47 protein-coding genes (1 of these 47 cut by a window edge) are annotated in these 56,817 nt (G+C 73.0%); 30 read left to right on the forward strand and 17 right to left on the reverse strand.

Going from position 1 to position 56,817, the window contains the following annotated elements; genetic code table 11:
- Nucleotides 1-264 precede the first annotated feature (264 nt).
- From ACIGXO_RS23730 to ACIGXO_RS23765, 8 genes are all read left to right on the forward strand, one after another.
- The gene (locus tag ACIGXO_RS23730) at nucleotides 265-1,080 is read left to right on the forward strand and encodes a TIGR03084 family metal-binding protein (RefSeq protein ID WP_399790216.1); all 816 of its coding nucleotides are present in this window, start codon (nucleotides 265-267) and stop codon (nucleotides 1,078-1,080) included.
- On the forward strand, nucleotides 1,077-2,798 hold the full coding sequence (locus tag ACIGXO_RS23735) for an acyclic terpene utilization AtuA family protein (protein ID WP_399790218.1): 1,722 nt from the start codon (nucleotides 1,077-1,079) through the stop codon (nucleotides 2,796-2,798). The genes ACIGXO_RS23730 and ACIGXO_RS23735 overlap by 4 nt, the downstream gene beginning before the upstream one ends.
- Nucleotides 2,795-4,393, forward strand: coding sequence for an acyl-CoA carboxylase subunit beta (locus tag ACIGXO_RS23740; RefSeq protein ID WP_399790221.1), 1,599 nt, complete (start codon nucleotides 2,795-2,797; stop codon nucleotides 4,391-4,393). The genes ACIGXO_RS23735 and ACIGXO_RS23740 overlap by 4 nt, the downstream gene beginning before the upstream one ends.
- 8 nt (nucleotides 4,394-4,401) lie before the next feature.
- A complete protein-coding gene (locus ACIGXO_RS23745) occupies nucleotides 4,402-6,243 on the forward strand; it encodes a biotin carboxylase N-terminal domain-containing protein (protein WP_399790223.1) in 1,842 nt (613 codons plus the stop codon).
- Nucleotides 6,244-6,266: 23 nt separating this feature from the next.
- On the forward strand, nucleotides 6,267-7,433 hold the full coding sequence (locus ACIGXO_RS23750) for an acyl-CoA dehydrogenase family protein (RefSeq protein WP_399790227.1): 1,167 nt from the start codon (nucleotides 6,267-6,269) through the stop codon (nucleotides 7,431-7,433).
- 93 nt (nucleotides 7,434-7,526) lie between these two features.
- Complete coding sequence (locus ACIGXO_RS23755) at nucleotides 7,527-9,104, forward strand: 4-coumarate--CoA ligase family protein (RefSeq protein WP_399790229.1); 1,578 nt, start codon at nucleotides 7,527-7,529, stop codon at nucleotides 9,102-9,104.
- Entirely contained in the window at nucleotides 9,101-9,853 is a 753-nt protein-coding gene (locus tag ACIGXO_RS23760) for an enoyl-CoA hydratase family protein (protein WP_399790232.1), read from the forward strand. Before ACIGXO_RS23755 ends, ACIGXO_RS23760 begins: the two co-directional genes overlap by 4 nt.
- Nucleotides 9,841-10,446 carry a TetR/AcrR family transcriptional regulator gene (locus ACIGXO_RS23765; RefSeq protein WP_399790235.1) on the forward strand — a complete coding sequence of 202 codons (606 nt, stop codon included), beginning with the start codon at nucleotides 9,841-9,843 and terminating at the stop codon, nucleotides 10,444-10,446. The genes ACIGXO_RS23760 and ACIGXO_RS23765 overlap by 13 nt, the downstream gene beginning before the upstream one ends.
- Before the next feature lie 33 nt (nucleotides 10,447-10,479).
- Here the strand turns inward: ACIGXO_RS23765 and ACIGXO_RS23770 are convergent, their stop codons facing one another.
- Nucleotides 10,480-11,583 (reverse strand): citrate synthase 2, encoded by a 1,104-nt coding sequence (locus ACIGXO_RS23770; RefSeq protein WP_399790238.1) that lies wholly within the window; start codon nucleotides 11,581-11,583, stop codon nucleotides 10,480-10,482.
- A 396-nt stretch (nucleotides 11,584-11,979) separates the two neighbouring features.
- Here ACIGXO_RS23770 and pdxH point away from each other — a divergent pair, with 396 nt between their 5' ends.
- A complete protein-coding gene (gene pdxH / locus ACIGXO_RS23775) occupies nucleotides 11,980-12,660 on the forward strand; it encodes a pyridoxamine 5'-phosphate oxidase (RefSeq protein ID WP_399790241.1) in 681 nt (226 codons plus the stop codon).
- A 528-nt stretch (nucleotides 12,661-13,188) separates the two neighbouring features.
- Complete coding sequence (locus ACIGXO_RS23780) at nucleotides 13,189-14,544, forward strand: PAS domain-containing protein (RefSeq protein WP_399790634.1); 1,356 nt, start codon at nucleotides 13,189-13,191, stop codon at nucleotides 14,542-14,544.
- Nucleotides 14,545-14,617: 73 nt separating this feature from the next.
- Here the strand turns inward: ACIGXO_RS23780 and ACIGXO_RS23785 are convergent, their stop codons facing one another.
- The gene (locus ACIGXO_RS23785; RefSeq protein WP_399790243.1) at nucleotides 14,618-15,382 is read right to left on the reverse strand and encodes an SIS domain-containing protein; all 765 of its coding nucleotides are present in this window, start codon (nucleotides 15,380-15,382) and stop codon (nucleotides 14,618-14,620) included.
- A gap of 278 nt (nucleotides 15,383-15,660) precedes the next feature.
- Here ACIGXO_RS23785 and ACIGXO_RS23790 point away from each other — a divergent pair, with 278 nt between their 5' ends.
- On the forward strand, nucleotides 15,661-16,353 hold the full coding sequence (locus ACIGXO_RS23790; RefSeq protein ID WP_399790246.1) for a metal-dependent transcriptional regulator: 693 nt from the start codon (nucleotides 15,661-15,663) through the stop codon (nucleotides 16,351-16,353).
- A 773-nt stretch (nucleotides 16,354-17,126) separates the two neighbouring features.
- Complete coding sequence (locus tag ACIGXO_RS23795; protein ID WP_399790249.1) at nucleotides 17,127-18,008, forward strand: alpha/beta fold hydrolase; 882 nt, start codon at nucleotides 17,127-17,129, stop codon at nucleotides 18,006-18,008.
- Nucleotides 18,009-18,159: 151 nt separating this feature from the next.
- Here the strand turns inward: ACIGXO_RS23795 and ACIGXO_RS23800 are convergent, their stop codons facing one another.
- The 3 genes from ACIGXO_RS23800 to ACIGXO_RS23810 all read right to left on the reverse strand — a co-directional run bounded on the left by ACIGXO_RS23800 (nucleotide 18,160) and on the right by ACIGXO_RS23810 (nucleotide 21,518).
- Nucleotides 18,160-19,806: a transporter gene (locus tag ACIGXO_RS23800; RefSeq protein WP_399790251.1), complete on the reverse strand. Its 1,647-nt coding sequence runs from the start codon at nucleotides 19,804-19,806 to the stop codon at nucleotides 18,160-18,162.
- On the reverse strand, nucleotides 19,803-20,627 hold the full coding sequence (locus ACIGXO_RS23805; RefSeq protein WP_399790253.1) for an ABC transporter ATP-binding protein: 825 nt from the start codon (nucleotides 20,625-20,627) through the stop codon (nucleotides 19,803-19,805). The genes ACIGXO_RS23800 and ACIGXO_RS23805 overlap by 4 nt, the downstream gene beginning before the upstream one ends.
- A 216-nt stretch (nucleotides 20,628-20,843) precedes the next feature.
- Nucleotides 20,844-21,518, reverse strand: coding sequence for a bifunctional DNA primase/polymerase (locus ACIGXO_RS23810; RefSeq protein ID WP_399790256.1), 675 nt, complete (start codon nucleotides 21,516-21,518; stop codon nucleotides 20,844-20,846).
- 414 nt (nucleotides 21,519-21,932) lie between these two features.
- Here ACIGXO_RS23810 and ACIGXO_RS23815 point away from each other — a divergent pair, with 414 nt between their 5' ends.
- Both ACIGXO_RS23815 and ACIGXO_RS23820 read left to right on the forward strand, forming a co-directional pair.
- Nucleotides 21,933-23,321 (forward strand): transcriptional regulator, encoded by a 1,389-nt coding sequence (locus ACIGXO_RS23815; RefSeq protein ID WP_399790259.1) that lies wholly within the window; start codon nucleotides 21,933-21,935, stop codon nucleotides 23,319-23,321.
- Between the two features lie 260 nt (nucleotides 23,322-23,581).
- Nucleotides 23,582-25,546: a hypothetical protein gene (locus ACIGXO_RS23820; protein ID WP_399790262.1), complete on the forward strand. Its 1,965-nt coding sequence runs from the start codon at nucleotides 23,582-23,584 to the stop codon at nucleotides 25,544-25,546.
- A gap of 54 nt (nucleotides 25,547-25,600) precedes the next feature.
- Here ACIGXO_RS23820 and ACIGXO_RS23825 read toward each other — a convergent pair whose 3' ends face one another.
- The gene (locus tag ACIGXO_RS23825) at nucleotides 25,601-26,953 is read right to left on the reverse strand and encodes an ABC transporter substrate-binding protein (protein WP_399790265.1); all 1,353 of its coding nucleotides are present in this window, start codon (nucleotides 26,951-26,953) and stop codon (nucleotides 25,601-25,603) included.
- A 150-nt stretch (nucleotides 26,954-27,103) separates the two neighbouring features.
- Here ACIGXO_RS23825 and ACIGXO_RS23830 point away from each other — a divergent pair, with 150 nt between their 5' ends.
- The gene (locus tag ACIGXO_RS23830; RefSeq protein ID WP_399790267.1) at nucleotides 27,104-27,610 is read left to right on the forward strand and encodes a hypothetical protein; all 507 of its coding nucleotides are present in this window, start codon (nucleotides 27,104-27,106) and stop codon (nucleotides 27,608-27,610) included.
- Between the two features lie 85 nt (nucleotides 27,611-27,695).
- The gene (gene purU / locus ACIGXO_RS23835) at nucleotides 27,696-28,568 is read left to right on the forward strand and encodes a formyltetrahydrofolate deformylase (RefSeq protein ID WP_223731371.1); all 873 of its coding nucleotides are present in this window, start codon (nucleotides 27,696-27,698) and stop codon (nucleotides 28,566-28,568) included.
- A 66-nt stretch (nucleotides 28,569-28,634) separates the two neighbouring features.
- Here purU and ACIGXO_RS23840 read toward each other — a convergent pair whose 3' ends face one another.
- Both ACIGXO_RS23840 and ACIGXO_RS23845 read right to left on the reverse strand, forming a co-directional pair.
- Nucleotides 28,635-30,071: a zf-HC2 domain-containing protein gene (locus ACIGXO_RS23840; RefSeq protein ID WP_399790269.1), complete on the reverse strand. Its 1,437-nt coding sequence runs from the start codon at nucleotides 30,069-30,071 to the stop codon at nucleotides 28,635-28,637.
- On the reverse strand, nucleotides 30,068-30,685 hold the full coding sequence (locus tag ACIGXO_RS23845) for a sigma-70 family RNA polymerase sigma factor (protein ID WP_399790271.1): 618 nt from the start codon (nucleotides 30,683-30,685) through the stop codon (nucleotides 30,068-30,070). The genes ACIGXO_RS23840 and ACIGXO_RS23845 overlap by 4 nt, the downstream gene beginning before the upstream one ends.
- 431 nt (nucleotides 30,686-31,116) lie before the next feature.
- On the opposite strand from ACIGXO_RS23845, the gene ACIGXO_RS23850 reads away from it, so the two are divergent.
- Nucleotides 31,117-31,491 carry an STAS domain-containing protein gene (locus ACIGXO_RS23850; RefSeq protein WP_030254346.1) on the forward strand — a complete coding sequence of 125 codons (375 nt, stop codon included), beginning with the start codon at nucleotides 31,117-31,119 and terminating at the stop codon, nucleotides 31,489-31,491.
- 444 nt (nucleotides 31,492-31,935) lie between these two features.
- Here the strand turns inward: ACIGXO_RS23850 and ACIGXO_RS23855 are convergent, their stop codons facing one another.
- From ACIGXO_RS23855 to ACIGXO_RS23870, 4 genes are all read right to left on the reverse strand, one after another.
- Entirely contained in the window at nucleotides 31,936-33,204 is a 1,269-nt protein-coding gene (locus ACIGXO_RS23855) for a sensor histidine kinase (RefSeq protein WP_399790275.1), read from the reverse strand.
- Nucleotides 33,201-33,854, reverse strand: coding sequence for a response regulator transcription factor (locus ACIGXO_RS23860; RefSeq protein ID WP_031056627.1), 654 nt, complete (start codon nucleotides 33,852-33,854; stop codon nucleotides 33,201-33,203). Before ACIGXO_RS23860 ends, ACIGXO_RS23855 begins: the two co-directional genes overlap by 4 nt.
- 260 nt (nucleotides 33,855-34,114) lie before the next feature.
- Nucleotides 34,115-35,119: a hypothetical protein gene (locus ACIGXO_RS23865; protein WP_399790279.1), complete on the reverse strand. Its 1,005-nt coding sequence runs from the start codon at nucleotides 35,117-35,119 to the stop codon at nucleotides 34,115-34,117.
- Between the two features lie 119 nt (nucleotides 35,120-35,238).
- Entirely contained in the window at nucleotides 35,239-35,709 is a 471-nt protein-coding gene (locus ACIGXO_RS23870; RefSeq protein ID WP_399790282.1) for a hypothetical protein, read from the reverse strand.
- Nucleotides 35,710-35,827: 118 nt separating this feature from the next.
- On the opposite strand from ACIGXO_RS23870, the gene ACIGXO_RS23875 reads away from it, so the two are divergent.
- The 3 genes from ACIGXO_RS23875 to ACIGXO_RS23885 all read left to right on the forward strand — a co-directional run bounded on the left by ACIGXO_RS23875 (nucleotide 35,828) and on the right by ACIGXO_RS23885 (nucleotide 41,188).
- Nucleotides 35,828-37,468, forward strand: coding sequence for a protein kinase (locus ACIGXO_RS23875; RefSeq protein WP_399790285.1), 1,641 nt, complete (start codon nucleotides 35,828-35,830; stop codon nucleotides 37,466-37,468).
- Nucleotides 37,469-37,607: 139 nt separating this feature from the next.
- The gene (locus tag ACIGXO_RS23880) at nucleotides 37,608-39,230 is read left to right on the forward strand and encodes a succinic semialdehyde dehydrogenase (protein ID WP_399790288.1); all 1,623 of its coding nucleotides are present in this window, start codon (nucleotides 37,608-37,610) and stop codon (nucleotides 39,228-39,230) included.
- A gap of 134 nt (nucleotides 39,231-39,364) precedes the next feature.
- Nucleotides 39,365-41,188, forward strand: a complete 1,824-nt coding sequence (locus ACIGXO_RS23885; protein ID WP_399790291.1) for a GMC oxidoreductase — start codon at nucleotides 39,365-39,367, stop codon at nucleotides 41,186-41,188.
- Between the two features lie 82 nt (nucleotides 41,189-41,270).
- Here the strand turns inward: ACIGXO_RS23885 and ACIGXO_RS23890 are convergent, their stop codons facing one another.
- Both ACIGXO_RS23890 and ACIGXO_RS23895 read right to left on the reverse strand, forming a co-directional pair.
- Nucleotides 41,271-42,302 carry an LAETG motif-containing sortase-dependent surface protein gene (locus ACIGXO_RS23890; RefSeq protein ID WP_399790294.1) on the reverse strand — a complete coding sequence of 344 codons (1,032 nt, stop codon included), beginning with the start codon at nucleotides 42,300-42,302 and terminating at the stop codon, nucleotides 41,271-41,273.
- A 749-nt stretch (nucleotides 42,303-43,051) separates the two neighbouring features.
- On the reverse strand, nucleotides 43,052-43,381 hold the full coding sequence (locus ACIGXO_RS23895; protein ID WP_399790297.1) for a chorismate mutase: 330 nt from the start codon (nucleotides 43,379-43,381) through the stop codon (nucleotides 43,052-43,054).
- Between the two features lie 313 nt (nucleotides 43,382-43,694).
- Between ACIGXO_RS23895 and guaA the strand changes: the two genes are divergently transcribed.
- From guaA to ACIGXO_RS23925, 6 genes are all read left to right on the forward strand, one after another.
- A complete protein-coding gene (gene guaA / locus ACIGXO_RS23900; protein ID WP_399790300.1) occupies nucleotides 43,695-45,281 on the forward strand; it encodes a glutamine-hydrolyzing GMP synthase in 1,587 nt (528 codons plus the stop codon).
- A 109-nt stretch (nucleotides 45,282-45,390) separates the two neighbouring features.
- Nucleotides 45,391-45,975, forward strand: coding sequence for a Uma2 family endonuclease (locus ACIGXO_RS23905; protein ID WP_399790303.1), 585 nt, complete (start codon nucleotides 45,391-45,393; stop codon nucleotides 45,973-45,975).
- 89 nt (nucleotides 45,976-46,064) lie between these two features.
- Nucleotides 46,065-46,949 carry a 2-hydroxy-3-oxopropionate reductase gene (locus tag ACIGXO_RS23910; RefSeq protein WP_399790306.1) on the forward strand — a complete coding sequence of 295 codons (885 nt, stop codon included), beginning with the start codon at nucleotides 46,065-46,067 and terminating at the stop codon, nucleotides 46,947-46,949.
- Nucleotides 46,950-47,001: 52 nt separating this feature from the next.
- Nucleotides 47,002-47,820, forward strand: a complete 819-nt coding sequence (locus tag ACIGXO_RS23915) for a class II aldolase/adducin family protein (RefSeq protein WP_399790637.1) — start codon at nucleotides 47,002-47,004, stop codon at nucleotides 47,818-47,820.
- 220 nt (nucleotides 47,821-48,040) lie between these two features.
- Nucleotides 48,041-49,354: a hypothetical protein gene (locus ACIGXO_RS23920; protein WP_399790309.1), complete on the forward strand. Its 1,314-nt coding sequence runs from the start codon at nucleotides 48,041-48,043 to the stop codon at nucleotides 49,352-49,354.
- 172 nt (nucleotides 49,355-49,526) lie between these two features.
- Nucleotides 49,527-50,072, forward strand: a complete 546-nt coding sequence (locus ACIGXO_RS23925; protein ID WP_399790312.1) for a DoxX family protein — start codon at nucleotides 49,527-49,529, stop codon at nucleotides 50,070-50,072.
- A gap of 24 nt (nucleotides 50,073-50,096) precedes the next feature.
- On the opposite strand, the gene ACIGXO_RS23930 is transcribed toward ACIGXO_RS23925, so the two are convergent.
- Together ACIGXO_RS23930 and ACIGXO_RS23935 are read right to left on the reverse strand one after the other, a co-directional pair.
- On the reverse strand, nucleotides 50,097-50,330 hold the full coding sequence (locus ACIGXO_RS23930) for a hypothetical protein (RefSeq protein WP_399790314.1): 234 nt from the start codon (nucleotides 50,328-50,330) through the stop codon (nucleotides 50,097-50,099).
- Nucleotides 50,317-51,876 carry a PspC domain-containing protein gene (locus tag ACIGXO_RS23935; protein ID WP_399790317.1) on the reverse strand — a complete coding sequence of 520 codons (1,560 nt, stop codon included), beginning with the start codon at nucleotides 51,874-51,876 and terminating at the stop codon, nucleotides 50,317-50,319. The genes ACIGXO_RS23930 and ACIGXO_RS23935 overlap by 14 nt, the downstream gene beginning before the upstream one ends.
- Before the next feature lie 181 nt (nucleotides 51,877-52,057).
- Here ACIGXO_RS23935 and ACIGXO_RS23940 point away from each other — a divergent pair, with 181 nt between their 5' ends.
- The 3 genes from ACIGXO_RS23940 (at nucleotide 52,058) to ACIGXO_RS23950 (ending at nucleotide 55,813) form a co-directional block, all read left to right on the forward strand.
- Nucleotides 52,058-53,707 carry a serine/threonine-protein kinase gene (locus ACIGXO_RS23940; RefSeq protein ID WP_399790319.1) on the forward strand — a complete coding sequence of 550 codons (1,650 nt, stop codon included), beginning with the start codon at nucleotides 52,058-52,060 and terminating at the stop codon, nucleotides 53,705-53,707.
- 91 nt (nucleotides 53,708-53,798) lie between these two features.
- Entirely contained in the window at nucleotides 53,799-55,112 is a 1,314-nt protein-coding gene (locus ACIGXO_RS23945) for a PspC domain-containing protein (RefSeq protein ID WP_399790322.1), read from the forward strand.
- Entirely contained in the window at nucleotides 55,109-55,813 is a 705-nt protein-coding gene (locus ACIGXO_RS23950) for a LuxR C-terminal-related transcriptional regulator (protein ID WP_399790325.1), read from the forward strand. The genes ACIGXO_RS23945 and ACIGXO_RS23950 overlap by 4 nt, the downstream gene beginning before the upstream one ends.
- Here ACIGXO_RS23950 and ACIGXO_RS23955 read toward each other — a convergent pair.
- A complete protein-coding gene (locus ACIGXO_RS23955; RefSeq protein WP_399790328.1) occupies nucleotides 55,713-56,228 on the reverse strand; it encodes an ATP-binding protein in 516 nt (171 codons plus the stop codon). The genes ACIGXO_RS23950 and ACIGXO_RS23955 overlap by 101 nt on opposite strands.
- Nucleotides 56,229-56,319: 91 nt before the next feature.
- On the opposite strand from ACIGXO_RS23955, the gene ACIGXO_RS23960 reads away from it, so the two are divergent.
- A protein-coding gene (locus tag ACIGXO_RS23960) for a Scr1 family TA system antitoxin-like transcriptional regulator (RefSeq protein ID WP_399790330.1) crosses the window boundary here: on the forward strand, nucleotides 56,320-56,817 show its 5' portion. 297 nt of this gene lie beyond the right edge of the window; the window shows 498 of its 795 coding nt (coding positions 1-498); the start codon lies at nucleotides 56,320-56,322; its stop codon lies off the right edge, out of view.

A 56,817-nucleotide genomic window follows, 5' to 3' on the forward strand; every position in this document is an offset into this window, starting at 1 on the left:
ATCGATCGCCTTGACCTCAAGGGTCGTCTTCACTCCAAGCATGGGGGATCATCCCTTCGTTCAATAGGGCAAAGTCCCCCCTTTCTCCATGGTGCGCCCGCCCGCCGGGGCCCACCATCCGGGAGCGGCGGCCACTCACGCCGACAAAATCATGCAGGCATGCTTGATTGTTTCTGTGCCTGCTGCCACTCTCGTAGCCGCACCACCACACACGTCAACGCGGCCCGCCCGCCAGTGAGTCGGGCCCGATGAGGGGAGTGCAGCGTGTCCGACCCGAGCCCGGTGCTCGCCGATCTGCGCGCGGAGGGCCAGGCGCTGGACGCCCTCGTGGGGCCGCTCGCCGCGGGCCGCTGGGCGACGCCGACGCCCGCCGCGGGCTGGACGATCGCCCACCAGATCGCCCACCTCGCCTGGACCGACCAGCAGGCGCTGCTGGCGGCCACCGACCCGGACGGCTTCCGGCGCGCCGCCGAGGCGGCGCTCGCCTCCCCGGACACCTTCGTCGACGAAGGCGCCGAGGAAGGGGCCCGCCGGCCGCCCGCCGAACTGCTGGCCCACTGGCGCGGGGGCCGCGAGGCGCTGCACGACGCGCTCGCCGCGTACACCGGAGGCCGGCTGCCCTGGTTCGGCCCGCCCATGAGCATCACCTCGATGGCCACCGCCCGGCTGATGGAGACCTGGGCGCACGGCCAGGACGTCGCCGACGCGCTGGGCGTCGTACGGGAGCCGACCGCCCGGCTGCGGCACGTCGCCCACATCGGCGTACGGGCCCGGAACTTCGCCTACCTGGCGCACGGGCTCACGCCCCCGGAGGAGGAGTTCCGCGTCGAGCTGCGGGCACCGGGCCCGGACGGCGGGGTGTGGACGTACGGCCCCGAGGACGCGGCGCAGCGGGTGACCGGCGACGCGCTCGGCTTCTGCCTGCTGGTCACCCAGCGGGCGCACCGTGACGACGTGGACGTACGGGCCGAGGGCGCGGAGGCCGACCGGTGGCTGGGCATCGCCCAGGCGTTCGCCGGGCCGCCGGGCCCGGGCCGCGGCCCCCGCTCGGCCGCCGCCCCGAAGGAGCCCACCGCGTGACCCGCCCGGAACCGCAGCCACCCACCGCACCCCTGCGCGTAGGCAACGCCTCCGGCTTCTACGGCGACCGCTTCAGTGCGCTGGAGGAGATGCTCACCGGCGGCCCCCTCGACATCCTCACCGGCGACTACCTCGCCGAACTCACCATGCTCATCCTGGGCCGGGACCGCCTGAAGGACCCCGGCCGCGGCTACGCGAAGACCTTCCTGCGGCAGCTGGAGACCTGCCTCGGACTGGCCGCCGAGCGCGGCGTACGGATCGTCACCAATGCGGGCGGCCTCAACCCGGCCGGACTCGCCGACGCGGTAAGGGAGTTGGCGGACAAGGTCGGCGTACCGGTGCGCGTCGCGCACGTCGAGGGCGATGATCTGCTTGCCCGGCCCGGGTGGCCCGCGGGGACCCTGACCGCCAACGCCTACCTCGGCGGGGGCGGCATCGCGGAGTGCCTGCGGGCCGGCGCCGGGATCGTCGTCACCGGCCGCGTCACCGACGCCGCGCTGGTCAGCGGCGCGGCGGCCGCGCACTTCGGGTGGCGGCCCGACGAGTACGACCGGCTGGCGGGCGCGGTGCTCGCCGGGCACGTCCTGGAGTGCGGCACCCAGGCCACCGGCGGCAACTACTCCTTCTTCGGCGCCCTGGACGTGCACCGCCCCGGCTTCCCGCTCGCCGAGATCGCCGAGGACGGCTCGTCGGTGATCACCAAGCACCCGGGCACCGGCGGCGCCGTCACGGTCGGCACGGTCACCGCGCAGCTGCTGTACGAGACGACGGGCGCGCGGTACGCCGGGCCCGACGTGACCGCCCGGCTGGACTCCGTACGGCTGACCGAGGACGGCCCTGACCGGGTGCGCCTCGACGGCGTGCGCGGTGAGGCGCCGCCGCCCACGCTCAAGGCCGGGCTGACCCGGCTCGGCGGCTGGCGCAACGAGGTCACGTTCGTCCTCACCGGGCTGGACGTGGAGCTCAAGGCTCAGCTCGTGCGCGAGCAGATGGAGGCGGCCTTCGCGGCGGCCGGGCGGCGGCCCGCCGAGGTGGACTGGCACCTCGCCCGCACCGACCACCCGGACGCGGCGGCCGAGGAGGAGGCCAGCGCGCTGCTGCGGCTGGTGGTCCGGGACCCGGACCAGGACGCGGTCGGCCGGGTCATCAGCGGCGCGGCGGTCGAGCTGGCCCTCGGCAGCTACCCGGGCTTCCACGTCACGGCACCGCCCGGCAAGGGCGCCCCGTACGGCGTCTTCGAGGCGGCGTACGTACCGGCGGGGGAGGCCCCGCACGTCGCCGTACTGCCGGACGGCCGTCGCGTGAACGTCGAACCACCAAGCGCAACAAGGGAGTTGGCGCGCGAGCCCGACCCTCCGCTGCCCGAGCCGCTGCACCACGACGGCCCCACCCGCCGCGCCCCGCTCGGCCTCGTCGCCGGGGCCCGCAGCGGCGACAAGGGCGGCGCGGCCAACGTCGGGGTGTGGGCGCGCACCGAGGAGGCGTGGCGGTGGCTGGCGCACGAGCTGACCACCGACCGGCTGCACGCCCTCCTCCCGGAGGCCGCGACGCTGCCCGTCGAGCGGCACGTGCTGCCGAACCTGCGGGCGCTGAACTTCGTGATCGACGGACTGCTGGGCGCGGGCGTGGCCTCGCAGGCCCGCTTCGACCCGCAGGCCAAGGCCGTCGGCGAGTGGCTCCGCGCCCGCCACCTGGACATACCGGAGGTACTGCTGTGACTGTGCTCGGCACAGGGCTGGACACCGCGAGCCCCGAGTACGCGGAGAACCGCGCGGCGCTGCTCGCCAAGCTGGACGAGCTGGCCGCCGAGCAGGCCAAGGCGGTCGGCGGGGGCGGCGAGAAGTACGTCGAGCGGCACCGCAAGCGCGGCAAGCTGCTCGCCCGCGAACGCATCGAGCTGCTCCTCGACCCCGACACCCCCTTCCTGGAGCTGTCCCCGCTCGCCGCGTGGGGGAGCGACTACCAGGTGGGCGCCTCGCTGGTCACCGGGATCGGCGTGATCGAGGGCGTGGAGTGCCTGATCACCGCCAATGACCCGACCGTACGCGGCGGCGCCTCCAACCCCTGGACGCTGAAGAAGGCGCTGCGCGCGAACGAGATCGCGTACGCCAACCGGCTGCCCGTGGTGTCGCTGGTGGAGTCGGGCGGCGCGGACCTGCCCAGCCAGAAGGAGATCTTCATCCCGGGCGGGGCGCTCTTCAAGGACATCACCCGGCTGTCCGCGGCCGGCATCCCGACCGTCGCCGTCGTCTTCGGGAACTCCACGGCCGGCGGCGCGTACGTCCCCGGCATGTCCGACCACGTGATCATGGTCAAGGAGCGGGCCAAGGTCTTCCTCGGCGGGCCGCCGCTGGTGAAGATGGCCACCGGTGAGGAGAGCGACGACGAGTCCCTCGGCGGCGCCGAGATGCACGCCCGTACGTCCGGGCTCGCGGACTACTTCGCTGTCGACGAGCCGGACGCGCTGCGCCAGGCCCGCCGTGTCGTCGCCCGTCTCAACTGGCGCAAGGCGCACGCCGATCCGGCGCTCGCCGAGCCCCCCAAGTACGACCAGGACGAGCTGCTGGGCATCGTCCCGGGGGATCTCAAGATTCCCTTCGATCCGCGCGAGGTCATCGCCCGCCTCGTCGACGGCTCGGACTTCGACGAGTTCAAGCCGCTGTACGGGCCCTCGCTCACGACCGGGTGGGCGCGGCTGCACGGCTACCCGGTGGGCATCCTCGCCAACGCCCAGGGCGTGCTCTTCAGCGAGGAGTCGCAGAAGGCCGCCCAGTTCATCCAGCTCGCCAACCAGCGCGACATCCCGCTGCTCTTCCTGCACAACACCACCGGCTACATGGTCGGCAAGGAGTACGAACAGGGCGGGATCATCAAGCACGGCGCGATGATGATCAATGCGGTGTCCAATTCGACGGTCCCGCATCTGTCCGTGCTGATGGGCGCTTCGTACGGCGCGGGCCACTACGGCATGTGCGGCCGGGCCTACGACCCGCGCTTCCTCTTCGCCTGGCCGAGCGCCAAGTCGGCCGTCATGGGGCCGCAGCAGCTCGCGGGCGTGCTGTCGATCGTGGCCCGCGCCTCGGCGGCTGCGAAGGGGCAGCCGTACGACGACGAGGCGGACGCCGGGCTGCGCGCGATGGTCGAGCAGCAGATCGAGTCCGAGTCGCTGCCGATGTTCCTGTCCGGGCGGCTCTACGACGACGGCGTCATCGACCCGCGCGACACCCGAACTGTCCTGGGCCTGTGCCTGTCCGCGATCCACACGGCGCCTTACGAAGGCGCGCGAAGTGGCTTCGGCGTCTTCCGGATGTGAGGTTTCCGTTGATCACTTCTGTACTTGTCGCCAACCGCGGCGAGATCGCCCGCCGTATCTTCCGTACCTGTCGTGACCTGGGCATCTCCACGGTCGCCGTGCACTCCGACGCGGACGCCGACGCGCCCCACGTCAAGGAGGCGGACGCGGCCGTCCGCCTCCCCGGGGACGCGCCCGCCGACACCTACCTGCGCGGCGACCTGATCGTGAAGGCCGCGCTGGACGCCGGTGCCGACGCGGTCCATCCCGGTTACGGCTTTCTGTCCGAGAACCCGGAGTTCGCGGCCGCGGTGGCCGACGCCGGGCTGACCTGGATCGGCCCGCCGCCCGCCGCCATCGAGGCGATGGCCTCCAAGACCCGGGCCAAGGAACTGATGGGCATCGCCCCGCTCACCGAGGTCACGGAGGACGACCTTCCCGTACTGGTGAAGGCGGCGGCGGGCGGCGGCGGCCGCGGTATGCGCGTCGTCCGCAGACTGGCCGACCTGGACGGCGAGTTGGCTGCCGCGCGGGCTGAGGCCCGCAGCGCCTTCGGGGACGGCGAGGTCTTCGTGGAGCCGTACATCGAGAACGGCCGCCACGTCGAGGTGCAGATCCTCGCCGACGCGCACGGCACCGTCTGGCCGCTGGGCACCCGCGACTGCTCCCTCCAGCGCCGCCACCAGAAGGTCATCGAGGAGGCCCCGGCGCCCGGTCTCGCTCCCGGACTGACGGCGAAGCTGTACGAGATGGCCGTACAGGCCGCCCGCGCGACCGACTACCGCGGCGCCGGCACCGTCGAATTCCTCGTCGTCGACGGCACCGCGCACTTCCTGGAGATGAACACCCGCCTCCAGGTCGAACACCCTGTTACCGAGGAGATCTTCGGCATAGATCTCGTCGCGCTCCAGTTGAGCGTCGCCGAGGGCGAGGCGCTGCCCGACGCGCCGCCCGAGCCGCGCGGCCACGCCGTCGAGGCCCGCCTCTACGCCGAGGACCCGGCCGCCGGCTGGGCCCCGCAGACCGGCACCCTGCACGGCCTTTCCGTACCGGGCGTTCGTCTTGATTCCGGCTACGCCGACGGCGACACCATCGGCATCCACTACGACCCGATGCTCGCCAAGGCCGTCGCCTGGGCGCCCACCCGCGCCGCCGCCGTCCGCAAGCTGGCGGGCGCGCTGGAGCGGGCCCGCATCCACGGTCCGGTCACCAACCGCGAGCTGCTGGTGCGCTCCCTGCGCCACCCGGAGTTCACCGCGGCACGGATGGACACCGGGTTCTACGACCGGCACCTGTCCGGCCTCACGGCCGTCACCCCCGACCCGTACGCACCACTGGCCGCGGCCCTCGCCGACGCGCACGGCCGTTCCCGCTTCGGGGGCTGGCGCAATGTGTACTCCCAGCCGCAGGTCAAGCGGTACCGCACCGAGCCTGACGGCGAGGAGCACGAAGTCCGCTACCGGCACACCCGGCACGGGCTGGCCGCCGAGGGTGTGGTGGTCGTGCACGCGGGGCCCGACCGGGTCGTGCTGGAGGCCGACGGCGTACGGCGTACGTACGAGGTCACCGCGCACGGCGACCGGGTGTACGTGGGCAGCACCACGCTCACGGCGCTGCCTCGTTTCCCCGACCCGACGGCCCGCCAGGAGCCCGGGTCGCTGCTGGCCCCCATGCCCGGCACGGTGATCCGCGTCGCGGACGGTCTCGCCGAGGGCGCGGCCGTGGAGGCAGGCCAGCCGATTCTCTGGCTGGAGGCCATGAAGATGGAGCACAAGATCACCGCGCCTGCGACCGGAACCCTCACCGCCCTGCACGCCGAGCCCGGCCGTCAGGTCGAGGTCGGCGCCCTCCTCGCCGTCGTCAGCGACTGATGGACACCTCTCAAGGGAGCCCCATGACCAGCCTGATCGAAACCGAAGAGCACCGCGCCCTCCGTGACGCGGTCGCCGCGCTCGGCAAGCGCTACGGACGCGAGTACTTCACCCGTGTCACCTCCGAGGGCAAGCACACCGACGAACTCTGGGCCGAGGCCGCGAAGCTCGGGTATCTCGGGGTCAACCTGCCCGAGGAGTACGGCGGCGGAGGCGGCGGCATCGCCGAACTCTCCATCGTGCTGGAGGAGTTGGGCGCGGCCGGCTGCCCTCTCCTGATGCTCGTCGTCTCGCCCGCCATCTGCGGCACGGTCATCGCCCGCTTCGGTACCGAGGAGCAGAAGCGGCAGTGGCTGCCGGGCCTGGCCGACGGGTCGCGCAAGATGGCGTTCGGGATCACCGAGCCCGACGCGGGCTCCAACTCGCACCGCATCACCACCACGGCGCGCCGCGACCCGGAGACCGGCGGCTGGATACTCAACGGCCGCAAGGTCTTCGTCTCCGGCGTCGACATCGCCGAGGCCACCCTGATCGTCGGCCGCACGGAGGACGCCAAAACCGGCAAGCTCAAGCCCTGCCTCTTCATCGTCCCCCGCGACACCCCCGGCTTCGCCCGCAACCCGATCTCCATGGAACTGGCCGCGCCGGAGAAGCAGTTCGAGCTGGTACTCGATGATGTACGGCTGCCCGCCGACGCGCTGGTCGGTGACGAGGACGCGGGGCTGCTCCAGCTCTTCGCCGGGCTCAATCCCGAGCGCGTGATGACCGCCGCCTTCGCGCTCGGCATGGCCCGTTACGCGCTGGAGCGGGCCGTGGAGTACGCCCGCGACCGGCAGGTGTGGAAGGTGCCGGTCGGCGCCCACCAGGCCATCGCGCACCCGCTCGCCCAGTGCCACATCGACATCGAGCTGGCCCGGCTGATGATGCACAAGGCGGCCCACCTGTACGACATCGGGGACGACATGGGGGCGGGCGAGGCCGCCAACATGGCGAAGTACGCGGCGGGGGAGGCCGCGGTGAGGACCGTCGACCAGGCCGTGCACACGCTCGGCGGCAACGGCCTCAGCACGGAGTACGGCCTCGCCTCGATGATCACCGCGGCCCGGGTGGCCAGAATCGCCCCGGTCAGCCGCGAGATGATCCTCAACTTCGTGTCCCACCAGTCCCTGGGTCTCCCCAAGTCGTACTGAGGGGCGTCATGCTGCGGGACATCGTCCGCCACCGTCCGCCCCCCACGCCGCAGCCGGCAGTCGTCCGACCATCGAGCGAAGGGCCGTGAGTCCATGGTGTTCCGCAGCGAGTACCCCGATGTCGCACCGCTCGACCTGCCCATCCACGAAGCCGTACTGGGTCACTCGGCCGTCGCGCACGCCGACCGGGTGGCCCTGGTCGACGGCCTGAACGGCACCACCCTCACCTACGCCGGGCTGGCCGCCCGCACCCGCCGGCTCGCCGCGGCGCTCGCCGACGCGGGCGTCCGCAAGGGCGATGTGCTGGCCCTGCACAGCCCGAACTCCCTCGCGTACCCGATCGTCTGTTACGCCGCCTCGCGGTGCGGCGCCGTCGTCACCCCCGTCCACCCGCTCGCCACCGCGGACGAGGTCGCCAAGCAGCTGCGCGACTCCGGCGCCCGCTGGCTGGTGACGGTCTCCGTGCTGCTGTCCACCGCCCGTACGGCGGCGGAGAAGTGCGGCGGCGTGACGGAGATCTTCGTCTGCGACGGGGCCGACGGGCACCGGTCCCTGGCCGACCTGCTGGCCACCGAGGCGCCCGAGCCGCAGGTCACGATCGACCCGGCCGAGGACCTGGCCTGTCTGCCGTACTCCTCCGGCACCACCGGCGCGCCCAAAGGCGTGATGCTCACCCACCGCAACATCGCCACCAACCTCGTCCAGCTCGACGGCGTCCTCAGCGGCGGCCCCGGCGACCGGATTCTTGCGGTGCTTCCCTTTTTTCACATTTACGGGATGACCGCGCTGATGAACGCCCCGCTCCGGCAGGGCGCCACCGTCGTCGTCCTGCCCCGCTTCGACCTCGACACCTTCCTGACCGCCATCGAGACCCACCGCGTCAACGCGGTCTATGTCGCCCCGCCGATCGTCCTGGCGCTCGCCAAGCACCCGGCCGTCGCGGGCCGGGACCTCTCCTCGCTGGAGTACGTGCTCAGCGCGGCGGCGCCGCTGGACGCCGAGCTGGCGGCCGCGTGCGCCGGCCGGCTGAAACTGCCGCCGCTCCTCCAGGCGTACGGCATGACCGAACTCTCGCCCGGCACCCACGTCGTGCCGCGGGACGCCCGCGAGGCGCCGCCCGGCACGGTCGGCAAGCTGTTGCCCGGTACCGAGATGCGCATCCTCGCTCTGGACGGCGGCGCCGACCTCGGCCCGGACGCCACCGGCGAGATCCTCATCCGCGGCCCCCAGGTCATGAAGGGCTACCTGGGCCGCCCCGAGGCCACCGACGCCATGATCGACGCCGACGGCTGGCTGCACACGGGCGACATCGGCTACTGCGACGCGGACGGCTGGCTGCACATCGTCGACCGGGTCAAGGAACTGATCAAGTACAAGGGTTACCAGGTGGCCCCCGCCGACCTGGAGGCGCTGCTCCTCCAGCACGAGGACATCGCCGACGCGGCCGTCATCGGCGTGCCCGACGCCGACGGCAACGAGATCCCCAAGGCGTACGTCGTACGGCAGCCGGGGGCCCTGCTCACCGAGCGGGAGATCATCGCGTACGTGGCGGACCGGGTGGCCCCCTACAAGAAGATCCGGCGGGTGGAGTTCACGGACGCCGTGCCGCGCGCCGCCACCGGCAAGATCCTGCGGCGCGAGCTCCGCGCCCGGGAAAGGAGGACCCCATGACGCTCGTTCACCGTTCCCACGAGCGCGGCATCACCACCCTCACGCTCGACTCGCCCCACAACCGCAACGCGCTCTCCGCCGCCCTGGTCACCGAGCTCCATCAGGCACTGGCCGATGCCGTCGAGGACGCCGAGACCCGGGCCGTCGTCCTGACCCACACCGGCACCACGTTCTGCGCCGGCGCCGATCTCTCCGAAGCGGCATCGGGCGCGGCCGAGGACGGCCCGCTGGGGCTGGCCCGCCTCCTCCGCACGCTCGTGGAGCTGCCCAGGCCCGTCGTCGCCCGGGTCACGGGGCACGTACGGGCCGGCGGCCTCGGCCTCCTGGCCGCCTGCGACATCTCCGTGGCGGGCCCCGCCGCGACCTTCGCCTTCACCGAGGCGCGGCTCGGCCTCGCCCCCGCGGTGATCTCCATGCCGGTACTGCCCCGCATGGCCCCCCGGGCCGCCGCCCGCTACTACCTCACCGGCGAACGCTTCGACGCCGCGGAGGCGGCCCGCACGGGCCTGATCACGCTGGCCGCGGAGGACGTGGACGAGGCACTCGCCCCCCTCCTCGCCGGTCTCCGCAAGGCGTCCCCCCAGGGACTGGCCGAATCCAAGCGGCTCACCACGGCCGAGACGCTCCGCGCCTTCGACCGCGACACCGCCGCCCTGGCCGCCAGGTCGGCCCGCCTATTCTCCTCGGACGAAGCACGGGAGGGCATGACGGCCTTCCTCGAACGCCGGGAGCCATCATGGTCACGATGACCTCACCACGCCGAGAACCCCAGCAGGAACGCAGCCGCGCCACCCGCCGCAAGCTCCTCGAAGCCGCCGTCTCCTGCCTGGCCGAACACGGCTGGGCGGGCTCCACGGTCTCCGTCGTGGCCGAGCGCGCGGGCGTCTCCCGGGGCGCGGCGCAGCACCACTTCCCCACCCGCGAGGACCTCTTCACGGCGGCGGTCGAATTCGTGGCCGAGGAACGCTCCCAGGCCCTCCGCACGCTCTTCCCCGCCTCCGCGCCCGCCGACCGCCGGGCCGTGGTCGCCGCCGTCGTGGACCTCTACACCGGCCCGCTCTTCCGGGCCGCGCTGCACCTCTGGGTCGCCGCCGCCAACGAGGACCAGCTGCACGGCCGCGTCACCGAACTGGAGGCCCGCGTCGGCCGCGAGTCGCACCGCATCGCCGTGGAACTCCTGGGCGCCGACGAGTCGGTCCCCGGTGTGCGCGAGACCGTCCAGGGCCTCCTGGACATGGCCCGGGGCCTGGGGCTGGCCACCCTGCTCAGCGACGACACGGCCCGCCGCGAACGCGTGGTGGCCCAGTGGTCCCGTCTCCTGGACGGGGCACTGGGCCACTGAGGGTGCCGGCCGTCGGCCACGGCCCTCCGGCCGTCAGCGGGCCGAGATGTCCTCGTACCCGGAGATGTCGCGCGGGCTGCGCGCCGCCGGGCCCACGTACCGGGCGGAGGGCCGCACCAGGCGGCCGGTCCGCTTCTGCTCCAGGATGTGCGCGCTCCAGCCGGCCGTCCGGGCGCAGGTGAACATCGACGTGAACATGTGCGCCGGGACCTCGGCGAAGTCCAGCGTGATCGCCGCCCAGAACTCCACGTTGGTCGCGAGAATCCGGTCGGGCCGGCGGTTGTGCAGCTCCTCCAGCGCCGCCTTCTCCAGCGCCTCGGCGACCTCGAAGCGGGGCGCGCCCAGCTCCTTGGCCGTCCGGCGCAGCACGCGCGCCCGCGGGTCCTCCGCGCGGTACACGCGGTGCCCGAAGCCCATCAGCCGCTCGCCGCGGTCCAGCGCCCGCTTCACGTACGCCTTCGCGTCACCGGTGCGCTCGATCTCCTCGATCATGCCCAGCACGCGGGACGGCGCACCGCCGTGCAGCGGACCGGACATCGCGCCCACCGCACCCGAGAGCGCGGCGGCCACGTCGGCACCCGTGGAGGCGATGACGCGGGCGGTGAAGGTCGAGGCGTTCATGCCGTGCTCGGCGGCCGACGTCCAGTACGCGTCGACGGCCTTCACGTGCTTGGGGTCGGGCTCGCCCCGCCACCGCTTCATGAACCGCTCGACGATCGTGTCGGCCTTGTCGATCTCCTTCTGCGGGACCATCGGCAGGCCCTGGCCGCGCGCCGACTGGGCGACGTACGACAGGGCCATGACGGCGGCGCGCGCGAGGTTGTCGCGCGCCTCGGCCTCGTCGATGTCCAGCAGCGGTTTCAGGCCCCATACCGGGGCGAGCATCGCCAGCGCGGACTGCACGTCGACGCGGATGTCACCGGAGTGCACGGGGATGGGGAACGGCTCGGCGGGCGGCAGGCCGGGGTTGAACGCCCCGTCGACCAGCAGACCCCACACGTTCCCGAACGACACCTGGCCGACCAGGTCTTCGATGTCGACGCCGCGGTACCGCAGCGAGCCGCCTTCCTTGTCAGGTTCGGCGATCTCCGTTTCGAACGCGACGACTCCTTCGAGCCCGGGTACGAAGTCGGACAAAGCTGCTCCTCAAGCTAGGGACGGCAGTGCGGCCCGTGGCCACGCTGCCGTGCGGTCGGGGCCGTGCGGTCATGTGCGATGCGGTCGTCGGTGCTCCTTGCCTGGACTGCTCGCGCTCGCCCGGCGGTCCCCGCGTTTCCGGTCGCACCACGGCGGGGACGGCGCGTCACTGGTTCGTTCCGGCGTTTCGGGGGCGGACACCATATCTCCGGATGTGCGGAGCCCACAGCGTCCCAGCAGATGATTTTGGTGGTTTCGCCACGTGCGGGGAAGCGTGACATCCGGCACACTGTGCGATTCTTCAACAAGAGGGTTACGCGCCACCGAAGACGGGCAGACTGCCTGGCCACGAGTGGCTCACGAGCCGCCCGCGCGACCCGGCCGATGCTGCAAGATATGCCCGTGCACTCTGCCGACGCCGCATCCGCAGCCCACCCCGATCCCGCCTCGATGCGCGCCCAGTACCGCGCGCACGGCCTCGCCGAGGAAGACCTCGCCGGCACTCCGTACGAACAGTTCGCGCGCTGGTTCAAAGAAGCGGCCGCGAGCGGCATACACGAACCGAACGCCATGGTCGTCGCCACGGCGGACGCGGCCGGGCGGCCCAGCTCCCGCACGGTTCTGCTGAAGGCGTTCGACGACCGCGGCTTCGTCTTCTTCACCAACTACGCCAGCCGCAAGGGCCGCGACCTCGCCGGGAACCCGGCCGTCTCGCTGCTCTTCCCCTGGCACCCGCTCGCCCGCCAGGTCATCGTCGCCGGCACCGCCGAGCGCATCGGCCGCGACGAGACCGCCGCGTACTTCCGCACCCGCCCGCACGGCTCCCAGCTGGGCGCCTGGGCCAGCGAGCAGTCCTCGGTGGTCGGCTCCCGCGAGGAGCTGGAGCGGGCGTACGCGCAGCTCGCGGCCCGCTACCCCGAGGGCGAGCAGGTGCCGGCACCGCCGCACTGGGGCGGCTACCGGGTCGCCGCCGAGTCCGTGGAGTTCTGGCAGGGGCGGGAGAACCGCCTGCACGACCGCCTGCGGTACGTGAGCACGCCGGGCGGCGGCTGGGCCGTCGAGCGCCTGGCGCCGTAAGGGCGCCCGGAAACGCAGACGACCCGCGGGCCACTGCCCCGGCGCCTGAGGCGTCGGGGGCCGGTCGGACGAACCGGCGGCCCGCGGGTCGGGTGACTGCTTGGGATTGGCCGGCTGCGCACAGGTCTCGTGCGCTGGTCCGGCGCTGCACTGAGTGAAGCGACGGGCCGCTAGCCCGCAGCCACCTCACGCGTCCGGTGTGCATACATCTGCCGAACCACCTCCCTTCTCGTGTGCACCACACACTAGGAACCCGTCCGGCTCCTCACAACCGAATTTCCGGCGCGCACCGATTTCGCGGAATGGGGTGTGGGCTGTGTCACGTTCCAGTTGAATGATCCGACGTGCAGCACGTGCAGCCGCGTCCAGCAGGGGGTGCCAGTGACTGCTTCGTCCCGCCACTTCAATGCCGCGCTGCCCGGGGAACCGGGCCGCCCGGACCAGAGCCACGACCAGGGAGCGGAAACGGACCCGGCGCCGCCACCCGACAGCGAGGACTCCGGCCTGCTCGCGGCCCTCCTGGACGGCATGGACGCCGCCCTGTGCGCCCTCGACGCCGACGGCACCGTCACCCACTGGAACCGCGAGGCCGAACGCATCCTCGGCTGGACCGCCGCCGAGGCGGTCGGCCGCCCCGGCCTGGCCGGCTGGGCCGTGCGCACCGAGGACGCCGACGAGGTGCACGCGGCGCTGATGGCCGCGATGACCTCCCCGGGCCGCCAGGTGCACGAGTTCGCGCTGCTCACCAAGGAGGGCGGCCGGGTCCTCGTACGGACCCAGTCCTCCGCCGTCACCGGCGCCGACGGCGAGCCCGCCGGCGTGTACTGCGCCTTCAGCGAGGTCCACACCCAGATCGACCTCGAGCGCTCCATCGCGCTCAGCGAAGCCCTCTTCGACGACGCCTCCTGGGGCGTGGTGCTCGTCGACGCCGACCTGCGCCCCGCCGTGGTCAACGCGCACGCAGCCCGCGCCCTGGGCCTCGGGCGTACGCACGTCCTCGGGCGCCCGCTCGGCGATCTGCTCGCGCAGGGCGTCGAGGAGCTGGAGGCCGCGCTCCAGCACGTACTGGCGGAGGGCGCGCCCCCGGCCGCCACCGAGCTGTGGGTGACGCTCCGCTCCGAGGAGGCCGAGGAGCCCCGCCGGTGCTGGCGCAGCGGCTTCCTGCGGCTGGCGTCGCCGCTCGCGGAGGAGCCCGTCCCGCTCGGCGTCGGCTGGCTCTTCCAGGACATCACCGACCTCAAGCGCGCCGAACAGGACAGTTCGCTGCTGCGCTTCCGCGCCAACCAGCTGCACCGCGCGGGCCGCGCGGCCGCCGAGTGCGAGGACCCGGCGGAGGCGGCCGCCGTCCACCTCGACTTCGCGCTGGCCGGCTTCGCCGATCACGGCCTCGTCGACCTCGCCCTGTCCCCGTCGCCCGCCGGCCCGCCGCTCTCCGGCATGGACGCCACCACGCCCATCGAGGACGCCGACCCCGCCGCGTCCGCGGAGGAATCGACCGAGCCCGCGCCCCGGCTGATCCGCGTCCTCGCCTCGCCCGCGGGCGCGCCCGGACCGGCCCAGCCGGTCACGGGGACCGGTATCCCGCTGACGTACGTACCGGGGCACCCGGCCGTCCAGGCGTACCGCCGCCGCGGTTCGGTACGGGCCAGCGCGGGCCTGGCGGTCACGCCGGAGGGCTGGGCGGCGGCCCGCAAGTGGCCCGAGGGCACGGTGCACGGCCTGTGCGTGGTGCTGCGCAGCCGGGGCCGGACGTTGGGCGTGGCGACGTTCCTGCGCGGCGCCTCCCGCCGCCCCTTCGACCGTGCGGACGCCGCGTACGCCGAGGAGGTCGCCTCCCGCATCGCCGCGTCACTGGATCTGGCGGAGGCGCTGGGGGAGGGATGAGGGGGCGTCGAGGCCGGCGCGAGGGCGGTGGTGGGGCGGGGCCCGGTCGCGGTGCCGGGCCCGGCTGCCGGGCTCAGTACCGGTAGAAGATCCGGTCCGCGTACTCGCGCATGACCCGGCCGTTCCAGTCGTGGCCGCCGTCGACGTTCCCCGAGCGCAGCAGCGGCGGGTCGATGCCGCGCTCGGCGAGCGCCCCCGCCGCGGTCGCCACGACCGCCTGCATGACGGCGCTGGTGACGACCGTGGACGCGGGCCCGAACGGCGCCTCGATGCCCGGCGCGGTCAGCTCCGCGTCGCCGACCGGGATGCGGCTGTCCAGGACGAGGTCGCAGTGGTCCTTGAGGTACGTGCCGGACACGTGCCGTGACTTGGTGCCGTCCGCGTACGCGACCGAGGTCAGCCCGATGACCTTCAGGCCGAGCGCGCGGGCGTTCAGCGCCATCTCCACGGGCAACGGATTCCGCCCGGACAGCGAAATGATCACGAGGACGTCGCCGGCCCGCGCCGGGCTGGTGTCCAGTACGGCGGCGGCCAGCCCGTCGACCCTCTCCAGGGCGCTGCCGAGCGTCGCGGGCATCACGTCCACGCCCACCACACCGGGCACGGGCAGCAGATTCATCACCGCCAGGCCGCCGGCGCGGTACACGGTGTCCTGGGCGGGCAGCGAGGAGTGCCCGGCACCGAAGCAGAAGATCCGGCCGCCGGCCTCCACGGTGTCGGCGATCAGCGTCCCGGCCTCGGCGATGGCCTCGCCCTGGGTGTCCCGCACCGTCCGCAGCAGGTCGATCGCGGCATCGAAGTACTGCCCGGCCAGCCCGTTGCTCCCGCTCTCGCCCATCGCGGAGCGCCCCTCTCCTCGTCTGGTCCCGCCCGGTCCGGGCCGGTACCGCCCTCGTGGCGCGGCTCACGTTGCGGTCTGGACCAGTGCCCTGTCAATACGGCGCCCGCACCGTACGGCCGAAAGGTGCCCGCCCCGGCCGGACTCCGCGCGCGGCCCCGGTCACCGGCCGCGTCCGGGGCCCGGCGGCGGTCATCGGGCCGCGCGCGGCACCGTTGTCGGTGGGATGCGTCAGAATTGAGTTCAGGGCCACCGCACGACACAGCCGAGGGGCACGCATGTCCGGACTGATCGACACCACGGAGATGTATCTCCGCACCATCCTTGAGCTCGAAGAGGAAGGTGTGGTCCCGATGCGCGCGCGCATCGCCGAGCGGCTCGACCAGAGCGGCCCGACGGTCAGCCAGACCGTGGCGCGGATGGAGCGGGACGGCCTGGTCACGGTCGCCGGCGACCGCCACCTGGAGCTGACCGAGGAAGGCCGCCGCCTGGCGACGCGTGTGATGCGCAAGCACCGGCTCGCCGAGTGCCTGCTCGTCGACGTGATCGGCCTGGAGTGGGAGCAGGTGCACGCCGAGGCGTGCCGCTGGGAGCACGTGATGAGTGAGGCGGTGGAGCGCCGCGTCCTGGAGCTGCTGCGGCACCCGACCGAGTCGCCGTACGGCAATCCCATCCCCGGCCTGGACGAGCTGGGCGAGAAGTCCGAGGCCGATGCGTTCCTGGACGAGGGCCTGCTGAGCCTGATGGACCTCGACCCCGGCGCCGAGGGCAAGACCGTCGTCGTGCGGCGGATCGGCGAGCCCATCCAGACGGACGCCCAGCTGATGTACACGCTGCGGCGGGCCGGGGTGCAGCCGGGGGCCGTGGTGAGCGTGACGGAGTCGCCGGCCGGCGTGCTGGTCGGCAGCAGCGGCGAGGCCGCCGAGCTGGCCACCGACATCGCGCAGCACGTCTTCGTGGCGAAGCGCTGAGCGTTTCCGTGGCGAAGAGCTGAGCATTCCGGCTCTTCGCCGGCCGCTCGGCGGTGCGCTTCCCGGCCCGGCGCCCCGCCGCTCCGCTTGACCGGTGTGGCGCCGCCTCCGCGCCCCGCGCGCAGGCGCCCACCCGGTACGACCTCCCGTCCCGCGCTCCCCGCGGAGATTCCGCTTCCCCCTGCCGCCCGCCTTCCCGCGGAGAAATTTTCGGCCGTCCTCTCCGCCGCGCCGCCGCACTGACCTGGAGCGACGGTCCGCGCCGAGCCTTGCCCCGATTTCCCGCCCGGAACGGACTTGGCGGAATGCGAGCGGTGGGCGCGCCACCGTGCCACCCTGGCGCTGTCGCATACGCGTAGGCGCATATTGACGTGCTGCGTTGAGGACCTGGGGCCGGGGCGGCGCGGCGGATGTGGGGAACATCCGGCCGGTCGCCGTGACCTCTGGGGGAGGGGGCTCGGATGAGTCACCGGAGTACGCATTCGCCGGGCCGGGGGGCCACCGACAGCGAGGGCCCCGGCGCTGCGAGCAGCCGGGGCCCCGCCTCCCCATGTCCCCCCGCGAAGACCCGGAGCCCCGAGCTCCCAGGGTCTTCCCCCGCGGGCCCTCTTCCCGTCAGGGCCCGCCTCCCGCTCACACTCTCCCCGTGCCGCGGACGGCCAATCCTTGAGCATGGTCACTCGTACGAGGGGTGTTGGGAGCGACGGCAGTATATTCGAATACGGGTTCGATAGTGTGGGGCTGCTCAAGGGACGGATGGGGGTGCCAGGGCAATGGTGCGGCGCATCGACGTGACAGGTACCGGGGGCGTACGGCTCGCGGCCTGGGAGTTCACCGACCCTCCCAAGGCCGGCGGCGAAGGAGCGGAGCGGAAGCACAACGGACGCGGCCCCGGCGTGCTGCTCCTCCACGGCCTGATGGGACGGGCCGCGCACTGGGCGGAGACCGCCCGCTGGCTCGGCGCGCGCTACCGCCCCGTCGGCCTCGACCAGCGCGGCCACGGCCGCAGTGAGAAGCCCACCGACGGGCCGTTCGACCGCATGACGTACGTGGACGACGCGATCGCCGCCATCGAGCAGCTGCATCTCGCGCCGGCCGCCGTCATCGGCCACTCCATGGGCGCGCTCACCGCCTGGCAGCTCGCGGCCCGCCGGCCCGACCTGGTCAGCGCCCTGGTCATCTGCGACATGCGGGCCTCGGCGCTGGGCGCCGCGTCGCAGCGCGAATGGGAGGCGTGGTTCCGCTCCTGGCCGGTCCCCTTCGCCACGCTCGCCGACGTCCGCAAGTGGTTCGGCGAGGACGATCCGACGCTGGAGCGGCCGAAGCCGGTGCGCGGCGAGTACTTCGCCGAGGTGATGGCCGAGCGCGCCGACGGCTGGCGCCCGGTCTTCTCCCGCCGCCAGATGCTCGCCGTCCGCGAGGCATGGGTGCTCGACGCCCACTGGGAGGAGCTCGCCCAGATCGAATGCCCCACGCTGGTCGTCCGCGGCCTGGACGGCGAACTGGGCCGCGCCGAGGCCCAGGAGATGGTCCGCGTCCTTCCCCGGGGCGCCTACGCCGAGATCTCCGACGCCGGCCACCTCCTCCCCTGGGAGCGCCCGGAGGACTGGCGCCGCGCGGTGGAACCGTTCCTGCATGCGGCGATCCCGACGTGAGGGGCGGGGCGTTCCGGCTTGAGCGGCCGGGCGTCGGGGAAGCCGGCCCTGCTCTGTACCGGTCCTGACGTGAACCGGCCGTGACCTGAAGCGGCGGGCGCCCGCCCCATGCGGGGGACGGACGCCCGCCGGCTCTCAAGGTCCAGGCCGGCTACCCCTTGCTCACCGCCACCAGAATCTCCGGCAGCCGGCGGAGGACACCCGGCGCGGCCAGCCGCAGCCCGACGACGGCCACGACAGCGCCGTACACCGCCCCCACCGGCAGCACCAGCCACAACAACCCCTGCAGTCCCGCCACATGGAGCCCGACGGTCAGACCGATGACCGGCAGACACAGCAAGCCGCCCACGAGCACGCCGAGCAGCATGCTGATCCAGGCGATCCCGCCCTGCCCCGGCGCGACGTTCTTGTTGCCGTCGGACGGGATCGAGTACGGGAAGTGGACCGAGGCGAACGCCCCCGTGGTCACCAGCGCACCGAGGAGCGCCAGCGCCACCCCGTACACCTCGGGGAAGACCGCCCAGTCGTGGAGGAGCGCCGCCGACCCGGCCACCACCAGCGTCACGTACGGCACCGCGATCACGGCCAGTGCCAGCGCCCGCCCGCCCAGCTCCAGGAACGCGTCGCGGCGCGTGGAGAGCGTCGAGGCGACCATCCAGAACGCGGAGGTGTCCTGCCCGAACTGGTTGTACATCTGCAGCCCGAGCAGCCCCGCCGCCCAGCACGCCGTATAGACGCTGCCGCCGCCCTGCAGCGCCGTGACGACCGGGAGGATCAGGCCGACGCCGAGCGCCGTGGCCCAGCCCATCTTCGTCTTCGGGTCGCGCCAGCCGTACAGCAGCGTGCGCCGCATGACCGTGCCCGTACGGCCGGCCGGCAGCAGCCGCTCCCAGCCGCTCGCCCGGCCGGCCCGCTTGCGGCCGCTGTCCTTCTCGATGGCCTGCAGGGTGGAGGAGTCGGGCGAGGTCATGACAGTGGTGAGCGTGCGGCTCCACCACCACAGCAGCAGGACGAGCGCCAGAGCGGTCAGCGCGAGGCCGAACACCGCGCGCCCGTAAGCGCCCCGGCCCGCCGCGTCCACCGCGTCCACCGCGGAGGCGGGCGGTATCCAGCGCAGCACCGCCGCGGCCGGCTCCAGGGCCGTCAGCCCCTGCGACTGGGCCAGCTTCTGCGCGCCGAGGTTCACGCCCTGCGCGCCGAGCGCGACGAACAGGCCGCTGAGGACGGCGAGATCGCGGCCGCGGCGGCTGGTCAGCAGCCGCACGTTGGCGGTCGCGACGGCCCGCGCGAGCGCCGCGCACACCAGGACGATCAGTACGGTCGCGACGACCCCGACGATCACCGAGACGGCACCGTGCGCGACGGAGACCACCGACCCGGCCGCCAGTACGACGGTGAAGACCGGCCCGACGCCGATGAGCGAGGCGACCAGCAGCGAGCCGATCAGCGGCCGGGGCCGCAGCGGCAGCATGACCAGCCGGGTCGGGTCCAGCGTCTCGTCCGCGGAGGGGAAGAACAGCGGCATCGCCGCCCATCCGAGCGTGAGGATCGCGGTGAGCAGCACGGCCAGCGCCGGCACGCCCGGCACGCCGCGCAGCAGGATCAGGCCCAGCAGCAGGCCGGCCGCGAACAGCAGCGTGACGACCAGCGAGATGACGTACGCGGCGGTGCGCCCCGGCGACTGCCGCAGCCCGTTCTTCAGGAGCGACAGCTTGAGCCGTACGAAGAGGGGCGTGAGGGCCGGGTGCGGTGGGGCGTCGGCGGGTGTGCCCACGGGGCGGGTGGTGGCGGTACTCATCGGGCGCCGCCCCCGCCGAGCCAGTCCAGGTCCTGCCCGGCCCGCGCGCGGCCGCCCGCGCCGACCAGTTCGAGGAACGCGTCCTGCAGCGTGGGCGCGTCCCCGCGCACCTCACCGATCGGCCCATCGGCCCGGATCTTCCCGCCCGCCATCACGGCCACCCAGTCGCACAACGACTCCACCAGCTCCATCACATGACTGGAGAAGACGACGGTCGCGCCGGACGCCGTGTACCGCTCCAGCACACCGCGAATCGTCTGCGCGGAGACGGGATCGACGCCCTCGAACGGCTCATCCAGAAAAAGAATCTCCGGGTTGTGCAGCAGAGCGGCCGCCAGCCCGATCTTCTTCCGCATACCGGTCGAGTAGTCCACGACCAGCTTGTTCCGGGCCCCGGACAGATCGAGCACGTCCAGCAGCTGCCCGGCCCGCTTGTCCACCTCGTCGCCGGGCAGCCCCCGCAGCCGCCCGATGTACGAGAGGAGTTCGCCGCCCGACAGCCGCTCGAACAGCCGCAGCCCCTCAGGCAGTACGCCGATCCGGGACTTCACCGCGACCGGATCGCGCCAGACGTCATGTCCGCCGATCTCGACCTGTCCGGCGTCCGGCCGCAACAGCCCGGTCACCATCGACAGCGTGGTCGTCTTCCCCGCACCGTTCGGCCCCACGAGCCCGATGAACCGCCCGGCGGGCAACGTCAGATCAATCCCCGCAACCGCGGTGTGATCTCCATACTTTTTCCAGAGGCTGTGGATACGCACCGCCGCCGGTGTCTCCGCCGTGCCAGCCTGTTCCCCAGCACCCGAACTTTCGGTCGTCACTCGGTTCCCCTGTCCTCGGACGTCAAGACAGGGCCCGGTCAAGACCCTGCCGCCCCCAACGATATGTGGAGGACGCGGGATCGAGCCGGACGAGCAAAACGACCGCCGCACTGCGATGCACTTAGCCAGGGGGCGGGGGAGGGGGGAGGGGGCCCCAGGCCCGCGCATCACGATCGCGCGCCGCCCCCGCCCCGCCCGCCCCCGCTCAGCCCGCCCTCACCGCCCCCGGGACGCCGCTGCTTCGAGGCCGCAGGCGTAGGTGAGGGGGTTGAGGAGGTCTTCGGTGTCGGGGAGCCAGCGGTTGGCGGGGGTGGGGTGGCGGGCCCAGAGGACCGGGGCGTGGCGGCCGGTGCGGGTGGGGGGAGCGGCGATGTAGGTGCCCTCGCCGTGGGTGATCAGGTCGAGGCCGGCGGGGGAGGAGCGGGCCGGTTTGCGGGCCGGGCCCGAGAGCTTGGCGGCGGCGCCCGGCAGGACGAAGAAGAGCATCCGGCGGTCCGGGGTGCGGATGACCGGGCCGAGCGGCAGGCCCTGCCGTTCCATGCGGGCCAGCGCCAGGCAGCCGGCGGTCTCGGAGACGTCCAGCGCGTCGAACGTGCGGCCGGTGGGGAGCAGGATCGCCGCGCGGGGATGCTGCGTCCACAGCTTGTGGATGGTCGTCGCGCTGCCGGTGGCCGCCGTGGGCCAGTCGGTCGCGAGGGGGTGGGCGCCGGGGGTCCGGCAGTCACGGTCGCCGCACGAACAGTACGGTGTCGCACCGTCGTCTTCCAGCCATGCGCCGGGGAGCACGTCCCAATGGCGTTCCGAGGCGTAACGCACCGCAATGTCGAGCAGCCGCTCACCGCGCTGCTGAGGGACCTGTGGTGCTCCTGTGACTCCGCTGCTCTGTTCCACGAACGGGACAACTTCCGCTGTCACCAAGGGTTACGGCCAACCAGTGGCACGGCACGGCGCAACGTTCTGCCACGTGGGGCGCATGGATGCACGGGCGGGGGCGCGTGCGAGGCCGTGCGGCGGAGGCTGGGTAGCCACTTGCGTGACGGGGCGGGAAGGCCGCCCGGCGGCGAACGGTGCGCGTCTTCGTACGTACTTATAGGGCGTACGCGCAGTGCGTGCCCGAATGCGTACGCGCACTCGCCCGTCGGCGGTCGGCAATGAGCGGTTAAGGGGGCTGGTCCGGCAATTGGGGAGTATCGCTTATGTCACGCGGTAGCGGCGGAAAAAACGGATATCGCGGGTATGGGCGGGAAATGATGGACGGGGACGGCGTTCGACGGTGAACGCGCCGCAGTACACAGGGGGTACAGCATGGCCGCCAGGCCACTCGTCGCGCGGCAGCCGAACGAACGGCTGCAGGCGCTCATCCAGGAAGCTGCCTGTTCCAATGCCGGGCTCGCCCGCCGCGTGAACGTCTGCGGCGCCGAGCACGGCCTGGACCTGCGCTACGACAAGACGTCCGTCGCCCGCTGGCTGCGCGGCCAGCAACCCCGCGGCCGGGCGCCCGCGATCATCGCCGAGGCACTCGGCCGCAAGCTGGGCCGCACGGTCACGATCGACGAGATCGGCATGGCCGACGGCAAGAACCTCGCCTCCGGCGTCGGCCTCCAGTTCTCACCCACCGTGCTCGGCGCAATAGAACAGGTCTGTGAGCTGTGGCGCAGCGACGTCGGGCGCCGCGACTTCCTGAGCGGTTCGACGGTCGCCGCCTCGGCGCTGGTCGAGCCGAGCCGGGACTGGCTGATCACCGGCGCCGACACCCAGGTCGCGCGCAACGCCGGTGCCCGCGTGGGCCGTTCGGACGTCGAGGCGGTCCGCGCCATGACGACCGCGCTCAGCGAACTGGACCACCAGTACGGCAGCGGGCACGTCCGCCCGGTCGTCGTGCACTACCTCAACAGCGTGGTCTCCGGGCTGCTCGCGGGCACGTACCGGGAGTCCGTGGGGCGCGAACTGTTCGCCGCGGTGGCCCGGTTGACCGAGCTGGGCGGATACATGGCGGTCGACACGGGCCAGCCGGGGCTGGCTCAGCGGTACTACATCCAGGCGCTGCGCCTGGCACAGGCGGCCGGTGACCGTGGTTACGGCGGGTACGTGCTCGCCGCCAGCATGAGCCACCTCGCCGCCTCGCTCGGCAACCCCCGGGAGATCGCGCAGCTCGCGCGCGCGGCACAGGAAGGCACCCGCGGGCACGTGACGCCGCGCGCCGAGGCGATGTTCTGCGCGGCGGAGGCGCGCGGGCACGCGCTGATGGGGGACACCCGGGCGTTCCAGTCCGTGGCCGGGCGCGCGGTCAGCGCGATGGAGCGGGCCGAGTCCGGTACGGACGCGGGCGACGACCCGGCGTGGATCGGGCACTTCGACCCCGCCTATCTCGCCGACGAACTGGCCCACTGCCACCGTGACTTGGGGCAGGCGGCGGCGGCCAGGCAGCAGGCCGAGCGGGCGCTCGCCGGACACCCCGAGAGCCGGGCGCGGCGGCGCGCGATCGGGCTCGTACTGCTGGCGAGCGCGCAGGTGCAGGAGCGTGAGATCGAGCAGGCGTGCCATACGGGTACGCAGGCGGCCGAGTTGCTGAGCGGGCTGCGCTCCTCGCGCGGCGCGGAGTATCTGGAGGACTTCCAGGCGCGCCTGGAGCCGTACCGGGAGGAGGCGGTGGTGCGGGAGTTCGCCGCGCGGCTGGAGCTGCGGGCGGCGTGACGCGGACGGGTCCGGGGCGGCCCGGGGCGGTCCGGGGAAGCCCCGCCCTGCCGCCCCGGCCGGCTGCCCGCCCGGCCGCGTGGCCGGGCCGTCCTCGGAGCGGCATTCGGCCGGTGTCCTCTTTATCCGTCGATTCTCCGTAATCGACGGGTGGTGCTGCCGTGCGTCAAGTGGCCGGTGACCAGGGGACGTGGTCGAACGTGACTGCTACCCGGTAGCGTGAGCCGACGATTCCGTAAGAAGCAGAAGTAGGAGTCCCGGTGACGCAGAGCGGACAGGGCGGCGACCCGCAGAACACTGCGGGCGGGCCCGCGCGCGAGGGCGTGGTGCTGCCCGCGAACGGCGGCGAGCCGTACGTCCCCGATCAGCAGTCCGCGCCGGCCGCCGGTCAGCCGTGGGGCGAGCCGTGGGGCCCGTCCCAGGCGCCGCAGCAGCAGGGCTCCTACGCGCCGCAGCAGCCGGGCGCCTATCCGCCGCCGCCCCAGGGGCAGCCGCCGGTACCCCCGATGCCGCCGGAGCAGCCGGGCACGTACGGTGCCCAGCCTTCGTACGGCTCCCAGCAGTCGTACGACCAGCCTTCGCACGATTCCCAGCCTTCGTACGACTCGCAGTCTTCTTACGGTGCGCAGCCTTCCTACGGTGCGCAGCCTTCGTACGACTCCCAGCCCTCGTACGGTGCGCCGTCCCCGTATGCCCAGCCCCAGCAGTCCCCGCAGCCCTCCTACGGGGGCCAGGGCGGCCAGGCCGGTTACGGGGACCCGAATCCGTACGCGGAACAGAACCCGTACGGCGGCCAGGCCGCCCACGGTGCCGCCCCGAGTGCCCCGAGCACCGATTCCTCCGGTGGCGCGCTCGTGCGTGCCGAGCGGCAGGCCGGGGCGCCGCTGCCGCCCGCCGCCGACGGGCAGGGCGCGAGTGCGCCGCTGCCGCCGCAGAACGCCGGGCCGCTGCCGCCCGCCGCCGGCGACAGTGAGGCCACCCAGCTCATCCAGCCCTTCGGCGGAAGCCACGGCGGGCAGGGCGGCCAGGGCGGGCCCGGCGCGCAGCCGATGCCGGCGCCGCAGGGCGCCCCCGGCCCCATGCCCGGCTCGCTGCCGCCCGAGAACACGCGGCCCGAGTCGGACGCCGAGGCCACGACGATGCTGCGCCGGCCCGTCATGCCGCAGCCGCCCGCGTCCCCCGATGGCACGGAGGCGGCGACCCAGCTGATCCCGCCGGTCGGCGGTGGCGCGCCGCAGCCGCCTCCGGGCGCGCCGTTCGCCATCCGGCCGGGCATGCCGGGCGACCGGTCGACCCCGGCCGAGTTCGACGGCCTCTTCCGCGACGGTCCGGGCGGTGCCGGGGCCGGTACCTCCGAGGCCGAGTCGCCCGGGACCACCCAGCAGATGCCGCGCTTCGAGCCGCCCGCGCCGCCGCAGGGCCACGGGCAGCCGGGCAACGGTGGCCAGCAGGGGTACGGCGCCCAGCCGGGCTCCGGACCCCAGTTCCCCGGCGGTTCCGCCCCGCAGCACCCCGCTTTCGCGCCCCAGGGCCCGTACCCGCCCGACGGCCGCTCCGGCAGCGGCCACGGTCACGGCGGCGGTGGCGGGCGGCGCCGCAAGCTCGCGCCCGCCGCGATCATCGGCGCGGTCGTGGTGGTCTGCGTCGGCGCCGGGCTCGGCGTCGGCTACGCGCTCAGCGGCAGCGACGACGGCGCGAAGAAGGACGCCGGCAAGCCGTCGGCGGGCACGGTGAAGCAGGACAAGCCCTCGCCGACCGCCGACCCCGCCGAGGCGCAGGCCAAGGCGCTGGACGCGCTGCTCAAGGACAGCAACAACAGCCGTTCCGCGGTGATCGGCGCGGTCGGCAGCATCAAGTCCTGCACCAAGCTCGGCGCCGCGGCCAAGGACCTGCGGGACGCGGCCGCGCAGCGGAACGACCTGGTCACCCGGCTCGGGAAGCTCTCCACCGACGAGCTGCCGGACCACATCGAGCTGACCACCGCGCTGACCAACGCCTGGAAGTCCTCGGCGGCGGCCGACAACCACTACGCCACCTGGGCCGACCAGGTCGCGCACGCGGGCAAGAAGGGCTGCCACAAGGGCAAGGCGCGCGGCACGAAGGCGGCGGTGGCGGGCAACACCGCCAGCGGGCAGGCCACCACGGCCAAGAAGGAAGCCGCGAACCTCTGGAACCCGATCGCGAAGCGGTACGGCCTGACCGAGCACACTCCGGAGCAGCTCTAGCCGAGCGGGCCCCGCGCCTCGCCGGGGCCCACCGGCTCACTCAGGTCAGCTCACTCAGGCATCCCGCCGCGGCTTCTCCAGCGTGCTCGCGAGGTTGGCGAAGCCGGAGTGCGTGGCGACCAGCCGGCCGTCCCGTACGACCTGGTAGGTCACCATCGCGTTGACGATCCGCGGGAAGGACTGCACGGCGAGCATGTCGTCGTAGCGCCAGCGCAGCTTCGGGGTCAGACCGCCCGTGTCGACGGCCTGGTCGCCGCGGTCCAGCGCCTGCTGCAGCGAGCGCGCGGTGACGTCCTGGCCGTCCTTGGTGACCTGCTCGACCATCGCGCGCAGCACGGTGTACGCGATCCACGTGGTCTGCACGCCGGCGTCGGCGGGGTCGATGCGGTTGTCGTTGAAGGCGTGCTCGGTGATCACCTCGCGCATGGGGTTCCAGCGCCGGTCGCGCGCGTCCGGGTACCAGCCGGTGACCAGCGCGCCCTCCAGGGGGCTGGACTTGCCGCCCGTACGGTCCACCAGCGTCTGGTTCACGCTGCCGAGCACGGACGCCATCTGCACCTTCGGGTTGTCCTGCTGGAGGCGCCGGAAGGAGTCGAAGAACGTGTCGGTGTGCTCGCCGAGCGTCGCGGTCACGCAGGCGCCCTTGGCCCGCGCGCCGAACTCCGCCGACCCGTAGAACGCCGGATCGGCGCCGACCTCGTCCAGCGCGCTCTGCGCCGCTCCGGTGTAGTCGGTGGCGTTCTCGGGCGCGCGGATGTCGTGGGCGGGCGAGCGGCCCTCGGTGGCCAGCCCGGAGTTGAGGATCGGCGGCATCTGGTCGCCCTGGATGGTGTCGGGGCGGACCAGCGAGACGCGCTTGCACTCGGCGGCCAGCTGCCGCCCGTTCCCGGCCAGCAGCGCCGCCTGGCCGCCGTTGACCGGGTAGGACAGCGGGCTGTCGAACTCCTCGCTGGAGACGCCGTAGCCGCCGATGTACGGAATGCCGGCGGCCTCCAGCGGCCCCATGAAGGAGCGGCCCTGGCGGCTGTACGAACCGACGACGGCGACGGCGTGCGCGGCGACGGCCTTCTGGGCGCAGCGCGCGGCGGCGACCGATTCGTTGCGTTCGTTGCAGGTGAGGACGTTCAGCCGGTGGCCGGCGATGCCGCCCTCGGAGTTGACCCAGCGCGCGTACGCCTCGGCCATGGCGGGCATCCCGGCCATGTTCGTGCCCTTGGTGCCGGCGGGCGCCCAGGTCATCACGGTGAGGGGGGCCTGGTCACCGGCCCCGGCGGCGTTCCCGTCGGCCCCGGGGAGCGTGCCGCAGCCCGTCAGCAGGGCCGCCATGGCCGCCGCGCCCGCCGTCGCTGAGCGGATCACGGTGGCGCGGTGGGAGAAGCGGGGAAAGGAACGTCGCCATCCGGTCATGTACCGGCACTCTTCCGGCCAGGGCGGAACACTTGCGTGCCGTCCGAGTAACAGAAAGTGGCATGAAGGTGAACAGCAAGTGACGTCGGTCCGGGGGCCCCGGCCGGTGGCCCCGTGTCCAAGAACGTACGATCGATTGCTGTGCAAGGTATGCAAGGTTCGGAGAAGTCTTCCCGTCGCGGCCGCCGCTCGACCACCATGGGCGCCATGCCGCTCACAGACATGCCGTGGTGGCGCTGGCGCGCCAATGTGCGCTCGGCGCTGCACATGCTTTCCGACCCCGTCTTCCAGCAGGAGACCTGGCTGGCCGGCCTCCCCGGCTACGGCGATGTGACCGACGCCGTGTACCGGCTGGTGGAGGACACCTGGCTGGACAACTGGTCCGCCGAGAAATACGTCGGCACGATATTCAGGGACTCGCAGGAAGCCGCGCTGGTCGACGTCGCCGTGCTCCGGGTGCTGCGCATCCTGCACCAGGTCGGCGCGGACGCCCCGGTGGCCGCCTACCTGGAGCACCACGGCTGGCCCGAGGCCGTACGGGCGGCGCGGGACGCCCACGTCCGCATGGCGACCGCCGACGGCGAGGACCCCGACGAGCCCCCGCGCTCCCTCGAAGTACTGGCCATCCTCACCAGGGGACTGGAACCGCAGGAGTGAGCCGCGCCACGCGGACGCCGCCCGGCGCCCGGGAGCGGGGAGCGGGCGGTGACCGGCGGGCCGGAATGTGCGACCCTTTGTCCTCATGAGCCAGTCGCAGCCCGCCCTCTCCGACCAGTACGTCCTGACGCTGTCCTGCCCGGACAAGCAGGGCATCGTGCACGCGGTGTCCAGCTACCTCTTCATGACCGGGTGCAACATCGTGGACAGCCAGCAGTTCGGGGACCGGGACACCGGACTCTTCTTCATGCGGGTCCACTTCCGCGCCGAGACCGCCGTCACGCTGGAGAAGCTGCGCGCCAGCTTCGCCGCCGTCGGCGACTCCTTCCAGATGGACTGGCAGATCCACCGGGGCGACGAGAAGATGCGCGTCATCCTGATGGTGTCCAAGTTCGGGCACTGCCTGAACGACCTGCTCTTCCGCTCCCGCATCGGCGCGCTGCCGGTGGAGATCGCGGCCGTGGTCTCCAACCACACCGACTTCGCCGAGCTGGTCGCCTCGTACGACATCCCCTTCCACCACATCCCGGTGACGAAGGACAACAAGCCGCAGGCCGAGGCGCAGCTCCTGGAGCTGGTCCGCGCCGAGCAGGTCGAGCTGGTCGTACTGGCCCGGTACATGCAGGTGCTCTCCGACGACCTGTGCAAGGAGCTGTCGGGCCGGATCATCAACATCCACCACTCCTTCCTGCCGAGCTTCAAGGGCGCGAAGCCGTACCACCAGGCGCACGCCCGCGGCGTGAAGCTGATCGGCGCCACCGCGCACTACGTCACCGCCGACCTCGACGAGGGCCCGATCATCGAGCAGGAGGTCGCGCGGGTGGGCCACGACGTCACCCCGGACCAGCTCGTCGCCGTCGGCCGGGACGTGGAGTGCCAGGCGCTGGCGCGCGCGGTGAAGTGGCACAGCGAGCGCCGCGTGCTGCTGAACGGCAGCCGGACGGTCGTCTTCGCCTGAGCCCCTGAGCGCCTGAGGGTCTCCCGCCCCTCTCCCGCCTGACGCCTCTCGCGCCTCCGACCGTGGTCAGAGGCGCGAGAGCGAAGCCGTCGCGAAGAGGACCTCGCGGATCGCGTCCCGCTCGCCGTGCTGCCCCGCCGCCGCGTCCTCGGGCGAGACATGCCCCGCGGCCAGCTGGCAGAACTCCACGCTGTCCAGCGCGATGTGCGCGACCGTGCGGTCCGGTGTGCCGAGCGCGCCGGGCGAGTCCAGCGCGATGTACCAGTGGCCGCCGCCGCTGCCCTCCACCTCCAGGTGCAGCGTGCGCCCCGGAGTGCCCGCCTCGACCAGCCGCCGGGGCGGCGCGGCCAGGCCGGCGCGGCGCCGCACCGCCAGCGCGGACGGCAGCAGCCGCGCCGCCAGATCCACCATGCCGTGCATGTGGTGCGCTGCCGGGGCCTCGTACGGGTAGTCCACGGCATCGGCGATGTCGCCGGCGTGCACCCAGCACTCGAAGGCGCGCTCCAGCAGGGAGTCACGCAGCGGCAGCCGGAAGTCGCCGTAGGGCACGGCCAGTTCGGCGACCCCGCGGCCCGCGAAGGCCACCGTACGTATGAGGGCGTGGGACTGCTCGCGCCAGGGCTCGCGGGTCGCGAGCGGGGACTCCTCGTGCACCCCCGTGCGCCAGTACGCGAGCGTGCGCTCCGTCGGGTCGGTGGGGGCGTCCTCCGGCACCTCGGCGCCGAGCGGATCGGGGAGCCCGAGGGCCGTGGCGACCAGGCCGTCCACGGACATCAGATGGCCGATGACGCCGGCGACGGTCGTGGTGCGGACGGCCTCCCGGTCGTTCTCGAACCACCGCAGCCGTACCGGGGCCCGCCACTCCGACTCGCCCATGTCCCGCAGCAGCGCGTCCAGTTTGGCGGTCTCCGCGTCGTACGGGCCCGCCCACTCGGGCACCGGGATACGGGCCGGGCGGCGGCCCAGACAGTTCTCCAGGACCCGGCTGCGCAGCAGCGGGTCCAGGTCCAGGCTGTCGGCGGGGTGCAGCAGGCCGACGGCGTCCCGCAGCCGCAGCGCCTCGTCCGCGCAGGCGGCGCAGTCCGTGAGGTGGGCCTCGACGGCTGCGGTCTCCTCGGGCGAGCAGGCGGCCAGCGCCCAGGCCCCCAGCAGCGACTTGAGCACGGCGTGCGGCGGCTCGGGCAGGCCGGCGCCGGCGGGGTCCTGGTCCGTTGTCCCGTCCTTCTCCGTGGCGGCGTCCTCGGACGTCCGCCGTGGCTCCGGCGCCCGCGGCTCCTGCGGGGCGTCCCGTCCTCCGGGCGTCTCCTGGTCGGTCGGTACCTCCTGTTCCTCCGGCGGGCTCTCGTCCGGCCGGGGCGGGCGGACGTCCGGCAGCGGGCCCTGGTCCTCGGCCGGGCGGCGCGGGGACGGTATGCGCGGGCGCTCGCCGCGGCCGGGGCACGGGTGACCGGGCTCCTCCGGGTCCTGCGGGCCGTAACGGTCCCAGTCCTCCGGGCCGTTCACAGTGCCCGTCCGTATCCGGAGCCCGGCGACGGCGGCGTCGCGGCGCGGCCCGGAGCGGGCGGTCCCGCCTGGTGGTTGTGCGCGGTGGCGAGGAGCTGCAGGCCGAGCCGGAGCCGGCGGCGCGCCTCGTCCTCGGTGACGCCGAGGTCGGCGGCGGTCTGGCGGTAGTCGCGGCGCTGGAAGTAGGCCAGTTCCAGCGCGGCACGCAGTGGAGCCGGCATGGACGTGACGATGTAGTCGGCGCGGGCCGCGGTCGAGGCGGCGTTGATCTTCTGCTCGATCTCGGCCGGTCCGGGCGCGTCCGCGCCGCAGTCCAGCGCGGAGGCGGCCTCGGCCTGGCGCAGCCGGTGGACGGCCTGGCGGTGGGTGAGCGTGGCGACCCAGGAGCGCAGCGAACCCTGCTTGGGGTCGTACGCGTCAGGGTTCTCCCATATGTAGCCGAAGACCTCGCGGGTGATCCGGTCGGCGGCCGCCTCGTCCTCCAGAACGCGGTGCGCGAGGCTGTGCACTAGCGAAGCGAACCTGTCGTACAGCTCGCCGAGCGCGGCCGCTTCGCCGCGCGCGAGCCGCTGCTGCATCCGCCTGTCCCAGCGCGGTGGCGCTTCGTTCACCATCCACGGCCCCCTTCTCCGCCGCCGCTGTGCCCGCCGTCACAGAAGTCCATCGTCACAGAGTCCGTCGTGCGTCCACCGTGCCATCGAATGTAGTGCTCCGGTCCGTCGGTGCACCTTCCTTTACGGCAAAACGAGCCGTGCGGCGACTGCGGATGGTATAGGTCCCGTCACTTTCTGGTTGGGCTGTCGGTCAGAACTCGACTGATACAGACCGTTCATGCCCGTTTTTGCCTGCGCGTTATTCGCGTATGACCGGGTGCGGAGAGAAAAGCCGTTGATCCAGGGCATAGCCTGGGTACTGGCAGCCTGTTGCGCGCGGAATTCTTTCGAGTTTCAGGGGAGCGAGGCCGGGCAGCCGATGCGGGGAAGGGCGCGTTCCGGATGGCTTCCGGAGGCGTCCGGTCCGAAAGCGAGCGAAAGGCTTCGAGCGCGTGACGTTGAAGGTGGCAGAAGACGAGCAGGGGCCCTGGGCCGTTCTGCAGGTTTCCGGTGAGATGGATCTGGTCACGTCTCCCTCGGTGCGTCAGCACGTACACGACGCGGTCGCCGAGGGGCGCCGCAGCGTGGTGCTCGACCTGTCGGGCGTGCAGTTCTGTGATTCCAGCGGCGTCGGCGTACTGATCGCCGCGCGCCGCCTGATGCGCTCGTGCCAGGGGCGGCTGCGGCTGATCCTGCCGGCCCAGGGCGCGGTCGACGGCTCGCACGTGAACCGCGTACTCGCGGCGCTCGGCGTGCGCCGGCTCTTCGAGGTGTACCCGGACGTGGCCACGGCGGTCGACGAGGCAGCGGCACCACTGTCGGCCTGATCCCCACCGCTCTCGGCCTGCTCGCACCGCTGTCGGGCTGGTCCGCGCCGCTGTCGGGCTGCTCGCACCGCTGTCGGCCTGGTCCGCGCCGCTGTCGGGCTGCTCCGCAGGGCCCCGCCCGCTGTCCGCCGTACCGTTTCCCCCGCTCTTCTCCCCCACTGGGGGGAGCGCGAGGTCCCCTTCTCAACACAGTAGCGGGAGGGTCTGACAAGGGTCTGACAACGGCCGCTGCCGCACGCCCGCCAGGCCCCGCCGCACGCCCGCCAGGCCGCGCCCCGAGCCCGCCAGGCCCCGCCTCCTCACGCCCCGCGCCCGCCAGGCCGCGCCCCGCGCCCGCCAAGCCCCGCCCCCCTCACGCCCCGCGCCCGCCAGGTCCAGCCCCCTCACGCCCCGCGCCGCCAGCCCACGCGCCCTGCCAACCCCCGCTCGCCCCGCTCGCCCTCCTCAAGCCACCCGTCGAGGGAACTCCGCTCGCACCACGAAGCCGCCGTCCGGTGTCGGGCGGGCCTCCAGGGTGCCGCCCAGGCTCTGGGCGCGCTCCCGCAGGCCCACCAGGCCGTGGCCGCCGCCCGGCAGCGCAGGGGCGTCCGCGCCCGCGTCCGGCGGGCCGTTCCGTACCTCCACCAGCAGGCCCGCGTCCGCGGCGGGCGGCTGTGCGACCCGGACCCGTACCCGCGCCCCCGGCGCATGCTTGCGGACGTTGGTCAGCGCCTCCTGCACCGTGCGGAACGCCGCCCGCTCCACGGTCCGGTCCGTGGGCGCGTCCCCGGCCACCCCGTTCTCGTACGTCACGTCCAGCGCCGACATCTCGATCAGCCGCGGCAGTTCGGCCAGGTCCGGCTGGGGCGCGAGGTCCGGCTGCGCCGCGTCGTCCGGCGCCTCGCGCGGGCCGGCGCCCGCGGCCCGCAGGATGCCGACCATGTGCCGCAGCTCCTCCAGCGTCCGTACCGACAACTGCCGGATGGTCCGCGCCCCGTCCCGCGCCGCGGCGTCCTCCGAGGCCACCTGCAGCGCCCCGGCCTGCAGGCTGATCAGGCTGACCTGGTGGGCGACCACGTCGTGCATCTCGCGGGCCAGCCGGGCCCGCTCCGTGGCCAGTACCCGGTCCGCGATCAGCCGGTCCTCGCGCTCCAGGCTGCGGGTCAGCTCCGCGACCCGCGCCGCCAGCTCGCGCCGGGTGCGGACCAGCAGGCCCAGCCCGATCGGCCCGGCGGAGGTGACCGAAGCGTCGATCAGTACCAGGGTGTTCTCGCGGTACGCGGTGGGCTCCAGGTCGGAGATCGGATACGGGAAGAAGTGCGCGGCGATCAGCAGGAACGCGCAGCAGCCGAGGCGGGCCCGGCCCGGCCGCAGCGCGGCGACGGTGTACAGGGCGATCATCGGCGCGAACCAGATGTAGCCGATGTAGAGGCCGGGCAGGGTGGCCAGGAAGACCGTGAGCGGCAGTCGGCGGCGCAGCAGCAGGGCGAGCGCGGCGAACAGGGAGACGCCCAGCTCCAGCGGCTCGTCGATGTCGTTGACGAGGAAGGCGTCGGCGATGCCGAGGAGGGTGGGGACGAGCAGGACGGCGCGCTGCCGCAGCCGGGCCGTGCGGGTGCTCACTGGCGGGCAGGCGGTCGGCGGGCAGGCCGCCGCGTCGGCCGCCGGGGCCGTCTCCGGCGACACCTCCGTGTCCGCGGCCGCCGACGCCTCCGCGCCCGTGGCCCGGGTCATCTGGGGCCTCCCGTGACCAGGCCCGCGCGGTCGGCGACGATCGCGGCCTGTACCCGGTTGATGCCGCCGAGCTTGCCCAGCAGGGCGCTCACGTGGTCCTTGACCGTACTGGGCGCGAGGCCCATCCGGGCGGCTATCTGCGCGTTGCCCAGGCCCTCGCCGAGCAGCGCCAGCACCTCCGACTCCCGTGGCGTCAGGGCGCGTACGGCCTCGGCGGCGGCCGCCTGCGTCTCGGCGTTCAGATAGCCGCCGATGACCGCGCGGGTGACGCCCGGGTCCAGCACGCTGCCGCCGGCGGCGAGGGTGCGCACCGCGCGGATGAGCTGCTCGGGGTCGGAGTCCTTCAGCAGGAAGCCGGACGCGCCCTCGCGGAGCGCGGCGGTCAGGTACTCCTGTGCGTCGAAGGTGGTCAGCATGGCGATGGCGGGGGGCTCCGGGGCGGCGCGCAGGCCGCGGAGTACCGTCAGACCGTCGACGTCCGGCATCCGGATGTCGAGCAGCACGACCTCCGCCGCGCTGCGCCGGACCGTCTCCACGGCCGTCGCGCCGCTGCAGTCCGCGACCATCTCGACGTCGGGCGCCGTCCCCAGGATCATCCGCAGCCCGGACCGCACCAGCCGCTCGTCGTCCACCACAGCGACACGGATCACCGGTCGCCCCTTCCTGTCGTGCCGTACCGATTCCGCTTGGGCGGGGTGCCACCCCCGCCGTAGGGCGGGGGTCCGCACGCGACCTGCGGAGGATGCCGCGGGACGGCACCCGCGGGCAGAGTGCTCTTCATGCTGCACTACTGAAGAGGCCACAAGCCGCCCACGCGGTGCAGCTCACACCGGCGGCCGCCGCGACCCCCACACGCGACGGCCGCCTGTGGCGTTCCGGTACGGAGCGCCTGCCCCGGTGGAAGCGCCCCTCATTCCGGCCGGGTCCGCGCCCAGGAGTGCGTGGTGCCCTGGCACGGGCTGAAGGCGCGGCCCGTGGTGAGGACCAGTACCGACGTCATCGCGGCCAGTAAGTACGCGGTGGTGGCCAGGTCCAGCGTCCCCTCGGCGCTGTGCGTCCCGGTGCTGAAGGCGTCGGTGACCGCGTAGCCCACCACCGTCCGCACCGTGAGGTAGAGCTGTACCGCGGCGAAGACCAGCAGTGCGCCGCGCATGTCCCGCCGCCCGCTCAGCGCCAGCGCGCCGACCACCAGCCAGCCGGCGATGGCGGCGAGCGCGGCGAAGCCGGGCCCGGTGACCGGCGCGTCCGCGGAGGGGAGCACGGCCGCGTCCACGGCGCCCGCCAGCCAGGTCCCGGCCCCCTTCGTGCCGTCGGTCAGCAGCCGCACCGTCCAGGCCGCCTGGACCAGCCCGGCCAGGAGGAACAGCACCCCGCAGATCCGGGAGAGCCGCCCGCGCCACCAGGCCCCGGCGGCCGGTCCCGGCTCCGTGCGCGCCGGGAGGAGGGCGCAGAGTACGACCAGCCCGGTGAGCAGGCCGAGTACGTGGGTGGCCAGCGTCCAGCCGCCCATTGCCTCGAAGCTGTACGCGGAGCGGTAGCCGGGGTGCAGCAGCCCGATGACCTCGCGCAGCGAGCGGGCCAGCACCAGGCAGGCGAGCAGCAGGGCGGCCGGGCGGGCGAGGGTGCGCTGTGCCGTTGCCGCGCCGGCCACCGCCGCCAGTGCCACCGCGAGCGCCCACTCCTGCGGTCCCAGTGCGCCCACCGGTCCGGCCAGTGGGTTGAAGAGTCCCTCGACGAAGTCCAGGGGGCCCACCCGGGCGTCGGCCACGCCGGTCACCACCCAGGCGATGAGGGCGCCCGCGTACAGCCCGAGGGCCAGTCCGGTGGCGAGGTAGGCGCCGCTGTGTTCGGGCGCCGCCCGGCCGGGGTCGGCGCCCGGCCGCACATCGAGCAGCCCGCCGTCCTGCATCACCATGACCGACCCCCGATCCGCCGTGCGCCACCCTCATTGTTCAAGGACGGCATGCGTACGTAGGGAGGTTCCACCCCTGTGTGTCGCGTGTTCCGGGGTCCCGGGCACCCGCCGGGCACCGCTCAGCGCACTCGTCCCGCGACCGCGGTGACGAAGTCGCGTATCTCCTGCCGGGTGCGGGCGCGCAGTTCGGTGAGCTCCTCCCGGTCGTCCACCCAGTGCAATTGCGTCACGTCCGCCAGCAGGCGTTCGGTCAGCTCCACCACTTCGGCGTCGTCGCTGACCAGCTGCGCGCGGAACATCGCTTCGTGGGCGGCGTACCGCGTCTTGTACTGCTCCTCGCGCAGTTCGGGGCTGTCCTCGTCGCAGCGGTCCTCGTCGTGCAGGACGAACCACCGGTGGACCAGCACGCGGCGGTAGTCCAGCAGCGTGCCGGCGAACGCGCAGTAGGCGTCGATGCGTTCCTGCCGCAGTTTCTCGTCGCGCGCGAGGGCGTGGCTGCGTTCGGTTTCCTGGCGCTGGAAGAAATGGGTGATGCCGGCTCCGAGGAGCGTGCCGACCACGGCCACCACGCTGGTAACAACTGCCTCCATACGGACAGTTGATCACTTCGGCCCCGTGCGGCGACAGGGGGAGAGACCGTGCGGCGACGGGGGCGGGGGTGCCTGCCCGCTCCTTCCGCTTCGGTGATCGTGGGGCAAGATGGCCTCCATGGGGAGCTTCGGGGGACACGGCCGCTTGATCGCCGGCCGGTACCGGCTGGACGGGAGGCTGGGCCGCGGCGGCATGGGCACGGTCTGGCGGGCCACCGATGAACTGCTGGGCCGGCAGGTCGCGGTCAAGGAGCTGAACCTCGACGACGATCAGGACGACGCGGACACTTCCGTACAGCGCGAGCGGATGCTGCGCGAGGCCCGTACGGTCGCGCAGATCAAGCATCCGAACGTGATCGTCGTGCACGACGTGGTCATGCAGGACGAGCGTCCGTGGCTGGTCATGGAGCTGGTGGACGGCGGCTCGCTGGCCGACCGGCTGGCGAGCGGGGGGCCGCTGGCGCCGCGCGAGGCGGCCCGGATCGGCGTCGCGCTGCTCGGCGCGCTGCGCGTGGCGCACGCCAGAGGCGTCCTGCACCGCGACATCAAGCCCGCCAACGTGCTGCTGGAAGCGGGCACGGGCCGGGTGGTCCTCACCGACTTCGGCATCGCGCAGGTGCCGGGTGCCACGACGCTGACCGAGAGCGGCGCGTTCGTCGGGTCGCCCGAGTACACCGCGCCCGAGCGGATGGCGGGCCGCGGCACGGGCCCGGAGGGCGACCTGTGGTCGCTCGGGGTGCTGCTGTGCGCGGCGCTGAGCGGCGGCGAGACGCCCTTCCACCGCGACTCCATCGGCGGCGTGCTGCACGCCGTCGTCTCCGACGAGATCCGCATCCCCGAGGCGGCCCGGCCGCTGTACACGGTCGTCGCCGGGCTGCTGCGGCGGGACACGGAGCACCGGCTGACCGTCGCGGCCACCGAGCGGCTGCTGCGCGGCTACCTCCAGACCGGCCGGATGCCGGAGCCGGGCGCCGCGCTCGGCCCCGAGGAGCGGCCGCCCTTACTCACCGGGCCCGCCCGGCAGTCCGCGCCGCTCCGGGACGCGCTCGACGGCCGGGCGCTGGCGGCCGCCGCGCGCCCGCACACCGGGCGTACCCGGAACGTGCGCAACGTACTGCTCGCCGTGACGGCGGCGCTGGCGCTGGCCGCCGCGGGCGCCGGGATCGCCGCGCTGGTACTGAACGGGCGGGGCGCGGACGACGGCAAGACGCCCGCCACGCACTCCCCGCTCCCGACCCCGACCGCGTCCAAAAGCCCAGGTCAGAGCGGTACCGCCGGGCCCACGCCCACCGCGCCCACGGTGCCGGCCGGGTACACGACCGTCCGCGACCCGGAGGGCTTCTCCCTCGCGGTACCGGAGGGGTTCACGCGCTCCTACGAGAAGCCGCGGGTGTACTACTACTCCGCGGGGCGCCGGTTCCGGCTGGGCATCCACGCGCAGCCGCCGCAGCCGGGCGGACCGCTGGGCACGATGCGCGACGCGCACATCAACGGCCCGCAGAATTACCGGGGTTACCGAAACGGCCGGGTCACCGCCACCACCCACGGCGGCCATCGCGCCGCGCTGTGGGAGTTCACCTGGGACGGCGGGCCCGAGGACGGCGGGCCGCGCCGCACCTATGACCTCAGCTGGGACGAGGGGGGCCGGATGTACGACGTGTGGATCTCCGCGCCGGCCGGTGACCGGAAGGTGGCGAAACGACACTTCGACACCGCGCTGGCGACCTTCCGGGTGCTGCGGCCGCCGCCGGCCGGCTGAGCGTCCGCCGGTTGCTGCTGGACAAAACTGCTGTACAGCGGCGTTCTGGCCAGTGATCACTGGCGTAATTGTGGGCAGCCGGTGAAAACTCATTACTCCCGGGTACACAAAGTGTGTCCGGAGGCATACCCTCGGCGCCATGACGGACTCGCTGGACACCGCACAGACCGCGCCCGCCGACGGCAACCCGGTGGCCTCCGCCGCCGCGGGCAGCCGCACCGCCGCCGACGTGGTCACCAAGGACCTGGTCGCCCGCCTCACCCGGGGCGTGGTCGGCAGCGGCCGGACGGCGAACCACACGCCGTTCACCGGAGAGGTCCTCGCCGAGCTGCCCGAATCCACCCCCGAGGACGTCGCGGACGCCTTCGAGCGGGCCCGCGTGGCCCAGCGCCAGTGGGCGGCCACCCCGGTACGCAAGCGCGCCGCGGTCCTGCTCCGCTTCCACGACCTCGTACTGCAGCGCCAGGCCGAGGTGCTGGACCTCATCCAGCTGGAGACCGGCAAGGCCCGGCTGCACGCCCACGAGGAGATCCAGGCGGTCGCCGTCGCCGCCCGCCACTACGGCCGCAAGGCCCCGGCGTACCTGAAGCCCAAGGGCCACACCGGCGTCGTGCCGACCCTCACCAAGGTCACCGAACTCCGCAAGCCCAAGGGCGTGGTGGGCCAGATAGCGCCCTGGAACTACCCCTTCGAGCTGTCCGTCGGCGACGCCCTGCCGGCCTTCGTCGCGGGCAACGCCGTCGTCATGAAGCCCGATACCGAGACCGCGCTGACCGCCCTGTGGGCGCGCGAGCAGCTGATCGAGGCGGGCCTGCCGCCGGAGGTCTGGCAGGTCGTGATCGGCGACGGCCCCGTCGTCGGCCCCGAGGTCGTCAAGCACGCCGACTACGTCTCCTTCACCGGTTCCACCCGCACCGGCCGCGAGGTCGCCCAGGGCGCGGCGGCCCGCCTCGTCGGCTGCTCGCTCGAACTGGGCGGCAAGAACGCCATGCTGGTGCTGCACGACGCGGACATCGACAAGGCGGCGGCCGGCGCCGTCCGCGGCTGCTTCTCCTCCGCGGGCCAGCTGTGCATATCCATCGAGCGGCTCTACGTCCACGAGTCCATCGCCGACGAGTTCGCCGAGCGCTTCGCGGCCCGTACGAAGGCCATGCGGCTGGGCAACGCCCTCGCGTACGGCGCCGACATGGGCTCCCTCGTCGGCGAGCGCCAGCTGGAGACCGTCACCCGGCACGTCGAGGAGGCCGTCGCCAAGGGTGCCCGGCTGCTCGCGGGCGGCAGGCCGCGCCCCGACATCGGCCCGCTCTTCTACGAGCCCACCATCCTCGACGGCGTCCAGGCCCCGATGGCCGTGTGCAACGAGGAGACGTTCGGCCCGGTCGTCTCGATCTACCGCTTCAGCGACGAGGAAGAGGCGATCACCCTCGCCAACGCCACGCCCTACGGCCTGAACTCCAGCGTCTGGACCAAGGACGGCCGCCGCGGCCGCAAGATCGCCGCCCGGCTGAACACCGGCACCGTCAACGTCAACGAGTCCTACGCGGCCGGCTACGGCAGCGTCCAGTCCCCGATGGGCGGCATGGGCGACTCCGGCCTCGGCCGCCGCCACGGCTCCGAGGGCATCCTCAAGTACACCGAGGCCCAGACCGTCGCGCACCAGCGCGTCATGCCGCTGGCCCCGTCCTTCGGCATGGACGACGAGAAGTACGCCGCCTTCATGTCCCTCAGCCTGAAGGCCATGAAGGCCATCAGGCTCCGCTGACGCCATACGTCTCTCGGGCCGCCGCTGCGGGCAGTCGTGCCGCTGGGGCGGCACGGGTGGGCGCAGCGGCACCCCACCGGCAGGCAGCCGGGAAAACGTCCCCAGCCCCGACCCGCACACCTCAAGGAGCGCCGATGTCAGGGGAGAGCTCTACCCAGAACCAGGCCCCCGCGGACGGCTACGACTACGACGTAGTCGTCATAGGCAGCGGCTTCGGCGGCTCCGTATCCGCCCTCCGCCTCACCGAGAAGGGCTACCGCGTCGGCGTACTGGAAGCCGGCCGCCGCTTCACCCGCGAGACGCTGCCCAAGAACTCCTGGGACATCCGCAACTACCTCTGGGCCCCGGCCCTGGGCTGCTACGGCATCCAGCGCGTTCACCTGCTCGGCAATGTCATGGTCCTGGCGGGCGCCGGGGTGGGCGGCGGCTCGCTCAACTACGCCAACACCCTCTACGTACCGCCCAAGCAGTTCTTCGACGACCAGCAGTGGGGCCACATCACCGACTGGCAGGACGAGCTCAAGCCGTACTACGACCAGGCGCAGCGGATGCTGGGCGTACGGCTGAACCCGACCATGACCCCCTCCGACGTCCACCTCAGGGCCGCCGCCGAGAAGATGGGCGTGGGCGACACCTTCCACATGGCGCCGGTCGGCGTCTTCTTCGGTGACGGCAAGGACGCCGACGGCACGGCGAAGGCGGCGCCCGGCGGCGAGGTGCCCGACCCGTACTTCGGCGGCGCGGGCCCGTCCCGCAAGGCGTGCTCCGAGTGCGGCGAGTGCATGACCGGCTGCCGGCACGGCGCGAAGAACACCCTCAACGAGAACTACCTCTACCTCGCGGAGAAGGCCGGCGCGGTCATCCACCCGATGACCTCCGTCGTCGCCCTCACCGAGGACTCCCGGGGCGGCTTCGCGGTCCGTACCCTGCCCACCGACGACAAGCGCAAGGGCAAGGGCCGCACCTTCACGGCCCGCCGGGTCGTGATCGCCGCGGGCACGTACGGCACCCAGACCCTCCTCCACAAGATGAAGGACACCGGCCTGCTGCCCCACCTCTCGCCCAAGCTGGGCGAGCTGACCCGTACCAACTCCGAGGCGCTGGTGGGCGCGCTCACCGACAACCGCCGCTACCGCAAGAAGACCGGCGAGAAGAAGGTCGACTTCACCCGCGGCGTGGCGATCACGTCCTCCATCCACCCGGACGCCGACACCCACATCGAACCGGTCCGTTACGGCAAGGGCTCCAACGCGATGGGCGGCCTGTCCCTCTTCCAGGTCCCGGTACGGGACGGCGCCGCGGCCCGCGTCCTCGGCTTCCTCGCCAACTCGGTGCGCCACCCGATCTGTTCGCTCCGCTCCCTCTCCAATCGCCGCTGGTCGGAGCGGACCATCATCGGCCTGGTCATGCAGTCGCTGGACAACTCCCTGACCACGTACCGGAAGCCGCGCGGCATCGGAAAGGGCCTGCTTACGGCCCGTCAGGGCCACGGCGCGCCCAACCCGGCGCAGATCCCGGCCGCTGCCAAGGCCGCCACGCTGATCGCCGAGGACATCAACGGCTTCCCCGGCAGCAACGTCGGCGAGCTGATGGGCACCCCGCTGACCGCGCACTTCCTCGGCGGCTGCCCGATCGGCGAGGACGCGGACCACGGCGTCATCGATCCGTACCACCGCCTCCACGGCCACCCCGGCATCTCCGTCGTCGACGGCTCGGCGGTCTCCGCGAACCTCGGCGTCAACCCGTCCCTCACGATCACGGCCCAGGCCGAACGCGCGATGTCCCTCTGGCCGAACAAGGGCGAGGCGGACCCGCGCCCGGCCCCGGGCCGCCCGTACGAACGGCTGACGCCGGTGGAGCCGCAGAATCCGGCGGTACCGGAGAAGGCGTTCGCGGCACTGAAGCTGCCGTTCCTCCCGGTACCAGCGGTGCCAAAATCGAGCCCGTCCGGCGATTGAGGACATCTTTGACGCGTACGACGAGGGGCCGCACCCGGCAGACCAGGCGCGGCCCCTCACAGCTCAGCCGGCGTTACCGGCCTTACGCGGCGACGCCGCCCGTCTTACGGCGACGCACGACGAAGATCGCCCCCGCGCCCACCGCCATCGTGACCCCGGCCACCGCCGCGATCGTCGGCAGCGCCGAGGACGAACCGGTCTCGGCGAGCTTCCCGGTGACCGGCAGCTCCTTCAGCCCGCCCTGCGGCGCCGGCTCGTTGGGCTTGCGGTCGCTCGGCTTGCCGGTCGCCGGCGGCACCGAGCCGGGGTTGCTGCCCGCGACCAGGACGTCGAACTCGTACTCCGAGCCCTCGGAGTAACCGCACTCGCCGTCCGCGTTCTGGTACGCGCCGATGGCGAACGCGAAACCGTAGCTGCCCGGCGTCTTCGCGTCGACCTTCAGCCGCAGCTTGGCGTCGGCGTACTCACCGGGCGCGAGGTCGGCGAGGGAGGCGAAGTAGCCGTACTCGTCGACGTTCTCCCAGACGCCCGCGCCCTCGTCGTACCACTGCACGGTCAGCAGGTGCGAGACGTCGTCGAAGTTCTCGTTCTCGATGGCCGAGAGCATGACGTACGCGTCGACGGACGTCATCGCCACGTCGGAGGTGTTCGTGGCGCGGAACGTGAGGTTGTGCCAGCCCGAACCGGCCACGACCTTGCTGGGCAGCCCGCGCAGGGTGGTGGTGATCGCCGCCTCGTCCGACGGGGTCTCGCACTCCGCGGGGTCGGTGGGCTCGTCGCTGGGCGAGGTGCTGGGCGCGGGGGTGGTGGCCTCGTCGGTGGGCTTGTCGCTCGGCGTCTCGCTGGGCGTGCCGCTCGGCGCCGGGCTGCTGGGCTCATCGGTGGGCGGCTCCGACGGCTCGGCGGACCCGGAGGGCTCCGGGTCGGACGGCTCGGTCGTCGGGTCGGTCGGGGTGTCCCCGTCACCCGGCTCCGTCGGCGTCTCGGACGCGGACGCGCTCGGGGAGGCGCTGGGGTTCTCGTCCGTCGCATATGCGGCCGGCGCCGCCATGAGCGCGGCGGGAGCGATGACGGCCGTCGCGGCGGCAGCCGTCAGTGCACGGCGAAGCTTCATCGTGTCAAGACCTCTTCGGGGTCCGGAGTGCCGAGGGGGGAAGGCACGAAAGCGGTGGCGGGCCGTCGCGGTGGGGCGCGGTATGGCCGTGCGTTTACACGTACATGACCAGCCAACCGGCGCAAAGGTTGCACACGAGATCCGCATATCTGCGGGAAACAGAGCGAAGGGCCCCGAGGTGCCGTCCGCGAGGGGGGTGCGGGCGACCGCGGGGCCCTTGCTGCCCGGCGCCGTCGTCAGGGCAGCGGCGGCGCCGAAGGAAGGCGCCGGGGGGAGGGGCGCCTATGAGGCTCTGCTGGCCTTACTGGCTCTACTGGTGCCGTGAAGCTCTGCCGGTATAGACCAATGGCAGCACCAGAAGCCACCCGAGTACGGGGTAATCGGCTCTTCATGCATCGTGCTGGATGCGCCTCATCCGGCGCAACCGTTTCGACCGGATGCGGTCGGCCCCAGGCGTCCCCGGGGCCGACCGCCCCATCGGATGTGGCCGGGCTGCTGTCCCCTGCCGACCGGCCACAGCACCGCAGCGAGGTCCCACGGCGCCGTCCGCTGCAATCCGGACGACGTCTCATCGCTTCGGCGTTCCCGCCCACAAGGCGGCGTCTACGCGTAGTCCTGCAGACCGCACCTGGCTGGCGTGGCACCGGGAACAACGAAGCCCCGAGCCGCCCGGTCACGGTCCGTACGGGTGAGCCGCCGTCCGCACCTCGTACGGGTGAGGCGCGCCCCGAACGCGGATCCGCCGGAACTCAGATCCGCCCGCGGCACAGCTCCAGCAGTGTCATCGCCAGCGCGGTGCCGGGCCGCCCCAGCTGGTCGCGGAAGTGCTCCAGGACCTCCATCTCGCGGGAGAGGCTCACCCGGCGCCCGCCCGAGGCGATCCGCTCTTTCTGGATCACGGCCGACACGGCCATCCGTTCCTGTACGAGGCCGATGATCCGGCCGTCGAGATCGTCGATCCGCCGGCGCGCGTCGCCGATCAGGGCGGCCGCCTCCTCGGTCCGCGCACCGGTCTCAGGGCGGGGCTTGGTCGTGGTCGTGCTGCCGCTGCCGCTGCCGGTCGTCGTGGTGCTGCTCATATCCGTCTCCTGGCTTCTGGATTCTCGGTTCTGGGATCTGGGTTCTGGGATCTTCAGGAATCGATCCCGTGGCCCCGGAACCGCACCGCCCGGAGGGGAGAACACCAGCGCCCCGGGCCTTGTACGGCCCGGGGCGGCTGGGAAGTCGCTTGTCGCTGTGATCAGCGGTTCATGCAGCGCGACCATGGCAGCCGGACGGGCCGGTGCCATAGGTAAAGACGAAGGTCAGCTGCGTGAACATGGGGCTCAGTATGTGCCCGTTAGAATCGAAAGTCCAACCCCATCGCTCCACCACCGCCGGAAGGCCGCCGAAGTGTCAGCAGCGCCCCCCGCCGCCGCCCCGGATGTCGTCCTCGTTGTCGACTTCGGCGCGCAGTATGCCCAGCTCATCGCCCGCCGCGTCCGCGAGGCGCGGATCTACAGCGAGATCGTGCCCTCGACCATGCCGGTCGAGGAGATGCTCGCGAAGAACCCCAAGGCGATCATCCTCTCCGGCGGTCCGTCGTCGGTGTACGAAGAAGGCGCCCCGAGCATCGACCGTGCCCTGTTCGAGGCCGGTGTCCCCGTCTTCGGCATGTGCTACGGCTTCCAGCTGATGGCCGTGAAGCTCGGCGGCACGGTGGACAACACCGGTGCGCGTGAGTACGGCCGTACCCCGCTGGCCGTTTCCAAGACCAGCTCCACGCTCTTCGAGGGCACCCCGGCCGAGCAGTCGGTGTGGATGTCGCACGGCGACGCCTGCTCCGCCGCTCCCGAGGGCTTCACGGTCTCCGCCTCCACCGACGTCGTCCCGGTGGCCGCGTTCGAGAACGACGAGAAGAAGCTGTACGGCGTGCAGTACCACCCCGAGGTGATGCACACCACGCACGGCCAGCAGGTACTGGAGCACTTCCTCTACCGCGGCGCCGGCATCGAGCCCAACTGGACGATGGGCAACATCATCGAGGAGCAGGTCTCCGCGATCCGCGAGCAGGTCGGCACGAAGCGTGCCATCTGCGGCCTCTCCGGCGGCGTGGACTCCGCGGTCGCCGCGGCGCTCGTCCAGAAGGCCATCGGTGACCAGCTGACCTGCGTGTACGTCGACCACGGCCTGATGCGCAAGGGCGAGACCGAGCAGGTCGAGAAGGACTTCGTCGCGGCCACCGGCGTTCAGCTGAAGGTCGTCGACGCGTCCGAGCGCTTCCTCTCCGCGCTCGCCGGGGTCTCCGACCCCGAGGAGAAGCGGAAGATCATCGGCCGCGAGTTCATCCGGGTCTTCGAGCAGGCCCAGGCCGAGATCATCGCCGAGGCGGGTGCCGCCGGCGAGCCGGTCGAGTTCCTGGTCCAGGGCACGCTGTACCCGGACATCGTCGAGTCCGGCGGCGGCACGGGCACGGCCAACATCAAGTCCCACCACAACGTGGGCGGCCTCCCCGAGGACCTGGAGTTCAAGCTCATCGAGCCGCTCCGCCAGCTCTTCAAGGACGAGGTCCGGATGGTCGGCGCCGAGCTGGGCCTGCCCGAGGAGATCGTCCAGCGCCAGCCGTTCCCCGGCCCGGGCCTCGGCATCCGCATCGTCGGCGAGGTCACGAAGGACCGCCTCGACCTCCTCCGCGAGGCCGACGCGATCGCCCGCGAGGAGCTCACCGCCGCCGGCCTGGACCGCGAGATCTGGCAGTGCCCGGTGGTCCTGCTGGCCGACGTCCGCTCGGTCGGCGTCCAGGGCGACGGCCGCACGTACGGCCACCCGATCGTCCTCCGTCCCGTCTCCTCCGAGGACGCGATGACGGCCGACTGGACCCGCATGCCGTACGACGTCCTGGGCCGCATCTCCACCCGCATCACCAACGAGGTCGCGGACGTCAACCGCGTCGTCCTCGACGTCACGAGCAAGCCCCCGGGCACGATCGAGTGGGAGTGACCTTCCCGTAGGGACACTCCCGGTCAACGCCGACGCCGTCGCTCATTCGTTTGAGCGGCGGCGTTGTCGTTCCCCCGCCCGGAAGCCGGGCCCGGGCAAGGCTGTCGGCGTGCGCACCGATGAGCTGTTTCCCGAGTGGCCCAGGCCGCCGTACGAGGGCTTCGAGGCCGAAGACCTCTTCTGCCTCCGTGATCTACCGCCGCACACCCAGCTGATCGACGGCAGCTTCGTCTTCCGCAGCCGCCAGAGCATCTTCCATACGCAGACCAACGGCCGGCTGGAGCGTGGCCTGAGGCGTACGGTTCCGGCGCACTTGAATGTACGCCGAGAGATGGTCGTCGTCCTGGGGCGGCGGCAGGCCCTTGAGCCCGATATCTCGGTGATCCGGGCGGATGCCGTCGACGGCCCGGACACGGACCGTTACTACGCGCCTGACGTGGTCCTTGCGGTGGAAACGGTGTCTCCGGACTCCGCGGAGCGGGATCGCCACCGCAAGCCACAGCTCTACGCCGACGCGGGCATCCCGCACTTCTGGCGCGTCGAGATGGCGGATGGCGAGGGGACTGTGGCCCACGTCCACGAACTCGACCCCGCCGCCCGGGCCTATCGTGCCACCGGCACACACCTCGACCGCGTCGCGCTTTCCCTCCCCTTCCTCATCGACATCGACCTGGCGGAGATCGACAACCTCTGACAGCTGTTGACGGCCTCCCCTCCCGCGCGGAAAATTGATTCCGTACTACGGAACATAGGTCCGCGATGCGGAAGTAAGTGGGGCACGGCATGAGCACCATCGGTTTCATCGGACTCGGGATCATGGGCAGCCCGATGGCGGTCAACCTGGCGAAGGCCGGGCACACCGTCCGCGGGTGGAACCGCAGCCCCGGGAAGGCGGACGCGCTGGTCGAGGCCGGCGGTACGGAGGCCGCGAGCATCGCCGAGGCCGTCCGGGGCGCCGACGTGGTCATCACGATGGTGCCCGCGTCGCCGCAGGTCGAAGAGGTCGCGTACGGGGACGACGGCATCCTCGCGAACGCCAAGGACGGCGCGCTGCTGATCGACATGTCCTCGATCACCCCGCAGACCTCGATCGACCTGGCCGCGCGGGCCAAGGAGCACGGCGTGCGGGTGCTGGACGCGCCCGTGTCCGGCGGCGAGGCCGGCGCCATCGAAGGCGTGCTCTCGATCATGGTCGGCGGTGAGCAGGCCGACTTCGAGGCCGCCCGGCCCGTACTGGAAGCCATGGGCACGACGATCGTGCACTGCGGCCCGCACGGCGCCGGCCAGACCGTGAAGGCCGCCAACCAGCTCATCGTCGCCATCAACATCCAGGCGTGCGCCGAGGCCGTCGGATTCCTGGAGAAGTCCGGCGTGGACCTGGAAGCCGCGCTGGAGGTGCTCAACGGCGGGCTCGCCGGCTCGGCCGTACTGACCCGCAAGAAGGCCAACTTCCTCGCCGGAGACTACCGCCCCGGCTTCAAGCTCGCGCTGCACCACAAGGACATGGGCATCGTCACGGACGCCGCCCGCACCGTCGGCGCGACGCTGCCCGTCGGCGCCACCGCGGCCCAGCTCATCGCCTCGGCCGTGGCCCGCGGCGACGGGGACCTGGACCACTCGGCGCTGCTCCGCGGCGTCCGCCTGATGAGCGGCCAGGAAGAGAAGTAACCGGTACGACTGGCCTCTTCACTTACGGCGGCGTAGCTTCCGGTGCGAGCCGCTGGTACGCACGCGTACGAAGAGGAGAACCGCTATGCCCGAGCCGACGCCGATACCCACCGACCAGCTCCAGTTCGCGATGCCGCCGGCGCACGCGACCGTCGGGGAGGAGCGCCGGTACCGCAAGGAGCGGCTCGCCGTGGCGCTGCGGCTCTTCGGCCGGTACGGCTTCGAGGAGGGCGTGGCGGGCCACATCACCGTCCGGGACCCGGAGTTCACCGACTGCTTCTGGGTGAATCCCTTCGGGATGTCCTTCCGGCACATCACCGTGAGCGACCTGCTGCTCGTCAACCGCGAGGGGCAGGTCGTCGAGGGCCGCCACCACGTCAACCAGGCCGCGTTCGCGATCCACGCGCAGATCCACGCCGCCCGCCCGGACGTCGTCGCCGCGGCGCACAGCCACTCCACGTACGGCCGGGCGCTGGCCGCGCTCGGCGAGCCGCTGGAGCCGATCACGCAGGACGTGTGCGCGTTCTACGAGGACCACGCGGTGTTCGACGAGTACACGGGGGTCGTCGTGGACGAGGCGGAGGGCGCGCGGATCGCGGCGGCGCTCGGGCCGCGCAAGGCGGTGATCCTGCGCAACCACGGGCTGCTGACGGTCGGCGACTCCGTGGACGCCGCGGCCTGGTGGTTCCTCACCATGGAACGGTCCTGCCAGGTGCAGCTCGCCGCGAAGGCCGCGGGCAAGCCCGTACTCATCGAGCACGGCAACGCGCTCCGCACCCGCGAGCAGCTCGGCAGCGACCTGGTGGCGTGGATCAACTACCAGCCGCTGTTCCAGCAGATCAGCCGCGAGGAGCCGGATCTGTTCGGCTGAGCCGCGGACGAGCTCGGACGGGCCGCGGACGGGCCGCGGACGGGCCGCGGATGGGCCGCGGATGGGCCGCGGCCGGGTTCCCGGCCCCTCGCGCCGTCCGCCCGCACGCCCCGGAGCAGCGCGGTTGGCGCCCGCTCCGCCACCTCGGCACAATGCGCAGCCATCGCTGCCATCAGGGAGCGGTTCACGGCTACGGGTAGCGGGCGGTACGGAAGTGTCGGTGGACGCGGCGGCGGGAGCAGGGGCGGAGACGAGTACGAGCACGGGTGGGAGCGCGCGTACGGGGGCGGAGCCGGGAGCCCCGGGCGGGTGCCGCTGCGGGGACTGTCCGGACGGCGCCCGGACCGGGCACCGGCAGGCGGTCGCCGCGTTCCTCGCGCTGCGGGAGGACTTCGCCGCGGGGCGCGGCGTACCGGCCGCGCTCGCGCACTCCGCCGGCGCCGCCCGCCAGTGGATCTCCGACGAACTGGCGCAGTCGGCCCGCACGGTCGCCGAACGCGCCGCCGCCGAAGGCCGCGCCCGGTGCGAGACGCTCTGGCGCCGCACCCCGCTCGTGCTGTGGGGCGCCGTCGCCGTGCTGCTCATCGGGCAGGCGCTCACCGCGATCGGCGCGGGCTGGACCGACGCCCGGACCGCGGCACTGGCAGCCGCCGTCGTGCTGGCCGCGCTGCTCACCACGCTGGCCTGGCGGCACCGTGCCAACGGCGGCCTCCTCGCGCCCGTAACCGGCGCGGACAGCCGCCTGTCCACCTCCCGTACGGTCGCCGCCGCCTGGCTGCTGCCCGTCGTCTGGACGGTGCTGATGTTCGCGGCCCGGCTGGCACTGGCCCCGGACGCCGAAGGGCGCCGCCGCCTGCTGGCCGGGCTCGGCCTCTCGCGCGGCGCCGGGCTGCTCACCGTCGTGGCGCTGGCCTGCGCGGCGGCGGCCGTCGCCACCCGGCTGGTGTCCGTACGCCTCGCCGCCGGGCGCCAGCAGAAGGTGCCCGCCGAGTACCCGCGCGCCGGGGACCTGCTGACCGACGACGCCGGCCGCGGCAGCTTCGCGGACGCGCAGTACGTCCTGCTCAACGCGGTCGCCGTGGTCTTCGCCGCGGTCCGCCTCGGCACCGAGCCCGACCGGCTCCCGGACCTCCCGTGGGGGCTGGTGGCGCTGGCCGCGGTCAGCGCGGCGACGTATCTGGCGGGCAAGTACGCGGAGGGCGCCCGCCCGGTCGTGCTGTCCGTCGTACGGGCCCGGGAGATCGGCGGCCTGGACGGGCCGGTCCGCACCGGCGACGACATCGAGATCCGCGGCAGCGGCTTCGTCCCGCCGGGCGCGCAGCCGCCGCACCGGCTGGCCCGTACGGTCGTCCGCATCGGGGACGTCGACGTGCACGTCCCGCTGGTGCCGGTCCCCGGCGGCTTCGCGAACCCGGCGGACGGCACGCTGGTCGTGCCGGTACCGGCCGACGTGGAGCCGGGCCGCGCCGAGGTCCGCGTCATCACGGCCGCGGGCGTCGAGTCCGCCGGGTATCCGCTGTTCATCCAGGAGTGATCCCGTAGGGGCCCGCGGGCCGTTCAGGAGTGATGTACGGGTGCGGCGCGCATCCTGGTGCTGTCCGCTCCCGTTGAATGTTCTGTGACGTCCGGCCCGTATCAGTCTTCGAACGCCCGCCCGTGGGCAGAATCGTCCGCGCCGGGCGGCGGCACAGAGGCGGGAGGACACCATGGTGCACAGAGGAAGCTCGCTCGCGATGGGCCACGGGGGGACCGGCGGCGATGCCGGGCCGACGGGTCTGCGCGCGACCCTGGGCCGTTACGCGCTGCTGCCGCTGCGGATCTTCCTCGGCGTGACCTTCGTCTACGCGGGCCTGGACAAGCTCACCGAGCCGGGGTTCTTCGCGGCCTCCGGCAACGGCTCGATCGGCGAGCTGATGCGGCAGTCCCGTCCCTCCGCCGGCGTGCCGCAACTGGTCGACCTGGCGCTGCACAGCCCGGCGGTGTTCGGCTACCTCATCGCGGCGGGCGAGCTGGCGGTCGGCATCGGCATACTGCTCGGCCTCCTCGGCCGGCTCGCGGCGACCGGTGGCGCGCTGATCTCGCTGAGCTTCTGGCTGACCGTCAGCTGGTCGACGACGCCGTACTACTTCGGCAACGACCTGGCGTACCTGATGGCCTGGCTGCCGCTGATCCTGGCCGGTACGCCGTACTTCTCCCTCGACGCGCTCTACGCCAAGCGCCGCCGCCGCTTCGGTAGCCGGCTCATCGGCTGACCGGCTGACGACCGGCTGACCGGCTCATCGGCCGACCGGCCGCTCCGCCGGCGGCAGCTCCGCGCCCCGCCGGCGGCGGAGCAGGCCGTACAGCGCCGAGACGCCGCCCGAGAGGAAGAGGCCGGCGGGGAGCGCGATCAGCGGCCACGCGCCGGGCACATCGACCCGGCCTGCGGCGTCCAGCACGTAGACGCCGCCGATGCCGAGCGCGGTCAGGCCCGTGACGAGCCGGGCGGGCTGGAACTCATGCCGCAGCACGGTCGGTCACCTCCTCATGCGCCGGCACTTCCGGCTTCGCGGGTTCCTCCGGCTTCGCCGGTGCCGCCGGTTTTCCCGGTACCTCTGGCTTTCCCGGTGCCGCCGGCTTCCCCGGTACCTCTGCCGCCGCTCCCGCGTACGCCACCTCCGCCTGGCCGACCCCGACCTCCAGCCGCAGGTCCAGCGTGCCGTGCGGCCGTTCGCCCTTCTTCAGGCCGTGCGCGGGGAGCGTGACGGTCCGTGCCCGGTCGGCCGAGACGTCGATGTCCTCGGCCGCCTCGCCGGGCAGCTGGAGGTCGCCGAGCCCCACGTCGATCCGTACGCGCGTCCGTACCCCCTCCGGCAGCGTGACCAGCAGCCGGCCGGCGCCCACCTCGGCGTGCGTCCGGACCGTCTGCCCCTCCTTCAGGCGCAGCCCGCTGAGGTCCAGGTGGGCGTCGCCCGCGCCCAGTTCGTACGCGGGCCGGACGTCGGCCGCCGTGGACGCCGGCCAGGTGCGGGTGTCCCAGTCGGTGGTGAGGCTGCGCGGCAGGACGGCGGTCGCGCCGAGCAGCAGGGCGGTGACCACCACCATGAAGACCGTGCCGCCGCCGGTCCGGCCCAGCCACGCGCTGAGCACCATGCCGAGCCCGAAGACCACCAGCGCGGCCGCCAGCCCCGCCTGCACGCTCGCGGGCAGCGAGCCGCCGTGCCAGGCCGGCAGCGCGGCCACCGCGCCCGCCGCCAGCGCCAGCAGGAACGTCAGCCCGCCGATCGACCGCGCCCGCGCGGGCCGCCGTGGCCTGCGCGCCTCCGGCGCCGCGGAGGCACCCGGGGCTCCCTTCCGGTCGTACGCACCGTTCCCGTCGTACGCACCGCCCCCTGCCGTGTCGTACGACTCGTACCGGTCGTACGACGGCGTGTCAGCCGGCCCCCACAGATACCCGCTACGACCCGCCTGCGTACCCGCCCCCGCGCCGTCCTTCGTCAGCGGGTCCCGCCACCACGAGGGACTGCCCGGCGCGGGCGGCGCCTGCGTCTCGGGCGGCGCGTCCGCGACGGCCTGTGCGGTCGCCGTGTCCACCGGACCGGTCCCGTGCGCCGCGGCCCGCCGCTGCTTCGACCAGTACGCGGAGCCGGCCACCGCGAGCGTGAGCATGAGCGTGAACGCCAGGCCGCCGCCCCGCCCCAGCACGGACAGGAAGAGCCCGCAGCCGACCAGGGCGACGAGGAGCGCGGTCAGCGCCGCGCCCTCGACCCGCCCGGACAGCAGCCGCCGCCCCTCGTTCTCGTCCTCGCCCTCCAGCGGGATCAGCAGCCAGGCGAAGCCGTACACGATGAGGCCGATCCCGCTGCTCACGGCCAGTACCGCGAGCACGATGCGGAAGATCACCGGGTCCAGGTCCCAGTGCCGCCCCATCCCGCCGCACACCCCGGCCACCACCTTCTGCCGCCGGCTGCGCCGCAGCGGCGGCGTGGGCGGCGGCGGGGGAGGGCCATCGGCGGTCGCGCCCTGCGGCTCGGCGGTCGCGCCCTGCGGCGGTCCGGACGGCGAAGCATCGTTCATGCGCCCATGGTGGCAAGCGGAGCCGTCACCGGGCATCAGTGACAACCCTGGCCGGACCCTGAGATCCCGGAGATCCCGGGCGCGGCGACGACCGGCCGGTAACGGGTGTGGCTCTGTTGACTATCGTTGTTCTCTGACGGGTTACGGGGGAGCCGGAGGGCGTGCGGTGTCGGAGGCTGCGGTGGACGAGGGTCGGCTGATCGCCGGGCGGTACCGCCTGCTCGAACGCATCGGCCAGGGAGGCATGGGCACCGTCTGGCGGGCCCACGACGAGCTGCTGGGCCGCCAGGTCGCGGTCAAGCGCCTGCACGCCTCGCTCCAGCTGGAGCCGGACGAGCTGGCCACCCGTAACGAACGCGCCCGCCGCGAGGCCCGGGCCGCGGCCCGCATCAACCACTCCAACGTCGTCGGCGTGCACGACGTCGTCGACGACGCGGGCCTGCCCTGCATCGTCATGGAGTACGTGCCGTCCGTGACTCTCGGGGACGTCATCAAGGAGGCCGTGCTCTCCGGAGGCGGCGTGCCGCCGCACGAGGCCGCCCGCATCGGCCGCGGCATGATCGCCGCGCTGCGCGCCGCCCACGCGGCCGGCGTCCTGCACCGCGACGTCAAGCCCGGCAACGTCCTGCTGGGCGAGGACGGCCGGGTGGTACTCACCGACTTCGGCATCGCGGTGGCCAGTGGCACGTCCACGCTCACCAAGACCGGTGAACTGGTCGGCTCCATCGACTACTTGGCCCCCGAGCGCGTCAAGGGCGGCACCCCGGGCCCCGCCTCCGACCTGTGGGCGCTGGGCGCGACGCTGTACCAGGCGGTCGAGGGCCGGCCGCCGTTCCGCAAGAACACCGCGGTCGAGACGGCGTACGCGATCGCGATGGACCCGCTGGTCCCGCCCCGTAACGCCGGCCCGCTCACCCCGCTCATCGAGGCGCTCCTCGCCAAGGAGCCGGCGGACCGCCCCACGCTCGAGAACGTCGAGCGCGCGCTGCGCGCACCCGCCTCCGAGGCCGTGACGGAACTGCTCACGCCGGGCGGCTGGCGGGATACCGGTACGGGTACGGCGGCGCCCGGGAGCACGGGTACCGGCAGCGTTCCGCCCGCCCCCGCCCCCGCCCCCACTCCCGTCCCCGCCCAGCGCGACACCGCGGCCACGGCGGCCACCAGCCGCGTCCCCGTAGGCGTGCCCGCGGCCCCCGCCCGCCGCCGGCGGCTGGGCGCCGTCCTGTGGGGCGCGCTGGCCGTCGTGGCCGTCGGCGCGGTGACGGCCGGCGTGCTGTACCTGCTGCAGGACGGCGGCGGGGTGAAGGCCAGCCCCTCCGACGACCCGGCCAAGCCGTCCGCCTCCGCCTCCCAGGGCGGCGACGCGGACGAGCAGAAGCCGCCGAAGGTCCCGGTGGGCTACCACCTCGTCACCGAGAAGGAGTTCGGCGTCTCCTTCCCCGTGCCGAACGGCTGGACCCGTAAGTACATGCCGGAGCGCAACGAGGTCGACTACCTGGCCCCCACCGGCCTCGCCGGCCTGAAGGTCAGTGTGCTGAACTTCGCCAGTTCGAATCACGTCCGCCACTTCGAGCAGGTCGAGGAGCAGCTGCGGAGCAAGTCGCAGGGGTACGAGCGCCTGCGGCTGCAGGACACCCTGTTCCGGGGGCAGCCGGCGGCGATCTGGGAGTTCACCTTCCAGGGCCGGGTGCGCGACTTCCGCGCCATCGACCTGGGCTTCGGCAAGGAGGGCGAGGACGAGTACGCGATCTACCTGTCCGCGCCGAAGGACCAGTGGCCGAAGTTCCAGGAGGTCTTCCAGGTGGCACGGGACGGCTTCCGCCACAAGTAGTAGCTGGGGGCAGCAGCTGCTGAGGTGATCAGGGGTGCATCAGGGTCGACCCTGATGCCCGGACATCCGTCCTCATGTGACGATCGGGAGCATGACGACCGCTCCGCCCCGTGCCGAGGGCCCCTACGCCCCGGCACCCGACCCCGCAGAGCCGGCCCCGCGCCGCCTGTACCGCAGTGCCGACGGCCGCCTCCTCGGCGGCGTCGCCCGCGGCCTGGCCGGCCACCTGGGGCTGCCCGTCTCCTGGGTACGGATCGTCTTCCTCGCGCTCTTCGTGGCGGAGGGCATGGGCGCGCTCCTGTATGCCGCGTTCTGGTTCTTCGTTCCCCTCGGGGTCGGCGGCGTGGACACCCACCGGCACCCCGCGTACGGTCCGTCCGCCCCGCCCGCTGCCCCCGAGAGCTGGCGCCGGCGCTTCCGCCGCCTCGACAAGGGCCAGATCTTCGCCCTGATCGCGCTGGTCATCGGCGCGTCGGTGCTCGCCTCGCAGTTCCAGCTCGGCCGCGCCAACGCCTACCTCTGGCCGGTCCTGCTGATCGGCGCGGGCGTCGCGCTCGTCTGGCGGCAGGCCGACAACGCCCGCCGCGCCCAGTGGCTGGAGATCGGCCGCCGCAAGGGCGTGCTCCCCGTCGTACGCGGCGCGGCCGGCGTCCTCCTGGTCGGCATCGGCGTGACCGGCATCGTCGTCCTCCAGGGCTCGGTGCAGAACCTCGGCTCCGTACTGCAGGCCGCGCTCGCCGTCGTCGTCGGCATCGCGCTGCTCGCGGGCCCCTACCTGGTCCGCATGACGCAGGACCTCTCCGAGGAGCGCCTGATGCGCATCCGCGCGCAGGAGCGGGCCGAGGTCGCGGCCCACGTCCACGACTCCGTACTGCACACCCTCACGCTCATCCAGCGCAGCGCGGACGACCCCCGGGAGGTCGCCCGCCTCGCCCGCGCGCAGGAGCGCGAGCTGCGCGCCTGGCTGTACCGGCCGGAGGGGCGCGGCAAGGACGAGGACGCGGAGCCGGACCGCCTCGCGGACGCCGTCCGCGGGGCGGCGGCCGAGGTCGAGGACGCCCACGGCGTACCGATCGAGGTCGTGGTCGTCGGGGACTGTGCGCTGGACGAGAAGCTGGGTGCCCAGTTGCAGGCCGCGCGCGAGGCGATGGTGAACGCGGCCAAGTACGGTGGCAGCGGCGGCGCGGTGCAGGTGTACGCCGAGGTCGAGGGCCGTACGGTCTTCGTCTCCGTACGGGACCGCGGCCCCGGTTTCGACCTGGACGCGGTGCCGGCGGACCGGATGGGCGTACGGGAGTCCATCATCGGGCGGATGCAGCGCAACGGCGGCACGGCGCGGCTGCGCTCGGCCCCGGACGGGGGGACGGAAGTGGAACTGGAAATGGAGAGGGCGGCCGCGGAATGAGCGCGACGGAAGCAGCACAGGGGAGCGGCCCGGGGGACGCCCGGCGGGCGCGGGTGGTCCTGGTCGACGACCACCGGATGTTCCGTACCGGCGTCCAGGCCGAGATCGGCCGGACGGACTCGACCGGCGTCCAGGTGGTCGGCGAGGCCGCGGACGTCGACCAGGCGGTCACGGTCATCACGGCCACGCGCCCCGAGGTGGTCCTCCTGGACGTGCACCTCCCCGGGGGCGGCGGCGTAGAGGTCCTGCGCCGGTGCGCGCCCCTGATGGCCGACCCCGACCGCCCCGTCCGCTTCCTCGCCCTCTCCGTCTCGGACGCGGCCGAGGACGTCATCGGCGTCATCCGAGGCGGCGCGCGGGGCTATGTCACGAAGACGATCACCGGCACCGATCTCGTCGACGCGATCTTCCGCGTCGCGGACGGCGACGCGGTCTTCTCCCCCCGCCTCGCGGGTTTCGTCCTCGACGCCTTCGCCAACACGGACGCCCCGCCGGTCGACGAGGACCTGGACCGCCTCACCCAGCGCGAGCGCGAGGTACTGCGGCTGATCGCACGCGGCTACGCGTACAAGGAGATCGCCAAGCAGCTCTTCATCTCCGTCAAGACGGTCGAGTCCCACGTCTCGGCGGTCCTCCGCAAGCTCCAGCTCTCCAACCGCCACGAACTGACCCGCTGGGCAACGGCCCGCCGCCTGATCTGACGTCGTCAGCGGGGATCCGGAGCTCGCACCAGACGGTCTTGCCGATGCCGTGCGGGCGTGGCTCGGTGCCCCACGCGTCCGCGAGGGCGGCGACGAGCGCGAGGCCGCGGCCCGACTCGTCGCCGGGCCCGGCGTCCCGCTGTTGCGGCTGGGCGCTGCTCGCGTCGGAGACCTCGATGCGGAGGGTGTCTGCCCGTACGAGTGCGCGGGCGCGCAGCTCGCGGCCGGGGGACACGCGCGCGTGCCGGCACGCGTTGGTCATCAGCTCGCTGAGCAACAGCACGGCGGTGTCGGCGATTTCGTCGGGTACTTTCCAGGCCCGCGCCTGCGCGGCGAGCAGTGTACGCGCCCTCCCGACACTCCGCGCGCTCCGCGCCAAACGCCACTCGATGTCTTGAGGTGTTCCGTCGGTCATACGGAGAGCGTGACCGCGCGGCGTTACGTTATGGAGTCACAGCCCGTGTACACAGCGTTGTTGTACACAGCTGGACTCCGGAGGTGGAGCGGTGACGGATGCCTGGCGGTACTGCGGTAACCAGATCAAGCTGTGGCGAAATCAAGCGGGTGTTTCTCGCGAGGACCTGGGTCGAGAGGCCAATTACGAGTACGAGACGGTCAAGTCGATGGAACTCGGCCGCCGTCGCCCCTCGCTTCGCCTTCTCCAGGTCGCCGACGACATGTGCAGCGCACGCGGCCTATTGCTGGCAGCGCAGAGCTACCTGAAACCGGCGCCGTTCCCGGCGCGGGCCGACGAGTTCATGGCGCTCGCCGCCGACGCCGCGGTCATGCACTCGTACGAACCGCTGCTCATCCCCGGCTTGTTGCAGGACGAGCCGTTCGCGCGGGCACTGATCAGCGAAGCCTGCCCACCCCTGGACGACGAGACTGTCGACGAACGTGTAGCCGCCCGTATGAGGCGCCAGAAGGCGCTGACGGAGCGGCCGCGCACGGTGTTCGGGTTCGTCATCTACGAGGCCGCCCTGCGCACCCTGGTGGGCGGTCCC

Source organism: Streptomyces sp. NPDC053542, from assembly GCF_044544685.1.
Taxonomy (GTDB): domain Bacteria; phylum Actinomycetota; class Actinomycetes; order Streptomycetales; family Streptomycetaceae; genus Streptomyces.

What these genes read in the sequence shown, in the direction of transcription:
- ACIGXO_RS23750 (WP_399790227.1), top strand. Translation starts at nt 6,267, where the DNA reads ATGACCAGCCTGATCGAAACCGAAGAGCACCGCGCCCTCCGTGACGCG.
- ACIGXO_RS23755 (WP_399790229.1), top strand. Translation starts at nt 7,527, where the DNA reads ATGGTGTTCCGCAGCGAGTACCCCGATGTCGCACCGCTCGACCTGCCC.
- ACIGXO_RS23760 (WP_399790232.1), top strand. Translation starts at nt 9,101, where the DNA reads ATGACGCTCGTTCACCGTTCCCACGAGCGCGGCATCACCACCCTCACG.
- ACIGXO_RS23765 (WP_399790235.1), top strand. Translation starts at nt 9,841, where the DNA reads ATGGTCACGATGACCTCACCACGCCGAGAACCCCAGCAGGAACGCAGC.
- pdxH (WP_399790241.1), top strand. Translation starts at nt 11,980, where the DNA reads ATGCCCGTGCACTCTGCCGACGCCGCATCCGCAGCCCACCCCGATCCC.
- ACIGXO_RS23780 (WP_399790634.1), top strand. Translation starts at nt 13,189, where the DNA reads ATGGACGCCGCCCTGTGCGCCCTCGACGCCGACGGCACCGTCACCCAC.
- ACIGXO_RS23785 (WP_399790243.1), bottom strand. Translation starts at nt 15,382, where the DNA reads ATGGGCGAGAGCGGGAGCAACGGGCTGGCCGGGCAGTACTTCGATGCC.
- ACIGXO_RS23790 (WP_399790246.1), top strand. Translation starts at nt 15,661, where the DNA reads ATGTCCGGACTGATCGACACCACGGAGATGTATCTCCGCACCATCCTT.
- ACIGXO_RS23795 (WP_399790249.1), top strand. Translation starts at nt 17,127, where the DNA reads ATGGTGCGGCGCATCGACGTGACAGGTACCGGGGGCGTACGGCTCGCG.
- ACIGXO_RS23800 (WP_399790251.1), bottom strand. Translation starts at nt 19,806, where the DNA reads ATGAGTACCGCCACCACCCGCCCCGTGGGCACACCCGCCGACGCCCCA.
- ACIGXO_RS23815 (WP_399790259.1), top strand. Translation starts at nt 21,933, where the DNA reads ATGGCCGCCAGGCCACTCGTCGCGCGGCAGCCGAACGAACGGCTGCAG.
- ACIGXO_RS23825 (WP_399790265.1), bottom strand. Translation starts at nt 26,953, where the DNA reads ATGACCGGATGGCGACGTTCCTTTCCCCGCTTCTCCCACCGCGCCACC.
- ACIGXO_RS23830 (WP_399790267.1), top strand. Translation starts at nt 27,104, where the DNA reads ATGCAAGGTTCGGAGAAGTCTTCCCGTCGCGGCCGCCGCTCGACCACC.
- purU (WP_223731371.1), top strand. Translation starts at nt 27,696, where the DNA reads ATGAGCCAGTCGCAGCCCGCCCTCTCCGACCAGTACGTCCTGACGCTG.
- ACIGXO_RS23845 (WP_399790271.1), bottom strand. Translation starts at nt 30,685, where the DNA reads ATGGTGAACGAAGCGCCACCGCGCTGGGACAGGCGGATGCAGCAGCGG.
- ACIGXO_RS23855 (WP_399790275.1), bottom strand. Translation starts at nt 33,204, where the DNA reads ATGACCCGGGCCACGGGCGCGGAGGCGTCGGCGGCCGCGGACACGGAG.
- ACIGXO_RS23865 (WP_399790279.1), bottom strand. Translation starts at nt 35,119, where the DNA reads ATGGTGATGCAGGACGGCGGGCTGCTCGATGTGCGGCCGGGCGCCGAC.
- ACIGXO_RS23870 (WP_399790282.1), bottom strand. Translation starts at nt 35,709, where the DNA reads ATGGAGGCAGTTGTTACCAGCGTGGTGGCCGTGGTCGGCACGCTCCTC.
- ACIGXO_RS23875 (WP_399790285.1), top strand. Translation starts at nt 35,828, where the DNA reads ATGGGGAGCTTCGGGGGACACGGCCGCTTGATCGCCGGCCGGTACCGG.
- ACIGXO_RS23880 (WP_399790288.1), top strand. Translation starts at nt 37,608, where the DNA reads ATGACGGACTCGCTGGACACCGCACAGACCGCGCCCGCCGACGGCAAC.
- ACIGXO_RS23885 (WP_399790291.1), top strand. Translation starts at nt 39,365, where the DNA reads ATGTCAGGGGAGAGCTCTACCCAGAACCAGGCCCCCGCGGACGGCTAC.
- ACIGXO_RS23890 (WP_399790294.1), bottom strand. Translation starts at nt 42,302, where the DNA reads ATGAAGCTTCGCCGTGCACTGACGGCTGCCGCCGCGACGGCCGTCATC.
- ACIGXO_RS23895 (WP_399790297.1), bottom strand. Translation starts at nt 43,381, where the DNA reads ATGAGCAGCACCACGACGACCGGCAGCGGCAGCGGCAGCACGACCACG.
- ACIGXO_RS23910 (WP_399790306.1), top strand. Translation starts at nt 46,065, where the DNA reads ATGAGCACCATCGGTTTCATCGGACTCGGGATCATGGGCAGCCCGATG.
- ACIGXO_RS23925 (WP_399790312.1), top strand. Translation starts at nt 49,527, where the DNA reads ATGGTGCACAGAGGAAGCTCGCTCGCGATGGGCCACGGGGGGACCGGC.
- ACIGXO_RS23935 (WP_399790317.1), bottom strand. Translation starts at nt 51,876, where the DNA reads ATGAACGATGCTTCGCCGTCCGGACCGCCGCAGGGCGCGACCGCCGAG.
- ACIGXO_RS23945 (WP_399790322.1), top strand. Translation starts at nt 53,799, where the DNA reads ATGACGACCGCTCCGCCCCGTGCCGAGGGCCCCTACGCCCCGGCACCC.
- ACIGXO_RS23950 (WP_399790325.1), top strand. Translation starts at nt 55,109, where the DNA reads ATGAGCGCGACGGAAGCAGCACAGGGGAGCGGCCCGGGGGACGCCCGG.
- ACIGXO_RS23955 (WP_399790328.1), bottom strand. Translation starts at nt 56,228, where the DNA reads ATGACCGACGGAACACCTCAAGACATCGAGTGGCGTTTGGCGCGGAGC.